The organism is Microbulbifer hainanensis (genome assembly GCF_014904735.1).
Classification (GTDB): Bacteria; Pseudomonadota; Gammaproteobacteria; order Pseudomonadales; family Cellvibrionaceae; genus Microbulbifer; species Microbulbifer hainanensis.
Genome location: NZ_JACZCR010000009.1, coordinates 57,672 through 115,342 on the forward strand (window position 1 = coordinate 57,672; position 57,671 = coordinate 115,342).

A 57,671-nucleotide genomic window follows, 5' to 3' on the forward strand; every position below is an offset into this window, starting at 1 on the left:
CGGCACCGGCGGGCCCGGCATGAAAGATATTGGCGCCCATCGCCTCGAGAAATGGCCGCGCCGCGTCCACCGCGTCTGCGTCGCCACCGCACATAAATGACAAGGTCCCGGCTGCCGCTGCGGCGGTGCCGCCGGATACCGGTGCATCGATCGCGCGAATACCCCGCTCGCTTGCCGCCGCAATTACCTGGCGTGCATCGCCGGCAGCAATGGTGGAACAATCGATCACCAGCACGTCGGTTTCCAGTGCCTGCAACAGCCCGCGCGCGCCGAGATAGAGTTCTTTCACCAGGGCGCCGTTGGGCAACATCGAAATCACCGCACTGGCACCCTGCACCGCCTGCGCCGCGCTCTCCGCCGGTTCACAGCCGTTCTGCGCAGCCTGCTCCATCGCAGCTTGCGCCGGATCGAAGGCACTGACAGCAAAACCCGCCTTGACCAGGTTCGCGGCCATCGGGCCTCCCATATTGCCGAGTCCGAGAAAAGCGACTTTTTCCACGAGGTATCTCCCTATTTCTTTATTATGAATTTCCTGATTATGGATTTCCTGGCGCACACGCCACTGCTACAAGTCGGACAGCGGGTTTTCCGGCCAGGGCGCGGTAAAACAGTGTTCGACCTGCTCCGCGGTGATCTCTTCCAGCCTCGCCGGCTGCCAGTGGGGATTGCGGTCCTTGTCGATCAGCAGCGCGCGTACGCCCTCGCGGAAATGCCCACTGGCACAGAGGTTGACGGCAAGCACCAGCTCCATGCGAAAAACGTCGGCAAGAGAAAGGTGACGGCTGCGGCGCAGCTGTTCCCAGACGATCCACGGGGTCAACGGCGAACCTGCGGCCAGCGTAGCCGCCGCCTTCTGCAGCCATTTGTCGTCACCGTCATAGGCGGTGATAGCCCGGCAGACTTCCGGCAGGGTAGCGCCGTCGGTCAGTGACTGGATCTGATCGTAGTGCTGCCACAGCACCGATGCAGGCAGCTGGTCCTTCGACAGCTCCTGTCGTCTCAGGCAGCTCCACACCTGGCGGTGATTGCGCTCGCTGTCGGCAAAGAATTCCACGGTGGACAGATCCGTCAGCACCGACTCACGCCGCTCCGCCGGGAGCATGCGGTCCGCCATACCGGCAAACAGCGCATCCGCACCGTTGAACTGGGCCCCGGTCAGGCCGAGGAACAGCCCCAGGCGCCCGGGCATGTGATTCAGGAACCAGCTGCCGCCCACATCCGGGAACAGGCCGATGGTCACCTCGGGCATAGCCATCCGCGTTGTCTCGGTGACAACCCGGTGGCTGGCCCCGGCCATGATGCCGATACCGCCGCCCATGACGATGCCGCTGCCCCACACGACGATCGGCTTTTCATAGGTATGAATCTTGTAGTCGAGGCGGTATTCGCGGGAAAAAAACCCAGTCGTGGAACGATAATCGGGTTGCTCGCCGTAGGCGCTGGACTCGCGGTACAGGGTTACCACATCGCCGCCGGCGCACAGCGCCTTGTCGCCGCTGCCGTCGATCCAGATACAGGCGACACTATCGTCGGTCGCCCACTCATCCAGCTGCTTCGACAGCAGGTCGATCATGTCCAAATTCAGCGCATTCAGCGCCTTCGGCAGGTTCAGGGTGGCGGTCGCTACGGCACCGCGGCGCCCAAAGAGTACAGGGGAATTCTGGTCCATCTCACTGCATGTTCTAATGGCTTTTGTTGCGCTGCAGTTAAACACAGATCCACCGGGGCGTCAGCCGTATGGACCCGGTTGCACTTTTTGCGCAACCTGCTAAGTTGCGCGCAAATTCTGACCGATTCTAGACTGACTGGAACCTTTAATGGCCGAATACGTATACACGATGAACCGGGTGGGCAAGATTGTTCCGCCCAAACGCGAAATCCTCAAGGACATTTCCCTGTCCTTCTTCCCCGGCGCCAAGATCGGCGTACTGGGCCTGAACGGCGCAGGTAAATCCACCCTGCTGCGCATCATGGCCGGCGTCGACCAGGACTATAACGGCGAAGCCCGCGCCATGCCGGGCATCAAGGTGGGCTACCTGCCGCAGGAACCGCAGCTGGATCCATCCAAGACGGTACGCGGCAACGTAGAAGACGGCATGCGTGAGGCGATCGACGCCCTGGCCGGTCTGGAACAGGTCTATGCCGACTACGCCGAGCCGGACGCGGATTTCGACGCCCTGGCCAAGAAACAGCAGCAGTTCGAGGACGTGATCCACGCCTGGGACGCCCACAACCTGGAGCACCGCCTGGAAGTGGCGGCAGACGCGCTGCGCCTGCCGCCGTGGGATGCGGACGTCAACAACCTGTCCGGCGGTGAGAAGCGCCGTGTGGCCCTGTGCCGCCTGCTGCTGTCGCGCCCGGATATGCTGTTGCTGGACGAACCGACCAACCACTTGGACGCCGAATCCGTATTCTGGCTGGAGCGCTTCCTGCACGACTTCACCGGCACCGTGGTGGCCATCACCCACGACCGCTACTTCCTCGACAATGTCGCCGGCTGGATTCTGGAACTGGACCGCGGCCACGGCATTCCCTGGGAGGGCAACTACACCACCTGGCTGGAACAGAAAGAGAAGCGCCTCGAACAGGAGCAGAAATCCGAGCAGGCGCGCATGAAGTCCATGCAGAAAGAACTGGAGTGGGCGCGCCAGAATCCCAAAGGCCGCCAGTCCAAGAGCAAGGCGCGTCTGGCCCGACTGGAAGAAATGCAGTCGCAGGAATTCCAGTCCCGCAGCGAGACCAATGAGATCTACATTCCGCCGGGCGAGCGCCTCGGCGACAACGTGATCGAGTTCATCAACGTCCGCAAGGGCTTCACCGACCGCCTGCTGATCGACAACCTGTCGTTCCGTGTACCCAAGGGTGCGATCGTCGGTATCGTCGGCGGCAACGGCGCCGGTAAGTCCACCCTGTTCCGCATGATCACCGGCACCGAAAAGCCCGATAGCGGCGAGATCAAGATCGGTGAAACGGTCAAGATCGCCTATGTCGAGCAGGGTCGCGAAAACCTCGACGACAACAAGACCGTGTGGGAAGCCATCTCCGACGGCCACGACATGCTGAAGATCAACAACTACGAAGTGGGCTCGCGCAACTATGTCGGCCGTTTCAACTTCAAGGGCAGCGACCAGCAGAAGCGCGTGGGTGAACTCTCCGGTGGTGAGCGCGGCCGCCTGCACCTGGCCTACACCCTCAAGCAGGGCGCCAACGTACTGCTGCTCGACGAACCGTCCAACGATCTGGATATCGAAACGCTGCGCGCACTGGAAGAGGCCCTGCTGAACTTCCCCGGCTGCGCACTGGTCATTTCGCACGATCGCTGGTTCCTCGACCGGGTGGCGACCCATATCCTCGCCTACGAGGGCGAGAGCGATGTGGTCTTCTTCGAGGGCAACTACACCGAGTACCACGAAGATTTCGTGCAGCGCAAAGGCGAAGATGCCGCACCGCATCGGATGCATTACAAAAAACTCAAGACCTGAGTGATCAAAGCCCGCCTAGTGCGGGCTTTTTTATTGCGCGAGTCCGGCGATAATTTATTGCAGTGATACAGAACTACTACAGGATCCGCGCCCTTGCTATCCTCGAGGCAAAAGGTTTCGCCACCACACGGAGGTCCCATGGCCCTTACCCCTTCCACAATGATCCCCCTCGGCAGTCCCATGCCGTCGTTCTCCCTTCCCGATGCGAATGGCGACCTGATCTCGAGTCAGCAGTTTGCCGGCAATCCGCTGTTGGTAATGTTTATCTGTAATCACTGTCCCTTCGTCAAACATATCGCCGCGGGGCTGGCTGAATTTACCGAGCACTATCTACCGAAAGGTCTCGGCATCGTCGCCATCAACAGTAACGACTTCAACACCCATCCGGCTGATAGCCCGGCGAAGATGCGCGAGGAAATCACCGCTCGCGGTTATCGCTTTCCCTATCTGGTCGATGAAAGCCAGCAAGTGGCACGAGCATTCGACGCAGCGTGCACTCCGGACTTTTTCCTGTTCGACGCCGAGGGCAATCTTGTCTATCGCGGCCAATTTGACGGCAGTCGTCCCGGCAATAGCGAACCGGTCAACGGCAAGGACATGCGCGCAGCAGTAGAAGCCGTTCTGAGCGGGCAGGCCCCTTCTGCCGATCAGGTGCCATCCATGGGCTGCAACATCAAATGGAAGTAGGCGATCGCCAGTTCATTTTCTCCAAGCAATGGAATAGCGAGAGGAAATCAATCCTTGCAGATCTCAGCGCTCTATCACTTTCCGGTTAAATCCCTGCAGGGTCACAGTGGCAATGCACTGGTCCTCGACCGCTACGGAGCAGTCGGCGATCGCCGCTGGATGCTGGTGGATGCCGATAACCAGTTCGTCACCCAGCGTCGCCTTCGCGCCATGGCTCGACTCAGGGCCACCAACACGGCTACCGGCGTGCGCATCGAAGACGAAAGCGGCGACGCAATCGATGTAAACCAACCGGATCAAAATGCACAGATTCGGCAAGTCACCGTCTGGAGCGATTCAGTTGCCGCCCGCGACGCCGGTGACGACGCCGCGGCCTGGCTCAGCGAACAATTGCAGACGCCCGTTCGACTGGTCGCGATCGGCGCGGAGTTTCAGCGCCCCCTGTCGGCACCCCGCGCCGACAGGCAGGTCGGCTTTGCCGACGGCGCGCCGCTACTGGTGATAGGCCAGGCGTCCCTGGACGATCTGAATGCGCGGCTGACCGAAGCTGTATCGATGCTGCGCTTCCGCCCCAACCTGGTTGTGAGCGGCGCTGAGCCCTTTGCCGAGGACAGCTGGAAACTGATACGTATTCATACGGCGAGTGGTCCCGTCGAGCTGGAGTGCACCCACACCTGTGCCCGCTGTGCCATTCCCGGGCTGGATCCCCACACCGGCCAGGCCGGTAAGGAACCACTCAGGACGCTCGCCCAGTACCGGCGCGGCGCGGACGGCCAGATCTACTTCGGCGTCAATCTCGCCCCGCGCCTTAGCGAGCCGCACGGCTTCACGATAAACTTGGGTGATAGAGTCGAAGTGGAGTAAACGAGGGGCAAGCCGTGAGCATTACCCGCTACTGCGCCGAACTGCTCGAAGCGGCGAGCCACTACCACGTCCGCTACGGCGACCGACTCGCCAACCACCTGCCGATGGTACTGATTGCACTGGATAAAATGGGTGCCAGCCACGCGGAGTTGCAACATGCGTTTGATCGGTCAATACCGTATCTGGAGCGGCCGCAATTACTGCCGCCAGATCCCAATGTTTCCATCCTGGATTGTCGCAATCGCGAAGAGCTATTCCCCAGCGCGCTACAATATTATGAAAAGCAATTCAGGCAACATGGCATTGCCGAGTGTCTGAAAAATGAATTACCGCCCTTATTGCCAGCAATTGCCACCGCCGCATTCCACCCACTGATTCGTACTGCATACGGCATCGATGCGGGTCACCTGGAAGAGATCGCGGCGGGCTTAGCCTATTGGAACCTGGAATTTCGTGTGTTCCCTGCCAGCCAAAAGCAGATACCAGAGCCCGCAGCCGATATCTTATCCATGCTGGCTAAGCACTTTCCGCTGATTGCGCTGGCACCGGGTAATATCAGCGACCACATGATGTCGGTCACTGGCCAGGAGGGTTGGATGGACACGCCAATCCAGCCCGAACTGCTCGGCCTGGAGGACATTGCGGAAGTCGCCATCGGTAGCTATCTCGGCACTGGCGACTTCACTCTTTTGCACGGGGTAACAAGCTGTCATGCACTGCGCTTAGTGCTCAGTTATTGTCCGGTGCCGGAAACCGCTCTGAGAGAATTTTGGAAAGGGCTTGCGATCGCTTATTTGAGCACCGGCCCCAAGCCTGTCACCTCATCAATGGAACGGCGGAGCTTCTTGGATTGGGAGGCGATTCGCAAAAGCGCCTGCGCCAGCGAAGACGATCACATCATAAAAATGAGTTATAGCTGTCAACAGGAAGGTATGAAATATGGGAAACAGGAATATCTATATGCCGCCACCAAACTTTTCTTCTGACCTAATAAAAAAGCCCCGGTCCGAAGACCGGGGCTCAATCAGAGCAAGTTAACTATCAAATTGAAAATTAGAAGTTAGCCTGCAGTCCCAACCGAACAGAACGGGGAGCCTGCCAAGAGTAAGCAGCTCCGTAGTACTGATTCAATTTACCAGCACTTCTCTCATAGTGTTCGTTAGTGGACAGAGATTCCTGAGAATCGAGCAGATTGAACACATCGAGTGATGCAACCATATCTACACCGGCATATGCAAAATTGTAGCGTGCAGATGCATCTACGCTAATGGTCCATGGAGTTCTGCCAACATCCCCGCGGGGATGATACGAGTACTCAGCTTCACCCGGATCGATTTCCTCATTGCCATTCGCGTCTGTCCAAGACTCCAGATGGTAGAAGGTATCACCGTAGCTTCCGTAGACATTCGGATTATTACTTGGATAAGCCTTACCAAATGCAGAAAGCGGGCGACCACTCGCGAGAGTTGCATTCATACCGAATGACAGATCCTCGGTGAAGTCATAGCTACCAAAGAACTTGAACACATGCCGACGATCATTGGCCTGATACCCTTGCGCACCATCCATCAGCGCGGGGAAGTCAAAGTCCTGGGTAATACCGGCATCTGCCTGGTCGATATCGGACTTGACGGCACCTTCGAAGTTACCTGTACTTCTCGACCAAGTGTAAATGAACTTCCAGTTCATCTTCTCGTCGGAGTAAGTCAACTCGGTCTGGATTGCACGGTACTCGTTTTTCGCTTCCGGCAGACCAATTGTGGCAGCGGAGTGTGTCGTCAACGAGCCCGGATCAGGCGCCCCATCAAAGTTCGCGATTCCAAATGCCGCGCCAATATCTTGACCGACATTGACCGCGTTACCATCAGCATCTAATACCGTCAGGCTGGTTCCATTCCAATAAAATGCATCCTTATACCAAGATGACGTCTCACCGGGATTGACCATCACACAGTACGGATAGGCATAAATACCGCAGTAATCATCTAGCGCCGAGGTCACTTCGCGGTAGATACCCCGTACACCGACCAACAGGTTATCGTTCACTGCGGTTTCAAAGCCGAGAATAAACTCGTCGCGAGCGAAAGGATCAGCCTCTTGCGCCTGGAAGATATCTTTCTCCGGGATCGCAGACACAGAGCTAGTGTACGAGGAGTTGGCCACGGTACCATTGACCGGGTCTATACCAGTCGGAATTCCGGTGGCCGGGTCAATCCCGTCAAAGGTATAGAAGGTAGTAGTGTCACTAACGCCGGAGGCTGCCCGATAGATGGTGTTGTTGGCCATCGGAAGGTAGTAACGGCCCCAAGTACCGTAAACCTTTGACACGCCATCACCCATAAAGTCCCAGGTGAAGCCGAGGCGCGGAGCGATATCGGTATCAAAGTCGAACAGCTGTTTACCGGTGGTACCTTCACCCTCGAACTGGTCCTTGCGCAGACCAACACTCACCATCCACTGGTCATTGACCTGCCACTGGTCTTCCAGATAAAAGGCGGTCAGGTCTGAGGAGAAGCTGCCTCCGCCAACGAATATGCGGTCTTGCACGATATCCATCGGCGCGCCGCTAGTATTGACAAAGAGAGCGCCACTATCGCCCTGAACGTCACCACCATTCTCGAGGGACAGGTATTCCCAGCTGTGGCCGCCGACAGGAACACTTACTCGTGTCGATGCACGTTGCTGCACATCCATACCAGCTTTCAGTGCGTGATCGCCGAGCGCGTAGCTGACATCCAAGCGGTACTGGGTATTTTCATCGAAGTTGTCGCCGATTGAACCACCAGGGCCACAGCCTTCTACGTCTGTACCATTAGTAAGAGTGCCACCAACAGTAGGACATTCCAGATTCAGCGGATCAGTGGAATAGTCAGTTTTAATCTTGCCTGCAAGCGCAGATACTGTCAGATCATTTCCGAAGTAGCCGGTGTAGTTGAGGCTATTCGCCTCACTACCGCGCAGCCGGGTAAAACCACCATTTGCATCGCCGATAGTACTCGTTTCCGCATCATAGGCGTAGACCTTCTCTGTCGATTCGTTGCGATCAGAGAATCCGGTATAGCTCAAGCGATGGTTTTCGGAAATATCCCAATCGATCTTGGTGCCCCAGAACAGGTTATCTCCGCCAGAGGACTCACGGACACGATAGGTATCTACGCCGTTATAGCGCTGAGTACCTGTCGCCTGGGTGAACCTTTCCTCTTTAGATCTGGGGTTGACCAGCGCGTACATGAACAGCTTGTCTTCAATGATCGGACCGGACGCGGAAAAGGTGTAATCCATCTCGTCAGTTTCGGCAACGCTGGTATCACGGAAAACTGCGCCGGTACCGCCGTCACCGCGAGATACCCGGCCTTCTGAACGCAGAGCATCTGGACTCCAGTCCATGGTGGCGCCGAATTCCCAGGTATTGCCGCCACTTTTGGTAACGGAGTTAATGACACCACCAGTGGTACGACCAAACTCGGCGGAATAGCCGCCGGTCTTGACCTGGAATTCCTTATAGAATTCAAACGGAACAGAGCTGCAGCCAAGCCCCTGGCGGGTATTGGTTACTTCCAAGCCGTTAATATAACAAGAGTTTTCAGCGACTGAAGCGCCACCGAATGATGCAAATGAAGCGGTATTACCTGATCCAAAATCGGAATCCCCCAAGACTACACCCGGGGCGAGAAGGGACACTGCAGTAAGGTTGCGGGCAACCGGCATCGCGTCAATCTGAGTTTCGCCAATAACCAAACCGGAGTCCATAGTATAGGTATCAACTGAAGTTGGCAGCTCGCCTTCAACAACAACCTCTTCCAAACCAGAAGTGCCAACGTCGAAATTAGCAATAGCATTTGAGCCCAAAGAAACTCGAACACGATTTTCCGCAACTTTTACGCCGCTTTTGGCGACGACCACCTTGTATGTACCAATGGGCAGATGCGCCAAGCGGAATTTCTTCTCAGCATCAGTCACGATCGTACGGGTCATACCCGTATCTTCATTAGTGGCGGTGACTGTATAAGATGCAGCGGCATCCATGCTGTCAGCATGGATAGAACCCACAATATTGGAGCTTGAGTTACTGGCAGCAAATGAAGGTGATGCCAGCCCGATTGAGGCGGCCATCACGGAAGCGGCTAGTAAGCTTTTCCGGAAATTGTTATTCATCTGTAACCCTCTATTGATCTTAAGATCGTTGGTTTAGTTATTGTTAAGTAACCGCCCCCCAGCGATCACTTTCCTCCCAACACCTAGATCTAACGAATGAGGCAAAAGAACCCACACTGTAAAATTGGGACATCAGTCACAAAGCGAATTTTTTTCAACAAAGCCTGCATCTAAACAGCATCATCACGACATTACGCTTAATCGCGCAAAAGAACCATTCATTAAAAATCTTTAAGGATGAAGGATATTGCACCAAGGGCGGACAGATAGGATAAATCCCCCTTCCTCACTCCTGTATGTCACCATTCCACATTCTGGCATTACCACCCTTTACTGACATTCAGAACAAACATTTCAATCTAATAATTCCGCTAACGTTCGCCGTGCTTTCCTCCCAAGCGTTGCCATTACGTGAAACCCGCGACCAGGCAATGCTCGCGATAACGCGCACTTTCAGCGGGGGTATGTAAATTAACGTTTCCTGCCACAACCGCATACTCACCTACTGCACACACCTTGACAGCACTCAGCTGGCAAATGGGAAACCAATCAAAGATAGTGACCCGCACATGGCGGTCGAGAAGTATTGACGGGCGGCAGGTCGAACAGAGGTCAGGATCAGTCGATGAGATTCAACTTCAAGAGGAAAGAATAAATTCGGAGCCGCATATATGCTCCTTCTGGATACAAGTCGATTACTTAACTAGAAACTCCAGGCGCCTTTTAGGCACGACAGTTTCGCAAATATTGCCATGTATGGCACTCTACCTCAGGCAAACGCATCAGCCTAGAACAGCCTTTGATACAACAGCATCAAGCTGTTGATCACGGTTTGGCCTACTCGAGGCCATCAAGAAAGGTCAGCATCTGACATCAAACTAATCCGAGGCCACAGAGTTGAAGTCACCAGATATCAGTACCTGATACGGAGTGGCTCTTCGGATTCCCCCCCCTGCACATATAAAAAAATTTTAAAAAATCAAGCAAGCATAAAACCTAGAATTTTTAGTTAAAAAAACGGGAGGCCAAGCCTCCCGAATTCAATTAACAAATATTTTTTAAATTTTAAAAGTCAGCGTTTTTAGAACGATACCCGCGTGCCCAAATAGAAACGACGCGGCTCAACCCATTCGACGGGCTCACCGAAGGCATACGTTCCGTCGCCAGCCAGCAGATCCTGCTCACGCATGCCAGCCTGGTCGTCAAACACGTTGAAGATATCCAGGAAAAACTCGGCTTCGTAGCCGGCCAGCTGGTAGCTGTACTTCACACGTGCGTCCAGGGTTCCATAGGAACTGGCGACTTTGTCACCAACCGAACTGCCGTCAACCCAGCGAGTGGTAACACCGCCATCTTCGTAGGGGTCATCAACACGTATCGGCAGATGGCGACCGGCGACAGACCAAGTATCACTGTAGCGCAGGCCGGAGTTCCAGTTGTACACGAGACCCAGTTCAATGCCGTTGCTGAAGAAGTAGGAACCGGCAACTTTGAACAGGTGCTCGATATTGCCCGGCTGGTCGCCCCACATGCCCGGTGCACGTGGATCCAGCCAGACCACGTCACCCTGGAAGTCCGCGTTACCGTCGGAGTTGGAGTTACCCTTGGCCAGGTTGTAGGTATAAGAGGCCAGCATCTGCCAGTTGTCGCTGCGGCGCTTGCGGAAAGTGAATTCCAGCCCCTGATACTCGCGCTTGCCACCTTTCAGTGTTGCCAGCGTGTAGTTCGAGTTCGGCATTTCACTCAAACCGAAGTAAGACAGCGGCAGTGCATATTTACCCGCGCTGTCCGGATCGGTGTACAGACCCAGGTCGTAATCTTCCAGCACGTCCTTGGTTACACGATTGGTATAGGTAACCTCGGCGCTCATATCATCACTCAAAGACATCGAGTAACCAAGCATGAACTCGTCGGTGTACGGGGTCTTGGTAGACGGAGCGATCAGTGCATCGCCCGGTCCACGAGTACGGTAGGTCAGCCAGTGGTCGCCGACATAGACCTGCTCGTCAAGTACATAGCCAGTAACTGTACCAGCAAACGAAGTCATATCAGTACGGATAGGATCGTAGTAACGACCGTAGAACCCCCATACCTTGCTGCTGCCATCACCATTGATGTTATAGGTTACACCGAGACGTGGGGCCAACTCCCAGTCAAAGGTGAAGATATTGGAGCCGTCACTCGCGAAATGTTTCCACTGTTCAGCACGCACACCGGCATTAACTGTCCACTGATCGTAGTTCCAGCTGTCCTGAATAAAAAAGGCACTACCTTTAGTTTTTACCGTGAAGGGTTCGGTAGATGCCATGTTAATGCGATAGACATTGATTGAATCGCCTGGATTGCCGGCAGAGCTTGAAAAAGTCAGAGCTTCAAGCTCTTTATACGCTTCTATATTTTCATCTTCATTTTTGTCTATATTATCAATAACTCCGTTGCTATTCGCATCGAACAGAGCCAAATAATAATCTGGATTCGCATCCATCATTGCAGAGATGATACGGGCGTAGTCGTCAGTCACTAGCTCAAGCGAACCCGTCCAGTCGCCGCCGGTCAAATCTGCCAGAGAGGCACCGCTGTTAGCCATAGCGATGGAAGAATACTGAGCGCCGTCACCGGTATATTGCAGATCGCGTTCGCGTTCGTTTTCAGTGTAGGAATACCCCGTCTTGATTTCATGGCTACCCCAATTGGTGTCCAGGAAGTACTCGAAAGTGGCAGCCCAAGTATCTTTATTGCGAAACTGAAGACTATCGTAACCAACGCCCCCGCGGTCCAAATCAGTCTGGGCCGGGTTCCCACCCATGTAAGCGACATCATTGCGCGTGGACTTGTCTGCGGCCAGAGTACTGATTTCGCCTTCGTGACTCGCGGCCTCCAGGGTCAGGATCATATTATCCCAGGAGTGAGAGTACTCGAGCTTGTAGTTGTCGCCACCCTGACGCTGACGTTGATCGCGGTTGTTCAACACATCAGACTGCCGCGAACCGGTAATATCAGACGGGTCGTTGAAGAAAGTAGCAACGAGCTTGTCATTATCTGTCGCCTGCCAAGTCAGCTTGGCGAAACCTAAGTCCGTGGTCTGCTTCGCCGTGCGCATAAACTCGCCGGTATCCGCGTAAAAGACGTCGTCCTCGCGCTCCTTCACCTGATAGGAGGTGAAGAACCACAGCTTGTCCTGAATGATGGGGCCACCCAGGGTAAAGGCGCTATCGAAGGTGGAGAACTTGTTGCCGTCGTTGTGCTTGTTGTCTGCAACCAGGCTGTCGTTCTGTGTGTAGTAGTTCACGGAGCCGTGGAACTCATTACTACCAGACTTGGTGACCACGCGGGAAACCAGACCGGAACCACCCTCATACTCGGCCGCCAAGCCGCCGGTGAGAACGTGCTGCTCCTGAATGATTTCGGAGTTCACGTTGGCACCAAATGTACCGTTCACGTTATCGGTAACATTGATGTTATCGATGTAGTATAAATTGTCGGTCGATGATCCAGAGGTGCGGCCTTTGGAGTCCACTGCATCGGAGTAGTTTACCCCGGACTTTGAGGACGGGTTGCCATCGATAGCCGGCTTGGTGCCCGGCGCTAGCTGCAGGTAAGACTGATAGTCGCGGCCTGTCGGCAGGGACTCGGTCAGGTCCAGAGTGATGTCCTGGCCAACAACTGTAGAAGTTGAGTCAACCATCTGAACTTTCTGGCCGGTAACCAGCACCTCTTCTAAACTCTCCGCAGCAGCATTGAGCGCATAATTAAGTGCAAAGCTCTGACCGGACACTACTCGAACATTTTTACTTTTTACCGCCTGGTAACCAGTCCCATTAACTTCCACCTCATATTTCGCTGACGGATCCAGGCCCATCAGCCTGATCTCGCCATTTTCATCAGTCATCCCTGTTTTAGAGGTCAAACTCTCTGGAGTATGGACATCGACCTCGGCCCCGGCGACAGGATTCCCCACACTGTCAGTAACCGTGATCCTCAGACCACCCGTATCAGCGAGTGCACTTCCACAGTACACCGTCAAACCGACAGTGGCCGCTAGCAAGCTCTTCTTAAACTTTCCTTTCATTATATTTTCCTTCTTATCCTTAAATTATTGGAATCCATATAAATGCGCCAAACCCCAGCGCATAAATGTGACAAGTGATCACCCCCATGTAATCACTTACCTCCCAACACATATCCATAATGAAGAAAAACAGAATTACCTGACAAGCTTTTTTTACCTGCCTTTATTCTTTAGAGGATGACGCGCCTAACCTGAGGTTAAAACCGCGAAATAGACATCTTAATTTGGCATAAATTGAAAAATTTATATTGAAAATGTATTTTTTTTAGAAAAAAGAACCTGAAAAAACACCTTATGCGCAACTCTATTCCTGAGGCAGCTCACCCACCTAAACAATGACTAAAGGAACAAACGTGACAATCACGAAAAACAATCGCAAGCCTGAGAAGCCCAAAAACCAAAAGACATTAACGTCATATTTGGCAGCTTATTAAATTCAAAACACAAAACTTAGACCAGTTTAATCCAGCGCCAAAACAACTAACGATTTGCTGAAATCGCCAAATATTAATTACCTACCCGGTAATGTCAGATGGCGTTCAGCAAACAAATAGAAAACTTTAAACTGCGATCTAGCACGCCCGTACAGCATGCTAGATTTTTCGATATGGGGAAGATAGCCGCCTGAAGGGATATGGAAAAAAGCTTGATAGCCGAGAAAATTAGGGCGAGCGTGACACCCGCCCGGAAGGATTATTTACGCAAAAACTCCAACATCCACCGCGCTACCGCGCTTTCGTGGATATCGTTCTGCAAAGATGCCTTGCCTTTGGCAACTACCTCTTCGCCGAACGCCTCGCGGCGCAGTTCCAGCAGGCTATCGGAATACGGTTTGGTGAATTCCGGATGGGCCTGGAAGGTCAGCATATGGTCGTCCACCTGCACCATGGCCATGGGGCAGAATTCGCTGGAGGCCAGCACCTTGGCCCCGGGCGGCAATTCTTCAACCTGGTCCTGATGACTCACCAGCAGACTGAAACTGCCCCGCGGCTCCGACATCCAGGCAGGGGTCTCCTGCAGTTCATAGCTGTGCACGCCCACACCCCAGCCCTTGTCGGACTTGCGGGTTTTGCCGCCTAGCGCGTGAGCAATCAGCTGGTGGCCGAAACAGATGCCGATAGTGGGTTTCTTGGCATTGTGCAATTCGCGCACAAAATCCATCAGCGGCGGAATCCAGGGTTTGTCCTCGTAGACACCGGTCTTGCTGCCGGTAATCAGATAGGCGTCCACTTCATCCATATTGGCGGGATATTCGCCGCGCTGCACCTCGTAGGTCACAAACTCCAGGTCCGGGTCCTGGGCCCGCAACAGTTCGGCGAACATTTCCGGGTACTCGCCAAACTCTCCGACCAGTTGTTCACGTACATCGTCAGTTTTCAATACACCTATTTTCATTATCACACCGCTGAATTGACTGCTGAGTTTGCGGATTATGACATATCTGCGGCGCCCCTTTCCGTTTTTGGCTGCGCAGAGTTCACGCTGTTTGCAGCGCAATCAGAGTCAGTGACTAAACTGACAATTGGAAGTCCCGATTCAGTCACGGAGCGATCTCACATGAAAGCCCTCCCCGTTGTCGCCACCTGTCTCGTCGCATTGCTCGGTGCCAGTCAGGCGCTGGCGGACTACGAACAGGGCACGGTCGTCGTCCGCATCGGTGCCGGCTGGGTGGAACCCGACGACGATTCCAACTGGTTGCGGCTGGACGGCGTTCCCCTGGAGAACACCCGCGTCTATGTGGACAATGCCTCGAGTGCGACCTTTACCGGCTCCTGGCTATTTGCTGATCACTGGGCGATCGGGTTGCTGGCGGCTATTCCCTTCAATCACGACCTGTATGTAGGTGGGCTGCCGGACCCGAACGGCGGTCCAGCATTAGGCCGCGTGCGCCTCGGGGATACCGACCAGCTGCCCCCCACGCTGACGGTGCAGTGGTTCCCGGTCTGTAACGAATCCTGGGTGCAGCCCTACGTCGGTCTGGGGGTCAATTACACCAGCTTTACGAATGAGGACATCAGCCGCACCGCCAACGACTACTTCCAGAATGCCCTCGGCGCCGAGGGCCCCGCGGAGCTGGACCTGGATGCCTCCTGGGGACTGGCGGGGGAACTCGGTGTCGACATTTCCTTCGGGCGTCGGAGCCGTTGGCTGGTCAATGCCGCGGTCTGGTACATAGATATGGACACGGATGCGAGGATCCGCTTTCCGACCAACGACGGTGCCAACCGCATTAAGACGAACGTCGATATCGATCCCTGGATCTATTCCGTCGGTATTGGCTACCAATTCTGACCCCATATCGGATCCCGGCACGCCGACAGGTTCGGGCGCCGGGATCCGCCGCCTCACTGCCCCCGTTCGTAGACCTTTTCACCGGCAACCCAGGTTTCCAGCACCCGGGTTTTCCACAGCGTGTGCGGGTCTATCGCGAACAGATCCCGATCCAGCAAGACAAAGTCGGCGGCCTTGCCTGGCAGCAGGTTGCCGAGCACATGTTCCTGATGCGCGGCATAAGCCGCACCGAGGGTAAAGGCGCGCAGTGCTTCGGCAAGGGAAATGGATTCCTGCGCGCGCCAGCCGCCCGGCGGTTGGTCGCGGGTATTCTGGCGGGTGACTGCCGCGTGTATACCGAGGAAGGGGTTAACCGGCTCCACCGGGAAATCGGATCCGGCAGCCAGTGGCGTCCCCTGATCGAGGAAGGTCCGCCAGGCATAGGCCCCGGCAAGTCGCTTGTCGCCAACCCGGTCGCCGGCCATATTCATGTCGCTGGTGGCGTGGATCGGCTGCATGGAAGCGACAATGCCCAGCGTTTTAAAGCGCGGGATATCCACCGGTGCCACTATCTGTGCGTGTTCGATGCGGTGGCGGAAATCTCCCTCAGCCTGCGCCGGTTTCTGCTCGGCGAATTGGGCAAACTCGTCGAGTACCTGGCGGTTGGCGCGGTCGCCGATCGCGTGCACATTGATCTGGAAGCCCTGCGCCAGGGCGCGGCCGAAGTAGTCGTCCATTTCCCGGTGATTGTGCAGCAACAGGCCCGCGTAGTGCGGCTGGTCAGAGTAATCCGCCAGCATTGCCGCACCGCGGCTGCCCAGGGCCCCGTCGGCAACGACCTTGATACTGCGAATAAATAGGCGATCTTCCGGACTACCCACAACCCCCTGCGCCAACATCGCATTGAAATCCCGGGTACCGGCCATCACCATCGGGTAGACGCGCATCGGAATGGCATCGCGCTGTGCCAGTGCCCGATAGGCCCGGTAGGTTGGGCCGTCGATTCCCGCGTCATGCACGCTGGTCAGCCCGTTGGCGAGTGCGATCTGAAACGCCGCGCCCAGGGCTGTTTCCACCTGCGCCTGCGACGGTGCTGGAATCGCTTCGGCCATCAGCTCCATGGCGTTGTCCACCAGAATACCGGTGGGCTGCCCACTGGCATCCCGCAGAATCTCTCCCCCCTCCGGTGCGCGTGTGTCCCGATCGATGCCGGCGGCGCGCAGCGCGGCGGAATTGGCCCAACCGGCATGACCATCGACCCGGCGCAGCCAGATCGGCTGAGACACCTCCAGCGCATCCAGATCGGCCGCACTAGGCCAGCCCTTGCCCTTCCACAGCACCTGGTTCCAACCCCGCCCGGTAATCCAGCTTCCCCGGGGCTTCCCCTTGGCAAATGCCTTGATGGCAGACAGGGTTTCGGCAAAAGACTTGTCGCGCAGATCAATTTCGCCCTGCAGAAACCCCAGCGCACTCATATGGCCGTGGGCATCGATCAGCCCGGGGATCAACGCGCGCCCATGCCCGTCGATCACTTCGGCGTCGGGATAGCGCCCGGCCATTTCGTCGCTATCGCCCAGCGCGAGTACTTTGCCGTCGGCAAATGCCAGCGCCGAGAACTTTTCGACGACCGGTTTACCGGACTTGTCCGGAACAATATGGGCGCCCCGAATATTTTCGATCAGCTGCGTATTGCAGTATGCCGTGAGAGGGAATATCAGGAGCGCAAACAGGATCCGCATCCGCATAGACTTACCTTTATGGTTTTCTTCATTGTTATGGATTCGCGCCGTCCGGACACGAACTTAGAGCTCATTAAAACTCAAGCCCTCGCCCACCGCCATAGTCAGGCCGCCTCCGAAATTCATGATTGCAAGGAGGCTACCGGATAATCGGCACTTCGCTAAGGCAACTGTACCTTGCACCGCTTTTTCTTAATCGGTATCTTGATTCACGACTCTAAATCGAAACTGAGTCATCGATAGGATATCGCCAATTCAATAAGGACATTATTTTTCCGTCTCCCTATCAATACACATTGGGTGAAGGTTCCGTTTAACCGCGGCATCGCTTTCACCGTATTCAATTGCGGGTCGCTTGCAATGAGCCCCGTTCAAATCTGCATATGCCAACCTTTGCCGGTTTTCTGCATATCGCGCTCACGGATGTATCAGCACAACAAGGAGTTCAATATGACTTCGCCAACGGTCAGTCAATTCGCCCACCTTAGAACATTGAAAAAACGACTTCCCCTGCTTATTGCCCTGGCTGGCGCTGTCGCCGTGCCGGTGCAGGCAGATCAGCAGTCGGTACTGGAAGAGGTCACTGTCACCGCGCAGAAACGCCAGCAGTCACTGCAGGATGTCTCAGTTGCAGTCAGTGCCTTCTCCGGTGATGCCATTGAAAAAATGGGCTTCGAGGAGGGGCTGGATATCACCCAGCAAGTGCCCAATATGAATTTCTTTGCCATTTTTGGCGAAGCGTCGAGTCCCTCAGTCAGCCTGCGCGGTATCAGCCTGGTGAATTTTTCCGATTCCTGGGAATCGCCGGTTTCCATTTACGTGGACGACGTCTACCGCGGCAACCCCGCCGGCTCGGCCATCCAGCTGTTCGACCTGGAGCGGGTGGAAGTGCTGCGCGGCCCCCAGGGCACGCTGTATGGGCGCAACACCACTGGCGGCCTCGTGCACTATGTTTCGCGCAAGCCTACCGAGGATTTTGCCGCCAGCGCCAGCGCCAGTTTCGGCAGTTATGCCGAGCGCATTGTGGAGGGCATGGTCAGTGGGCCGCTCAGCGAATCCGTGCGCGGGCGGGTCGCGGTGAAAAGCACCCAAAATGACGGCTGGCAGACCAACACGGTGACCGACGAGAAGCTGAACGATACCGATAATTTCGGCTACCGCGCCCAACTGGATTTTGATCTCACCGACAATGGCGGTCTGCTACTGAATGTCCACGGCAGCAGCGCCGACCAGCAATCCGTCGGCTTTGCCCATATGGGATACCTGGAATCCTCCGAAGCGGGCGCCGCAACCTGCAGTATTCCCCGCATCCAGGCGGGCCAGTGCACCAGCGCCTCTTTCGCCATGACCGGCGCAGAGGCGGTCAACGGCCACTACGATCCGGAGCACGTTGCCAGCGGTGCAGCCGGCGGGCTCGGCACCACGATAGATACCTTCGGCAGTTCCGCCACGCTGAACTGGGATTTCGACAGCTTCAGCCTGACCTCGATCACCGCCTACGAAGAACTGGACAAATTCCTGCAGGACGATGGCGATGGCACCGCGGTAGTCTATTTCGACGAGCAGTACGCGGTGGATGCGGAACAGTACACCCAGGAACTGCGCCTCAACGGCAGCGGTGAAAACACCACCTGGGTAACCGGCTTCTATTACTACAAGGACGACCGCGGTCTGGTTACTGAATCCCCGACCACCGCCGACTGGGATGCACTGGGACTGTGGCACCGGGAATGGGTCGCCCTCGACACCGAGTCCTGGGCGCTGTTCGGCCAGGTGGAATACGACCTCAACCCGGAACTGACCCTGGTGAGCGGACTGCGTTACACCGACGAGAATCGGGATTTCGCCCAGATTTCCGGCCCCAGTTTCTACGAGCCGCTGACCGTCTCCGACGACCTGTCGGAAAGCGCCACCACCGGGCGGCTCGGCCTCGACTGGCGCCCGGACGAGGTCACCCTTGCTTACGCCAGCCTCTCCACCGGTTTCAAGAGCGGCGGTTTCTCCGGCAGTTACAATGCCTCGCTGCAAGCCACCCGCCCGGTCAGATCCGAGGACATCACCAATTTCGAGCTGGGCATCAAAACCACGCTCGCCGACCGATTCCGCGTTAATGCGGCGGCCTTTAACTATACGATTGAGGGCTACCAGGCACAGGTTTTCCTGACGGTGGCGGACGGCAGTGTTATTACCAATGCCGGCGACGTAACCGGCACCGGCGCCGAAATCGAAGTCACCGCGCCAATTACCGATAATTTCGAGATGATCGGCGGCGCGGGATGGCTCACCACCGAGTTTGATTCCGATCAGATTTTCCATGTCGCCGGAGACAACTACACCCTCGACGGCAACGAACTGCCCTCGGCCCCGGAGTTCACCTATAACCTGATGGCGCGCTACTACATGAGCCTGGGCGGAAACGGCGAGCTGGTATTCCAGGGGGACTACGCCTGGCAAGCGGAGCATTTCCTGCAGATTGAAAACGACCCCTACTCCCGCCAGGACGCCTACGGGCTGGCCAATGCCAGTGTCAGCTGGCACTCTCCCAGCGACCGCTACAGCATCGAGGGCTTTGTCAAAAACCTGACCGACGAACAGTACTTCACTTACCAGAATACTCTGGGTAGCGACTGGGGCTACGGTGTCTGGGGACAGCCGCGCACTGCCGGCATGCGCCTGAACTGGAAACTGTAAAATCTCCCGTCTCCGGTCAGAAGCACTGACCGGAGACGGTTTTATGCCGAGCCGGTTTACCGCCGCATCATCCGTCGCTCGCCATTAATCAATGCAAAGGTGATTAGCAACGCCAACGGCATGAAGTTCTTTTAAAATCACCATTAATGGAAAATTTTTTTATCAAAAAAACTATATGAAGACCAGAAAAACAAATAGCAGATTTTTCCAATCTTAAATGTTTCCCGCCCATTTCCTGCCCGTTGCCTCGCGGCGACTTTCCTGTCGCCAAGTGTCAACTTTATGTCCCAAATAGACGAGTAACTTGCGATTCGAATTATTACCTTATAACTGAATTGTCTATTCCCTTCGGCAAGCTCGCCGACAGGAGAGAAGGCAACGAGATCGCAAAGCCAAGAAAATAATAATCGGGGAGGTTGGTAAATGACTCCCGCTAAAAGTCGAAATGCTGCGACCACCGCAGTCACGTCGGTTGCACAGACACCAACTTCCCCGCTACCGGAATGTCGCCCCGGATCCGCTCTTCGCCGGACCCACCGCAACAACCGGTTCTGAACTTTTCCCCTTTGCCATCACAACACCGCAAGAAACAGACAACCCGGCCTCTGTTGCCGGATAACGACCTGCACCCTTAGGGGTGGGGTGACTTTGGGCTCACTGACATATGACTCTGCTGATTAGAACCGCTTCATTGACGGGTTTTTATGAACTGGTTACTCGGCTAAATGGCAATCCGGACGCCTTGCTGCACCGCTTTAATATCGACCCGGAAAAAGTATTAAAGCTTGAAGGAGTAATGCCCTACCGCACCAAAATCGCGTTGATCGAGGAAGCGGCTCGGGCGCTGAACTGCCCGGATTTCGGTCTGCGCCTGGCGCAGGAACAGGACCTGACGATGTTTGGCTCTCTGGCCGCAATTGCCCTCAGTGCGCCTACTGTCGGCGAGGCAATGCAGAAAATTGTCCAGTACATGCGCTATTACGCCCCGGGCATGCACATGACACTGGATCGCGGAAATCAGGGCGGGCTCGCGTACCTGAAACTCGAAGTCAGCGAACCCATCACCGGTGCACGCCAGCATATGGAGCTGGCTCTTGGCCTGGCCAACAACGTCTTCAAGATGCTGTACGGGAGCGATTTCCGCGCGGAAGCCGTCACCCTCAAGGCCAGTGAATCACTGGGCCACAACAGCTACCAGCAGATTTTCGAAGCCCCGGTTTATTTTGGCCGCGAGAGCGATGCACTGGTCGTCAGCACCGAGCACCTGAACAAAAACATCGATGCGCAGAACCCGGCGCTGTATGAACTGTTCGGAAAATATATCAACGACGCACTGATTTGTGAGCCCCTCGACGTGCTGCACCAGGTCAAGCAGTTGATCTATCGCCTGCTGCCGACCCAGCGTTGCAATCTGCAGGTGGTGGCGAATCAGCTCGGCCTGCACAAGCGCACACTGCAACGCCGGCTCAGTGAGCACGGTATTGTGTTTGAAGATCTGCTCGACGATATCCGTCGCGAACGCGCCGACAGCTATCTCAGCGAACCGGAAATGCCGATGACCCAGATTGCGAGCCTGCTCGGTTACCGGGAACAGAGCTCGTTCAATCGCGCCTGCCGTCGCTGGTACGGCATCACACCGCTGAGCCGGCGCAGCAAGCTGCAGACAACCGCAATGATCAAGGACGCGTCGGCGATCCTCGAGCCGGCAGCGGACTGACCCGCCCCCGTGTCAGCGCATCGCTACCATTCGATGCCCTGGCGCGCGGCGATACCGTCATGGAAAGCGTGTTTGAGCGCGCGCATTTCCGTTACTGTATCCGCTGCATCCTTCAGATACTGCTTTGCGCCGCGCCCGGTAATGATCACGGTCTGGTCCGCAGGGCGCTGCGCAATAGCCTCCAGCACCTCGTCTTTATCCAGCCAGTGGTAATTGAGCGCATAGGTAAGTTCATCCAGTACCACCAGGTAGACACTGCTGTCGGATAGTGCTGTGCGGGCCCTGTCCCACAGCGCCAGCGCCGCCGCTTTGTCGGTCTCGAAATCCTGCGTCTCCCAGGTGAAGTCGGTCCCCATTTCAAACCACTGCAGCGGGTATTGGCCGGCAGGCAGGCCGGTCAGCAGGTTTTTCTCCCCGCACTCCCATACGCCCTTGATGAACTGTGCCACCACCACTTTGTGGCCGTAACCCAGTGCGCGGGTCACCGTTCCCACCGCCGCGGTGGTTTTGCCTTTGCCATCCCCGGTATACAGGATCACGATGCCGCGCTCTTCCAGTGCTCGGGCTACACCCGCATCGACAATTTTCTTGCGCGCTTGCATGCGCTTTTTGTGGCGTTCTTTTTTGGGCGAGTCGTCCGGTGCAGTCATAGTCAGTCTGGTATTGCAGTTGCTGAACAGATAGCGGGAGCGGCCTAGCGCCACTCCCGCCGGGGGATGGCCAAGGTTACAGGGTCAATTGCACGCCTGCATAGACCGTCGCCCCCGCAGTGTAGTATCCGGCAACTTCGCGGTAGTCCTCGTCCAGTACATTTTCACCGCGCAGGCTCAGGCGCACGGAGTCCGACAGCCGGTAGGCCGCGTTGATGTCCAGCTTGTCGTAATCTTCCAGGGCGAGAGCCGGGCCGCCCCAGGATGGATTTGGACTCATCCGGTCGGCCACCCGCTGCCAGTTGCCGCTGATGCTCAGGCGGTCACCGAGCAGGCGATAGGTGAGCCCCAGGTTGGCAACCTGCTGCGGCACCTGCAGTCGCTGGTCGCCTTCCGTATCCACGGCGTCCAGCCAGGTACTGTTCAGGTACCAGGAAAGTTCCGGGTTGAAGTCTCCTGCCAGGGAGAGCTCCACACCTTCGGACTCGCTTGTACCATCGTCCTGGGCATAGGCTCCCCAGGTACCGAGCGAATAGTCATAGACAATGGCGTCAGTCACCTGCTGGTCAAAATAGGTGATCTCGAGCCGCAGCAGCTCTGCCAGCTGATAATCCAGTCCCAGTTCGTAACCCCGGCTGGTTTCCGGCCCGACGGCGGCGACATCTTCGGCGGTGTTGTACGCCACCTCATAGGGGCTGGGAGCACGGTAGCCGGTGCCGTAACTGGCGCGGTACTTTAACTGCTGCTGTTCACCCAGCAGTACCGGATAGGCCACGGAAACTCGCCAGCTGTTGTGGTCTTCGCTTTCCAGCCTGTCACGGCGGTAACCGAGGGTGTAGTAGACCCTGTCCGCCAGATTGCCATTCCACTCGGTAAACAGGCCCAGGCTGTCGAGGTCCTGCTCACTGGTCGCTGAATCATAATTCTGCTGTTCCAGCTCCGCGCCCCAGACCAGCTCGCCACCTGCGATCGCGCTGTTGCCCACATAATTGGCTTCCGCAATCACGCCATCGACCGCGTAGCTGCTTTCGCCCAGTGACAGACTGTCCCGTGAAATTTCCTGCCGCGCGAGGGAAACGCGGTGCGCGGTTTTGTCCTGCTGGTAATTGCCCGCCAGCCGGTAGCTGGTCTGCTTGAATTTATCCAGGCACTCCTCAGTAGTGACGAAGCCCGCATAGCAGCCGTCAAATTCCGATTCGGTATCGGTGCGGCGAACCTGACCTTCCACGCTCAGTGCATCGGTGAACCGGTAACCCAGTCTCGCAGAGCCGGTGAAGTTTTCGTAGCCGTCGCGCTCGCCCGTCGTGTCGCTGACGCGGCTGTTAAAACCATCATTTTCAAAGCGCGAAACGTTGACGCGGTAATTCCACCGTTCCCTTTTCCCGCCGAGATCCGCATTGACCTGCTGCGCTCCGTAGCGGCCCGCTTCCACCCCAAGTCGGGCCTGCAAGGGTTCGCTGGATTCTTTACTGATGATATTGATGACCCCGCCGGCGCCGGCACCGTACATCATGCCCTGTGGGCCACGCAGCACTTCGATACGCTCAACATCGCTGGCCAGCAGATGCTGGAATTGTGTCGCCACCTGGGTGTTGGTGGGGTCGGAAATATTGACGCCGTCGAGTAAAACCAGCGTGCGGTAGCTGCTCTCACCGCGCAGGTACACTGCGCTGACTTTTCCCGCCCCACCATTGTTACTGATGGAGACTCCAGGCAACGTACGGATTACATCCAGCAGGCTGGTGTAACCGAGTCGCTCAATATCCACGTCGGTGAGTACGGAAACGGAAACGCCACTCTGGGCTTTCGGAATTTCGACACGGTTTCCGGTGACGACCATCTGCTCCAGATCATCGGCGGCGAGGGTTGTGACAGGTTGACACGCGGCAGCAATCGCGGCTGCAACAAGTGTTCTTTTCATGGTGATTCCCCAATCTCGAGATAAAAAACGGATTGAGGGAGGGTGAGTGCAATCGGTGCGGACTACGGGAAATACTAAAAGGAATTTTTAGGACGGCCCTTCACACAGACCAGACAAAGCCCTCCGCTTTATCCTCGAATCCGGACGGAGTCCGGACAATCACCGAGGGCCGGTATCGGGCTTATCGAAATTCCGGCGGGAAAATCGAATCACCGTTGCGGGGGCAGCGCCGGAGTGCGCCTTGAAGAAACTGGCTCACCGGACTTCCCGTTTACCCCAGCCAAGCGCCTGACTAACAGGTTAAAGGCACTGCTGGGCACCCAGGGCGGCGGCAAGTATAGCGGAAACCGCGCAGCGGTATCACATGGTTGGGAATGAAATACTTATTTAAAGCAGATCCAGTGGCACAAAGTCCGCGACGCCATTGCGCCAGCGAAATTCACAGCTGACACCGTAGACATCGCCGATCAGCGCCGGGGTAAACACATCCTCGGGCGCTCCCTGGGCGCGGAGATGGCCGTCCTGCAACAGCAGTACGCGATCGCAGAACCGCGCTGCCAGGGCCAGGTCATGTAGTGCCAGCAATACCGTCTTACCGGCGTCAGCCTGCTGGCGAAAGCTGTGCATCAGTTGTAACTGGTGGCGGATATCCAGAGCTGCGGTGGGTTCGTCGGCGATCAGCAGCGGCGCGTCGCCCACCATCAACCGCGCCAGCTGCACACGCCGCAGCTCGCCGCCGGACAACTGGGTGACCGGCCGCGAGGCCAGTGGCTGCGCATCGACGGTTTTCAGGGCGCGGGCAATACGCTCGGCATCCTCACCGCGGCGCCCCCAGGGCAGCAGCCCCAGCGCCACCAGGTCCCGGGCGCTCAGGCTCCAGGCCGGTGTCTCCGCCTGGGGCAGGTAAGCACAGATCTGTGCGCGCTGCGCTGCCGGCAGCTTTTCGGCATCGCGGCTGTCGAATGTGAGGCGACCCGATGAAGGCACCAGCACGCCGGCGAGAATTTCCAGCAAGGTACTCTTGCCGGCGCCATTCGGGCCGACCACGGCGGTCAACTCGCCCGGTTTGAACACGCAGCGGATATCGCGCAGTACCTTGAGCCCGTGGCGTTCCAGGCCGAGGTTTTCACAGGTAACTTCCACCGATACTTCGCTCACGATCCCTGCCCCCGACGTGCGCTGACAATCAGCCAGAAAAAGAACGGCGCGCCGATAAAGGCGGTTACCGCACCGATGCGCAACTCCTGCGCACCGACAAAATTCACCACGAGAATGTCCGCCAGCAACAGCAGCAGTGCACCGGCCAGCGCGCTGGCCCACAGCAACCGCCCAGGATCCTGCCGCACCAGCGGGCGCACCAGATGCGGCACCACAAGGCCGACAAAGCCAATGGTACCGGCCACCGCCACTGCAGCGCCCACCGCCGCGGCGATTCCGAGTAACACCAGCAGCGGATAACGGTGGCCGCGGAATCCAAGCGAAGCCGCGCTCGCCTCGCCAAGTGACAGTGCACGCAGGTAATTGCGTGCAGAGAACAGCAGCACGGCGCCGGCCAGGATAAATGGCAGTGCTAACAGAAGCTGATCCCAGCCGCGGTTGGCCAGCGAACCGAGCAACCAGAAAACGATTTCCTGCATGGCAAACATGCTCGGCGCGTAATTCAGGGCCAGAGCCATCAGCGCCGACAGGAAGGCATTGATAGCCACACCGGCGAGCACCAGGCGGCTGGCGCTGGCACCGCGCCCGGCCAGCATCCACACACAGGCCACCGCGACAAAAGCCCCGACGATGGCCAGCACCGGCAACAGCCAGCCGGACTGCCAGGCGAGGCCGTAGTAGAGCAAAAGGATTGCAGCGAGTGCCGCACCGCTGCTCACCCCCAGGAGTGCCGGTTCCGCCAGCGGGTTGCGCAGCATGCCCTGCATCGCGGCGCCCCCCATGCCCAGTGCCGCGCCGATCAGAATCGCCAGCAGCGCGCGCGGCAGGCGCAGTTGCCACAGGATCACTGCGTCGCTGCCGTCACCGCGCCAGCCCTGCTGCAGCGCCGCGGCGAGATCGATGGAGACGGGCCCACTGACCAGCGCGGCGATCAATGCCAACGGCAGGGCCAGCGCCAGCAGCCACAGGGCGAGATTATTGGTGTCGATCGGAAGACTTCGAGGCAAGGGATTCTCTCTTTTCCTTGAGTTGTTGCAGTACATCCGCCGCCACGAGTACCGGGCAGAAACCGAGCTCTGCCGGCAGGGTAAAGACCCGGCCGCTGTCAACATAGCGGCGGATGACCGGGTGCCGCTCGGCCAGGTGCGCGAGCGCGAATTCATCGTCGCCTCCATACAGCACCAGCAGATCCGGCTGTGCGGCGACCACTTCCTCCAGACTGACGCGGCGCAACTGGCCTGCGCCATCCCGGGCGGCGAGATTTTCAAACCCGGCGCGCTCGAGCAGCTGGCTCTCCAGCATGCCGCTACCGTAGGTAATGTTGTTGGCGGACAGGATCAGTGCGCTGGCGCCGCCCGGGACTGCGGATTCCGCCAGCAGCTGTTGCAGGCGCCGGCGCTGCGCCGCCAGCGCGGAATTGTCGCCGAGCGCCTGCTGCAGGGCATCCAGCTGCTGTACCAGCTGCGCCAGGCTGTACGCATCGGGAATGTCTACAACCCGCAAACCCAGCTCGCGCAGGCGCTTTGCCGCGCGCTGGGCGCCGTACTGGCCGACCAGAACCAGATCCGGGTGTAACCGCAGCAATTCCTCCGCACGACCGCGATTCAGGACAACGTGTTCCGGCAGCGGCGCCTTGCGGTAGTGCTCGTCGCCGGACAGCCAGGTCACCGAGGCAATTCTTTGCGGCGCGACCCAGTTCAGCAGCACCTGATCGATGCACAGGTTCAGGGACGCAACCCTGGACTCGGCCGAGATTGTCGGCGCGACCACCAGCAACAGCAGAAAGAAGAAGGGCCGGAGCAATAAAATCATGGATAATTTGTCGTTCTGGGCCGACAGGCGCCGGCGGAGCCCGTCGACCGGGACATGGCGCGGCCAGCATATCCGCAAACGACAGGTGAATCCAAACTGGCCTGCCACTGCATCCTACCGACAGAGACAACAAAACATTAACAATAACTGGAACACAAAATGAACGAAGACACTCTCGAGCTGCTGGTTCCCTTCGCCTTTTTCCTGTTGATCGGCGTATCGCTGTGGATGGTCTTGCACTTTCGTGCGCGGAAAGCGCTGGAAATCCAGGAAACGGTACGTTTCGCCCTGGATAAAGGTGTCGAGCTAAGCCCGGAACTGCTCGAACGTCTCGGCGTTGACAACAGCCAGCACCCGCAAAAGGATTTCCGCAACGGTATTGCCTGGATCATGACCGCTGTCGGCATCGCGCTGTTCGGTTTTTTCATTCCCGACCCGAGTCACAATGCGTTCAAGGCCATGCTGGCCATCGCCGCGCTACCCCTGGTCGCAGGCCTCAGCTACCTGGTCATGCACCGGATGGCCCGCCACCAGCCCGCCTGATACAGCCCGCCTCCGCCTCAGTCAGCCCCAATTGGGGCTGCCGGGGACGACGCTCAAGCCATATCGATCGCCGCCAGCGCCTCGGCCAGGGTTTTCACCGGCACCATTTCCATGCCGTCGACATCGTTCTTCAGGCGGTTGGCGGCCGGCACGATGGCCTTGCGGAAACCGTGCTTGGCCGCCTCGCGCAAGCGCTCCTGACCCGACGGTACCGGGCGTATCTCCCCGGACAGGCCCACTTCGCCGAACACCATCAGGTCCCGCGCTAGCACGCGGTTGCGGAAACTGGAGACTACCGCCAACAGCAGCGTCAGGTCGGCACTGGTCTCCATCACCTTGACCCCGCCGACCACGTTGATAAACACATCCTGGTCGCCGACGAGGACACCGCCATGGCGGTGCAGCACGGCCAGCAGCATGTTCAGCCGGTTCTGGTCCAGGCCCACGGCGACCCGGCGCGGGTTGCCGAGGCTACTGTCGTCCACCAGCGCCTGCAGTTCAACCAGCAGCGGGCGCGTGCCCTCCCATACAGACGTCACCACCGAGCCGGCGGCCACCTCCTCGGCGCGCTGCAGAAAGATCGCCGATGGATTGGAAACTTCCTTCAGGCCCTGCTCGGTCATCGCAAAAACACCCAGCTCGTTCACCGCACCGAAGCGGTTCTTGTGCGCGCGCAGGGTGCGGAAGCGGGAATCGTGGGTGCCTTCCAGCAGGACAGAGCAGTCGATGATGTGCTCGAGCACCTTGGGCCCGGCCAGACTGCCGTCCTTGGTCACGTGCCCCACCAGGATCAGGGCGGTGCCGGTCTGCTTGGCAAAGCGGGTCAGGTAGGCGGCGCTCTCGCGCACCTGGGCCACCGATCCCGGTGCCGACTGCACCTCGCTCATGTGCATGACCTGGATCGAGTCCACCACCATGACCCGCGGTTTCACTTCCTTCGCCACTTGGCAGATACGCTCCACATCGGTCTCGCTGAGCATCTGCAGGTCGTCCGCCGGCAGCCCCAGGCGCTTTGCGCGCATCGCCACCTGCTGCAGGGATTCCTCGCCGGTGATGTACAGCGCCGATAGTCTGCCGGCCAGGTGGCACAGGGTCTGCAGCAGGATGGTGGACTTGCCCGCGCCCGGGTGACCGCCGATCAGCACCACGGAACCGGGCACCAGGCCGCCGCCGAGCACGCGGTCCAGCTCGCCGGCATTGGTGGGGATACGGGGCAGCTCGCTGAGATCGATCTCCGACAGCTTCTGCACCCTGCCGGCACCGGCCGCGCCGGCGTAGCCGGCCTGGGCATCGGTGAAGTTGGCCGCGCGGCTGTCCTTGTGTTCCGGCCCCAGTCGCACCTCGCTGAGGCTGTTCCAGGTACCACAGGCGCTGCACTGGCCGGCCCACTTGGTGTAGTCGGCGCCGCACTCATTACAGACGTAGGCGGTTTTGCGTTTGCTGGCCAAGGCCGTCCCCCCAGGGAAAATTCACGGATTCGGGCGCAGAGTTTACCTGCCGCGCCGCGCGGGGGAAAACGGTCGCTGGTTACCGGCAGTCACCCGGTCACGATGACCCGGGTGCCAATGGGGGCATACTGGAAGAACTTGCGTGCCATCTGCGGGGGCATGCGCACGCAGCCGTGGGAGGCGGCATGGTTGGGCACATCGGACGAAGCGTGAAAACCGATGCCGTGATTGAAGCGGATAAAGTAGTCCATCTTGGCGCCGCGGTAGTAGGTGCCGGCCGGGCGCCTGTCAGTGCGGGTATCCACGTCGGCGCGCACAACCCTGTGGGTATCGCGGTCCACATAGCTGCCGAACAGCGTGGAGCGGTGATGCACCTTTTTCGCCAGCACGCGATAGTGCCCCTGGGGCGTGCGGAATCCGGGCTTTCCCGAGGACACGCGCGATTCACCGACGAGAATATCCCCCTTGTAGAAGTAAGCCCGCTGCTCACCGAGGGACACGCGGATCGACGCTACGCCGGGTGCGGTGGCCGCGGCCTCGTCATCGAACCAGTCCGAACCGATCGCTGCCACCGGCAGGGCCAGCAGTAGCGCAATCATGTAGACAAGCATTGCGGCAGGGAGTCGCCCGCTATGACCGATAATCGACATAGTCCCACCTCCACATACTTCGAACGTAACGTGGTTGTGGACAATTGCTTATAAAAATTCATGCTCTGCGCAGCAGACTTTTGACAAAAATCCGTATAACGCCTGTGCTCGGAACTCACTGATGCAAACCGTGCCTACTGAACCAAGGGAAAACGCCGGACGTCATGCCCTGCTCGAATTAATGGAAGCCGGAAAATATGCGCTACTGCGCAGTCTGTGTGATATGGTTCTACCCCTCTTCCATCGTCAGGGTATATCCCGGTGAAGCGCAATCTCGCAACAGTGCTGATCCTGCTGGCGGCCCTGCTCGGCCAAGCCATCGCATCGGTATTGCCTACTGACTGCGCCGCGACGGTGGGGGGCGCCCCGATGAATATGTCGGTGGCCGTATCGATGGATAAGTCGATGCCAATGCAAGGCGAACTGGCCACGGTAGACAAGTGTGACTGTTGCCTGCACGCCGGAGAAAACTGCACCTTCGCCGGTTGTTTTTCCACGGCGCTGCCGCCCGCCCTACTATCCTCGCACCACCCCATTAGCCAATGCTTGGGCACTGATTCCCTTACTTTTCAAATTCCTCCAGCCCCCATCTCCCCGCTCTTCCGACCGCCAATCGCCTGATTCCCGGGCGAGACACACCTTTAAAAATCCATAAGCGGCCAAACTGGCCGCCGTCACTCAATGAGCAGTGAAGAGCAAACCAATGCGAAACCTTGTGTACGCAACGGCGACCGCACTCGCCGTTGTGCTGCCATCGCCACCGGCCGCCGCGGCAAGCGGTCTGGTATTCGAGCAGGCCATCGCCATCGCGATAGAGCGCGACCCCTGGCTGGCCGGCAGCCGCTACACCGAAGATGCGCTGGCGGATGAGGCTTTGGCCGCCGCCCAGCTGCCGGATCCGACCGTAGCGGTCGCTGCACTCAATATGCCCACGGACACCTTCAATTTCGGCCAGGAGCCGATGACACAGTTCGCCCTCGGTATCAGCCAGATGTTTCCGCGCGGGGACAGCCGGGCGCTATCGCGCCAGCAGAAGGAACAGCTCGCCGCGCGAGAACCGCTGATGCGCGCCGATCGCCGGGCCAGGGTGCGCGCGACTGTCGCGCAACTGTGGCTGGACATCTACCGCGCGCGCGAAAGCATCCACCTGATCGACGGCGACCGCGCCCTGTTCACGCAGCTGGTGGACGCCGCCGTTGCAAGCTACGCATCAGCCCAGGGGCGCGCGCGCCAGCCGGACGTGATTCGCGCACAACTGGAACTGACCCGCCTGGACGACCGCCTGACGGTGCTGCAGCAGCGTCAGGAAAGCGCCGAACAGCGATTATCGGAATGGGTCGACGACGCGGTAAGCAGGGGCATCGGCGGAACCCTGCCGCACCTGGAGCCGGTAGTGCCAATGGCAGACAGTCGCTCTCCGTCCGACTGGTATCAGCAGCTGCGCCTGCACCCGGCAGTGCTGGCGCTGGAAGAGAAAATAGACGCGGTAGCTACCGGCATCGATCTCGCCAAGCAGAAATACAAGCCGGAGTGGGCCCTCAAAGCCAGCTATGGCTACCGCGGAGAGGACCCGATGGGGCAGGACAGGACAGACCTGCTCACCCTCGGGGTCAGTTTTGATCTGCCGTTGTTCACTGCAAAGCGACAGGACCGACAGCTCAGCGCAGCGGTGGCACGTACCGCGGCTACTGAAACCGAGCGATCCCTGTTACTGCGCCAGCTGCTCGCGCAATTGCAGAAAGCCCGCCTGCAGCTTATCCGCCTCGACCAGCGCCGCGCCCTCTACCGCGGCGAGCTGTTGCCGCAGATGCGCGAGCAGGCAGAGGCATCACTGGCCGCCTACAACAACGACGAAGGTGACTTTGCCGAAGCGGTGCGCGCGCGCATCGCCGAACTGAACACAAAAATCGATGCGCTCGATATTGAAGTCGAACGCCTGAAAACCATCGCGCAATTGAATTATCTGCTCACGCAGGTCCCGGGGGCGACAGGAGAACCTCAAAAATGAATAACCGTATCAAGGCGCTCTTGTTGGTCACGCTGGGTATCGCCATCGGCGTCCCCTCTGCACTGTTGCTGCACGGCGGCAAGGAAGAGAACGCCTCCGGCGGCGGGCGCAAACCGCTGTACTGGGTCGCGCCCATGGACCCCAGCTACCACAGCGACAAGCCCGGCAAGTCGCCAATGGGTATGGAGCTGATCCCCGTGTTCGAAGAGGGACAGGTGGGCGAATCGCCAGGGACTGTGCGCATCTCCCCGGAGGTGGTCAACAACCTGGGTGTGCGCACCGCCGCCGTCGAGCGCGGCCGGTTCGACACGGAAATCAAGACGGTGGGTTATGTGCAGTTCGACGAAGAACAGCTGGTGCGGATACACCCCAGGGTAGAGGGTTGGATAGAGAAACTCTACGTGGACACAGACGGGGATCCGGTACGCAAGGGGATGGCGCTGTACACCATCTACTCACCGGAACTGGTCAATGCCCAGGAAGAGCTGGTACTCGCGCTGAAACACAAAAACCGTATCCTGATCGACGCAGCCCGCGAGCGTTTGCGCGCACTGCAGTTGCCGCAAAGCGCCATCGATGAATTGAACAAGACGCGCAAGGCGCGCCGCACCGTCACCGTCTACGCGCCCCAATCCGGCGTCGTGGACAAGCTCAACGTGCGCGAAGGCGTTTTCGTCCAGCCGGGCATGCCAGTGATGTCCATCGCCGCGCTCGACGAAGTGTGGGTCGTCGGCGAAGTGTTCGAGCGCCAGGCGGCGCTGCTGAGCAAAGGCGATCCTGTCACCATGCGCCTGGACTACCTGCCCGGACAGAGTTGGACCGGAACCGTCGATTACATCTACCCGACCGTGGACGAAAAAACGCGCACCGCTCGCATACGCGCGCGCTTCGGCAATCGGGAGTGGCGGCTCAAACCGAATATGTTTGCGCAGCTCACAATACACGCGCGCCGCGGCGGAGAGACACTGCTGATCCCCACCGAGGCCCTGATCCGCACAGGCGGCAAGCCACGCGTCGTGCTCGCCCTCGGTGACGGCAGGTTCAAGTCGGTGCAGGTGCAAACGGGCCTCATAGGCGAGCGCCAGGTAGAAATCCTCTCTGGTTTGAAAGAGGGCGAGCGCATTGTCACCTCCGCGCAGTTCCTGATCGATTCTGAATCCAGCAAGACCTCGGACTTTATGCGTATGTCGCCGTCCAGTCCGATGGACTCAATGGACACAAAGGACTCGATGGAGTCAATGGAATCGATGGGAGACAAACCGTGATTGCCGCCCTGATCCGCTGGTCGGTGGGCAACCGAGTCTTCGTGCTGCTGGCCACCGTGATCCTTGTCGGCGCGGGGATCTATTCACTGAAAAACACCCCGGTGGACGCAATACCGGATCTATCCGACGTGCAGGTGATTATCAAGACCCACTATCCGGGTCAGGCGCCGCAGGTAGTGGAGGACCAGGTCACCTATCCGCTGACCACGGCGATGCTGTCGGTACCCGGCGCAGTCACTGTGCGCGGCTTTTCTTTCTTCGGCGACTCCTATGTCTATGTCATCTTCGACGACGACACCGATCTCTACTGGGCGCGCTCGCGGGTACTGGAATACCTGTCCCAGGTAGCCCCTACCCTGCCCGCCAACGCGCAGCCGCAACTGGGGCCGGACGCCACCGGGGTCGGCTGGGTGTACCTCTATGCGCTGGTGGACAGAAGCGGCAAACACGATATCAGCGAACTGCGCAGCCTGCAGGATTGGTTCCTGAAATACGAGCTGCAGACGGTGCCCGGGGTATCCGAAGTAGCGCCGCTTGGCGGCATGGTGAAGCAGTACCAGGTCAAGGTGGACCCGGAAAAGCTGCGCGCCTACGGCATTCCACTCGCCCATATCCAGATGGCGATACAGCGGGGCAACCAGGAGGTGGGTGCCTCAGTGGTGGAAATGGCCGAAGCCGAATACATGGTCCGGGCCAGTGGCTATATCCAGGCGATCGACGACCTGGCCAACATACCGCTGGGCATGGACGTCAAGGGCACGCCCATTCTGCTCAAAGATGTGGCCGATATCGCCCTGGGCCCACAACTGCGGCGCGGCATCGCCGAGCTGGACGGCGAGGGCGAGGCAGTCGGCGGCATCGTCGTGATGCGCTTCGGAGAAAATGCACAGAGGACCATCGACGGCGTCAAGGCCAAGCTGGAAAAGCTCAAGGCGGGCCTGCCCGAAGGTGTGGAAATCGTCACCGTCTACGACCGCTCGGCACTGATCGAGCGCGCGGTGGACAATCTCTGGCACAAGCTGCTGGAGGAATTTGTGGTGGTGGCGCTGGTCTGTGTGGTGTTCCTGTTTCACCTGCGCTCATCGCTGGTGGCCATCATCAGCCTGCCGGTGGGCATATTGACCGCCTTTATCGTCATGCACCTGCAGGGGCTCAACGCCAATATCATGTCTCTTGGCGGCATCGCCATTGCCATCGGAGCCATGATCGACGGTGCCATAGTGCTGATCGAGAACATGCACAAGCATATGGAACGCACGCCGCTCAATGATCAAAACCGCTGGCAGATTGTCGCCAAATCCGCGACGGAAGTGGGCCCGGCGCTGTTCTTCAGCCTGCTGATCATCACCGTGAGCTTCCTGCCGGTGTTCACCCTGCAAGCGCAGGAAGGGCGCATGTTCTCGCCGCTGGCGTTCACCAAGACCTATGCGATGGCTGCGAGCGCGGCGCTGGCGGTAACCCTGGTGCCGGTACTGATGGGCCTTTTTATCCGCGGCCGTGTGCGCCCCGAGCACAGCAATCCGCTCAACCGTTGGCTGATAAACGCCTATATGCCCGTGCTCAAACGGGTCCTGCAGTTTCCGCGAACGACCCTGGTAGTGGCATTGGTTCTGCTACTCACCGCATTGTGGCCGCTCGGCAAGATCGGCAGCGAGTTTATCCCGCCGCTGGACGAGGGCGATCTGATGTATATGCCCACCACCTACCCGGGCCTGTCTATCGGCAAGGCGCGCGAGCTGCTGCAGCAGACCGACAAACTGATCCGCACGGTGCCGGAAGTGAAAACCGTGTTCGGCAAGATCGGCCGCGCCGAGACCGCCACGGATCCGGCGCCACTGACCATGATCGAAACCTTTATCCAGCTGAAACCGCGGGACCAGTGGCGCGCGGGTATGACCACAGAAAAACTGAAGAGGGAGCTGGATGCACTGGTCAAGCTACCCGGCGTGACTAACGCCTGGGTGATGCCGATCAAGACCCGCACCGATATGCTGGCAACCGGTATCAAGACACCTGTCGGCATCAAGGTGGCAGGACCGGACCTGAAGCAGATACAACAGATAGGCCTGCAACTGGAGCGGATTCTCGAGCATGTGCCGGGCACCGCATCTGTGTATTCCGAGCGGGTCGCCGGCGGCCGCTACATCAACGTGGATATCGACCGGGCAAGCGCCGCCCGCTACGGCCTCAATATTGCCGACGTGCAGCAGGTGATTGCGACCGCCGTCGGCGGCATGAACGTGACCCAGACTGTCGAGGGACTGGAGCGCTACCCGGTCAACCTGCGCTACCCGCAGGACTACCGCAACTCGCCGGAAAGGCTGGCGCAGCTGCCGATCGTCACGCCGGCAGGGCAGCGCATCGCACTGGGTGATGTGGCCGACATCGCGGTGGCGGACGGCCCGCCAGCGATCAAGAGCGAAAACGCGCGACTGAACGGCTGGAGCTTTATCGACATTGAGGGTGTCGACGTGGGCAGCTATGTGCAGAAGGCGCGCGCCGCTGTCGACGAGCAGCTGCAGCTGCCGCCCGGCTACTCGGTGACCTGGTCCGGGCAGTACGAGTACATGCAGCGGGCGGTGGAGAAACTCACCTATGTGGTGCCGCTGACCCTGTTCATTATTGCCGTGTTGCTGTACTTCAATTTCCGCGATATCTGGGAAGTGGCCATCATCATGGGCACACTGCCGCTGGCCACTGTGGGCTCCCTGTGGTTCGTCTATATGCTCGATTACAATTTTTCCGTCGCGGTGGGTGTCGGCTTTATCGCGCTGGCCGGGGTCGCGGTGGAAATCGGCGTAATCATGCTCGTCTACCTGAACCAGAGCCATGCCGAAATGTACCGCGACTGCGCGGAGCGGAATACAAGCCCCGGGACAGAGTCCCTGCGCGAGGCGGTGTTGACTGGCGCCGGATTGCGGGTGCGCCCGGTGATGATGACCGCCGCCGCCATCGTCGTTGGCCTGCTGCCGATCTTATTCGGCTCGGGCACCGGCTCCGAAGTGATGAGCCGCATCGCCGCGCCGATGGTGGGCGGCATGTTGAGCGCCCTGCTACTGACCCTGCTAGTATTGCCGGCGGTGTTTTATTTGTGGAAACGCCGCTCGCTTAATGTGGTTAGAGAAAACTAAAAATAACAAACGGCAACCGTCATTCGCCGCAATAACGGGGGACTCGACTCTGAAAGAGAAAAACCACTGGGAAAAGGTCTACAGCTCAAAATCGGAAGACGAAGTCAGCTGGTTCCAGGAACACGCCGAGGTATCGGTCCGGCTGATCGAGCAGACGGGCGCGCCCAAGTCCGCGAATATTATCGACGTGGGCGGCGGCGCCTCCACGCTGGTGGACGACCTGCTGCACAAGGGCTATCGAAATCTCACGGTGCTCGATCTATCCGGCGCAGCACTGGCAAAAGCCAGATGCCGGCTCGGCGCAGAGGCAGATAAAGTTCACTGGCTGGAAGCGAATATCCTGGAAACTGGTCTGCCGGAGCAGGCGTATGACATCTGGCATGACAGAGCCGTATTTCACTTTCTGACCGCGGCCCGGGACCGGCAGAAATATGTACAGGCAGTGCTCCACTCAGTTAAACCTGGCGGCCACGTGATCGTGGCCACCTTCGCCGAAGACGGCCCGGAAAAATGCAGTGGCTTGCCGGTAGTGCGCTACAGCGGCGAACAGTTGCACGGCGAGTTCGGCGCGCCCTTTGATCTGCTGGGGCAGGAGCGGGAGGAGCACCACACCCCGGCAGGTGTGGTGCAACGCTTCGTCTATTGCTTTTGCCGCAAGCTGGAATGATCAAGCGGCTGAGGCGTTTTGCGCAGAACATGAAGGTGCAGCTACAGGTACTCTACCTGGCGAGCCGTGATCCCCGGACACCGCTCGCCGCCAAGCTGCTGCTGATTGTGGTGATTGCCTATGCATTCAGCCCCATCGATCTGATTCCGGATTTTATCCCGTTGATCGGCTATCTGGACGACCTGATATTGCTGCCGCTCGGCATCTACCTGGCGATGCGGCTGGTGCCGCCGGAGCTGTGGCGCGAGCTGCAGACCCGCGCGGAGACGCAACCACTGTCGCTACCGAAGAACCGCGTTGCCGGAGTCGTGATCGCGATAGTCTGGATTGCCGCGCTCGTCGCAATTGTCCACTGGTTATGGAAGCTCTCGGTCTCTTAGCGGGCACTCATCCGCAGCAACCGGACTCCAACTGCACTGGTGGGCAGGGCACGGAACCGTATGAGCAGAAGACACAGCAATCGCCGGGTCGCGGCTCCAATAACGAGTGACATCGCTCGCACTCGTAAAACCACTGGCAGGCGTCGGTCGGCATGGTTTCGGTTTTCTTGTGCCCGCAGTGGGGACAGGTGATTTCCGAATGTAATTGCACTTCGCTCATTTTGCCACCTGTTGCGCAGCAAAGGATGGTGAGCCGACAGCGAAAGTCGCGCCGCTGCGAGCGCATGACTTACCGGTTCGATGGATACATTCGCGGCGGCGAGGGTTACACTCACGCCTGACCGTGCGATTCTCACTGAGATTACTAGAAAAATTACAATGAAAACGGCAACTATCTCGCGAAAAATTCACAAATGGATTTTTCTGATTATCGGGGTACAGGCGCTCTTGTGGACCCTGAGCGGCTTTTACATGGTGGTAATGGATCTGGATTTTATCCACGGCGACCACCTGGTGCGGAATCTGCACGAGCCACTGCCGACCACTTCTACAGAATTATTTCCTACCGAAGCGCTAATACGCGAGGGCACGGGTGTGAAATCCGTGCAGCTTAAATCCATACGTAAAAAATTATTCTATGTAGTGCGCGACAGTGACGGCAAGCACCTGCTCGACGCCCACAGCGGTATCGAGATATCCCCGCTCGACCGACAGACTGCGATAGCGCTGGCCGAGTACCACTACAGCGGCGACTTCCCAGCGAACTCCGCAGAGTTGATTACCCAAAACCCTCCCTCGGAAATCCAGTTCCGCCCGCTACCGCTGTGGCGGGTGAATTTTGACGATCGCTACGGCACCAGCCTCTATATCGATCCCAACACCGGCGCCCTGGCCACGCGTCGCCACGACTACTGGCGCGCGTTCGATTTCTTCTGGATGCTGCACATCATGGATTACAAGGAGCGTGACAATATCCACAACCCGCTGCTGTTGGCCGCTGCACTGTTCAGCCTGGTCAGTGTGCTGGCGGGGCTGGTGCTGCTGTTTTACAGCTTCGGCAAACGCAGGGCCGCTAACCCCCGGCAACAGCGGGAGACCACTGCATGAATTTTGTCAAAGTGGCCCACAAGTGGCTCAGCCTTGCCATCGGGCTCCAGCTCGCGCTGTGGCTGGCCAGCGGGCTGGCCTTTAGCCTGCTCGATTCCAACATTGTCAGCGGCCGCCACCTGGCCGCCAGCCCGGAACCCGCCGAACTCAGCGCCGGCGAGGTGGCCATTGGTCACGCCGCGATAGCGCGCCAGTATGCGCCCGGCTCCGTCACGGATATCCGCCTGCAGTCCGGCGTTGAGCACCCGGTATACCGGGTACAGACCATGGACGGGGTAGAGCTGCGCGACGCCCGCAGCGGCGAGCGGGTCGCGATCGACAGCGCGCGTGCCGCAGCCATCGCCGCGCGGGATTACGCCGGCGACGACACCCTGATCGGCACCCCGGAGCGCCTGGATTCCGCCAACATGGAATCACGTGGATACGACGGCCCGATATGGCGCGTGGACGTCGCGGACGACTTTGCCACCAGCCTGTATATCTCCGCGCAGGATGGCCGGGTACTGGAACGCCGCAACGACAGCTGGCGGCTGTTCGACATTTTCTGGATGCTCCATATCATGGATTACACCGAGCGGGAGAGCTTCAACAACCCGTTTGTGATTACCTTTGGTCTCGGCGCCCTGCTGCTGTCCCTGTCCGGCTGCCTGTTGCTATTCAGCAGCTTTTCCCGTCACGACTTCAATCTGGTGGCTAAGCTGCGGCGCAGTCGGGTAGCGGTGCACCTGTTTGACAGCAGTGCCAATCCCATTGACCAGCTGGCCCTGGCCAGCGGCAGCAACCTGTTCGACGGCCTCGCCGCCAACGGCATACGGCTGCCGTCCAACTGCGGCGGTGGCGGCAGCTGTGGCTTGTGCCAGGTCCGAATGGATAAGGATGCACCGGTCAATGCCAGCGAAAAAGCCCTGCTGTCCCGCACTGAGCTGGCCGCCGGTTACCGCTTGGCCTGCCAGCAGCGCGCGAGCGGCGCGACCCGCCTCACACTGGATGACGGCGTGATCCAAGCCGGCCTGTACACCGCCGAGGTGGCGGAATCCCGCTTCCTGACACCGTTCATCAAGGAAATTCACCTGCGCCTGCCGGATACGGCCAACTTCGCCTTCCGCGCCGGCAGCTTTGTACAGATAGAGGTGCCGCCACACCAGCTGCGCCTGGCTGAGCTGCCGGTGGCCGCCGAGTTTCGCGAGGACTGGCGCCGGTGGCAGCTCGCGGCCAATGCGGCCCACCTGGAGCCGGTACGGCGCTCCTACTCCATGGCCAATGCGCCGGGTGAGTCCATGGCCACCAGCCGGCCGGACAGCGTCGGCAGCATCGTACTCAACGTGCGCATCCAGCCGCCGCCCCAGCACAACAGCGCTGTACCCGGTGGCATTGGGTCGAGCTATATGTTCAATCTTGCCACCGGCGACCGGGTCCAAGTGTCCGGGCCCTTCGGTAGCTTCCGGGCTTCTGGTACGGGCCGCGAAATGGTGATTATCGGTGGCGGAGCGGGCATGGCCCCGCTGCGCTCGATCATCGTGGACCAGCTGCGCAATCGGCGCAGTACCCGCAAGATCAGTTTCTGGTACGGGGCCCGCAGCCTGCGCGAAGTCTTCTATGCGGAGGCGTTCCACCAGCTGGCCGCAGAGTACGGCAATTTCGCCTGGCGCCTCGGCCTGTCTGAGCCACGCGCGGAAGACAACTGGTCCGGCCCCTGTGGCTACATCAGCGATATCGTCGCGGAGCAGTACCTGCGCAGCCACCCGGAGATCGGTAACTGCGAGTTCTATCTCTGCGGACCGCCGCCCATGCTGAAAGCGTGCATCGCCATACTCTCGGAGCTGGGGGTTGCGGAAGACCGGATCGCCTTCGACGACTTCGGCTGCTGATCTCGCGACAGGCGCCGCACTGGAATACATCGGCGCGGCGCTTGCCAAGCAGGTGGGCAAGCTCTAACCTTCACGACTGAATTTTATCCATCGCCAGACATGCAAAAACTGATCGCGAAATCACTGCTGATGCTGATGTTGATCACTGTTTTCGGACAGGTGATGGCACAGCCGTGCGCGGATATGGCACAGATGATGAGCGCCGGTGCGAACATGGTGGGCGCTCACGCGATGGTTGGCAGTGGTGAAGGCCACGAAAGCCATTGCGATGATGGTATGACGATGGCTGCGGACCTGCAGTCCCATTGTGATAAAGCACCCAATGCTGCAGACGACTGCGGGCAGAGCTGTACCTGCTGCCCCGGTCACTGCGCCTCTGTACTGCCCACCACCGGGTTCAGCAGCAACTCATTGCCACGCACTTTTGCGATCAATACCTACCGCGATATCAGTTCCTCCCCGAATCCGGAATCCCCGATCAAGCCGCCAAGACTCGGCTGATACGGGGTCAATCCGTCCAGAGCAAACGTCCCCTCCCAAACTGGATTAACACCGCAGTGATTTTTTCACTTGGCGGTACTTGCCCGGATAGCACTCCGGGCAACGACGGCGATCAACTACGCCCAGACAATCTGCCCATACCTCTTGAGAGAACAGACATGACCATCAAGTCCATGACCTCTGCCCTGGTTGCGCTCGCCCTGCTGGCCCTGACCGCCTGCGCGGACGCGGAACCCGGCAGCCCGAAATTGCAAAGTGACGCGGCACAAACTGCCGGCGCCACTGACGACACATCCGCCATCGAACTGACCACCTTCAAGAGCGCCACCTGCGGCTGCTGCAAAGCATGGGTGGACCACGCGCGCGACAACGGCTTTAACGTCACCGCCCACAATGTGGACGACCTGAATGGCGTCAAGAATCGCTATGAAATAGATCCCCGCCATCAGTCCTGCCACACCAGCGTGTCGCCCGAGGGCTATGTGTTCGAGGGACACGTTCCGGCCAAACTCATCCGCCAGTTCCTGCAGAAACCACCGGCCGGCGCCCGGGGCCTCGCCGTGCCGGCCATGCCGCTGGGAAGCCCGGGTATGGAAGTAGCCGATCGTTTTACCCCCTATAACGTCATGCTGCTGAATCGCGACGGCAGCGAGAGCGTCTATGCGCGCATAGAAACTATCGAACAACAGCACTGAGGTTCCGATGAAAAAAAGATACGGCCCCCAATTTGAACTGCCGCAACTGTCCCGGCGGCAATTCGTCACCGGCATGGCCGCCGGCGCCGCACTGCTGGGCATGCCCGCGGGACTGGCCGCCAGCACGCCGCGCGCCGGCGCGGCGCCGCAGACACTGCGCGGCAACCAGTTTGACCTGAATATCGGCTACCTGCCTGTCAATTACACCGGCCGCGAGCGCACTGCGGTCGCGGTAAATGGCAGCGTGCCCGGCCCGGTACTGCGCTGGAAGGAAGGGCAGACGGTCACGCTGAACGTCACCAACCACCTGGCCCACGACACCTCGATTCACTGGCACGGCATCATCCTACCGAGCAATATGGACGGCGTGCCCGGACTCAGCTTTAACGGCATCAAGCCGGGGGAGACTTTCACTTACCAGTTCCAGGTGAATCAGAGCGGCACCTACTGGTATCACAGCCATTCAGACTTCCAGGAGCAGCAGGGCCTGTACGGCAGCATCGTGATCGACCCGGCCGATGCCGATCCGGTGGCCTACGACCGCGATTACATTGTGCTGCTGTCCGACTGGAGTGACGAATCACCCCACGACATCTACGCCAAGCTGAAAAAAGAGGGCCACTATTACAATCGCCGCCGGCGCACCGCCGGTGACCTGTGGCGCGAAATCAAGGCAAAGGGGGTAGCGGCGACCTGGCGCGACCGCGAGATGTGGAACGAGATGCGCATGTCGGATCGCGATATCTCCGATGTGACCGGATACACCTACACCTTCCTGATGAACGGCCAATCGCCGGACGCCAACTGGACCGCGCTGTTCCGCAAGGGCGAGAAAGTGCGTCTGCGCTTTATCAACAGCTCGGCCATGTCCATTTTTGACATCCGCATCCCGGGGCTGAAGCTGACCGTGGTGGCAGCCGACGGCCAGAATATCGAGCCCGTCACGGTGGACGAATTCCGTATCGGCGTGGCCGAAACCTACGATGTGATCGTCGAGCCGGACGGCGACAGCGCCTACACCCTGTTTGCGCAGACTATCGACCGCAGCGGCTTTGCCCGCGGTACCCTCACCTCGGAGCCGGGACTGCGTGCCGACGTGCCACCGATGGACTACGCCCCGGTGCTGACGCATCGCGACATGGGTATGGGCCACGGCTCAATGCAGGGTATGAGCGGCATGGGCGGTATGGGCGGTATGGCCGGTATGGCCGGTATGGATCATAGCCAGCACGACATGGGCGGCATGGACCACAGCCAGCACGATATGGGCGGCATGGACCACAGCCAGCACGACATGGGCGGCATGGATCACAGCCAGCACGACATGGGTGGCATGGATCACAGCCAGCACGACATGGGCGGTATGGATCACAGTCAGCACGACATGGGTGGCATGGACCACAGTCAGCACGACATGGGTGGCAGCGCGCAGGGTTACAGCATGCATGGCGGACGCCCGGAGCTGGGCGGTATGCAGGGCGTCTGGTTTACCAACAACCTCGGCCGCGCCGGTCACGGCAGCAACAGCCCCATCGTGCACCTGCCCAGCGAATATGGCTACGGCGTGGATATGCGCTCTTCGATGCCGATGAATGGCCTGCACGACCCCGGCATCGGCCTGCGCGATCACCAGGAACGCTACGGTCGCCGCGTGCTGACCTACGCCGACATCCGCAACCTGACCCCCACCATCGACCGGCGCGAGCCGACCCGCGAGTTGCAGCTGCACCTGACTGGGAATATGGAGCGCTACATGTGGTCCATGGATGGCATCAAGTTCAGTGACGCCGAACCGCTGATGTTGAAATACGGTGAGCGCATCCGCGTTACCCTGGTCAACGACACCATGATGACCCACCCGATCCACCTGCACGGCATGTGGAGCGAGTTGGAGACCGGTGATGCGGAGTACATCCCGCGCAAGCACACCATCATCGTGCAGCCCGGCTCCAAGGTCAGCTATCTGGTGACCGCCGATGCCCTCGGCCGCTGGGCCTATCACTGTCACCTGCTGTATCACATGCCGGGCATGTTTCGCGAAGTGCGCGTCGTGTAGGCCTGCAAAACTGCTGCGCTCGGCATCTTGGCTGCCGGCGGTGCTCGAGATCCTCACGTGCAAAAAGCACGCTCCGGTCTCTCCGCGCCGGCGGCAACCAATCTGCCATCGCTCACGACGTTTTTCAGGCTTACACAACAGATTCAGGAAATCTAAATATGAAAACACTATTAATTTTTTGTGCCGCACTCACTGCAAGTGCAGCTGTGGCCCAGGAGGGCATGTCGCAGCACGAGCACGGCACACAGATGGAATCCGTTCCGGTCGCGCCGGTGGATTCCTATCCGGCACAACGGGGCGAAACAAAAAACCTGGAGCACGCGCCGGATTCCCCGGACCACGTGATGGATCACGACCGCCCGCTGACCATGGTCAAGATCGATCAACTGGAAGCGCGCGAGGAGAACGGCGGCGCACTGAAAGGCGACTTGTGGTACGGCGGTGATCGCAACAAACTGTGGCTGAAAAGCGAATGGGAACGGAACGACGGCGACACCGAGAAAGCCGAACTCCAGGCCCTCTACAGTCGCGCCATCGCGCCTTACTGGGATCTGCAGATGGGCGTGCGCCACGACTTCGAAGCGGAGAGTGACAGCCGCAACTGGGGTGTAATCGGTTTCAACGGCCTGGCCCCCTACTTCTTCGAAGTGGACTCGGCATTGTTTATTGGTGAAGACGGCGACACCGCTCTGCGTTTGGAAGCGGAGTACGAGCTGCTGTTCACCCAGCAGTGGATCCTGACACCTGAAGTCGAGGCGGATTTTTTCGGCCAAAACGATCGTGAAACTGGCACCGGTTCCGGGCTGTCCAATGTCGAGTTGGGCCTGCGCCTGCGCTATGAATTCACGCCGCAATTTGCGCCCTACTTCGGTGTGCACTACGAGAAGAAATACGGCAATGCGGCCGATTTCGCCCGCGATGAGGGAGAGTCGGCCAGCGAGACGACCTGGGTGATCGGCTTGCGCACCTGGTTCTGACCACTGGTTTTGTTTACCCGGTACCCCTCGGGTTGCCGGGTATCAATCACTCGGAAAATTTAAAAAATGAGGAAGGAAACATGTTCAAGAAATCACTGATCAAGATCCTGGCACTGAGCACCCTGCTCTTCAGCGCCGCCTTGTCTGCACACACTCACCTGGAAAGTTCCGCGCCCGCCGATGGTGCACAGCTCAGCCAATCCCCGGAAGCGCTGCAACTGCACTTTTCCAAGGCCGTGCGTCTGATGCACGTATCGCTGGAAGAAAAAAGCGCAGGCCAGGTAAAACTTGCCTTTATGCCTGGCGCCGTGGCGGAAAAGGATATCAGCCTGCCACTGCCGGCACTGGAGGCAGGGGAATACACGGTATCCTGGGTCACCTTGGGCGGCGACGGCCACAAGATGTCCGGGAAATTTTCCTTCAAGCTCAGCACGGAAAAATAAACCGTGTGGGAAACAGCCTTCGCACTGAGTAAATGGCTACTCTACGGCGCCCTTTCTGCAGCCATCGGCGGTACCGCTACGGTGCAGCTGTGGATCCCGAGTGGCGATGTTGCGAACCAGGTAAAGCGCTATCTGTTGCCCGGCTGTATCGCCGGGCTGCTGCTCAGCGCGATAGGGCTATTTATCCAGGTCGGCGCCTTTGCAGAGTCCGGTCTAAGCGGAATGTTTGATCCCGTTTATCTTTCTATCCTGTGGCAATCCCCGGCAGGCAGTGTGGCGCTGACTCAGTCCCTTGGCTTTGTCGCTGCAGGCCTGGCTGCACTCTTGCTGCTGCGGCGGCAGCGGCGCTCCGCTGCGGTCCTATGGCTGCTAGCAGCGACTCTTCTGTTGCTGCCATTCGGCTGGCGCGGCCACACCGCCGAGGCGTCTCCGCTTCTGGGCCCGGCACTGTCGCTGCATGCTGGTATTGCCGCCCTGTGGATCGGCGCCCTCTATCCGCTATGGTGTCTCAACCGCAACGGCGAACCGCGCCAGATCCGCCACGGCATGGAGCAGTTCGGTCGCCTGGCAGCTTGGCTGGTGGCATTGCTGGTTTTCTGCGGCGCCTGGATTCTGTATGCACTGCTCGGAAGCTTTGCCCCACTGGTACAGAGCAGTTACGGTCTGGCGCTTTGCGTAAAATTGCTGTTGGTCGGTGTGCTGTTGCTACTGGCCGCGCAAAACAAGTGGCGGCTGGTACCACAGCTGCCAGCGACCACTGCCAGGCTTTCGCGCAGTATCCGCGCAGAGATACTGCTCGGCGCGATCATATTGCTGCTCACCGCGCTGCTCTCGACGCTGATGGGCCCTGAATAATCCGCCCGAAATCTCCCGTGAGGTGGACCAGCCGGCGCAGTCACCTGGCTGACCGGGCTGCGGAGCCTGTTTAGACAGGAAATTCGCGAAGTTGCGCTATCGGGATTGCCCCGGCCGCCTGGCCGGGGTGAAAACAGTTCACTTGACGAAGGACATGATCGCGCGATCGAAAATCCGGTCACTGAACCAGCGGCGAATAAACAGCATTATTCCGGCGTATTTTCCGCCGGCGTAGCGGGTTTTCGGGCGGCGCGCACGCACAGCCTTCACCACCAGATCGGTAATCACACTGGGGGCAGATAAATTGCCGCTTGCGAAGTTATTTTTTGTGGCCTGCTCGAGTTTATTGGCAATAAATCCGTAGGGCCCGGAACCGGAACGCTCCATCATCGGCCCCATCAACACGTCGCTGAACTCCGTCGCGATGGCACCGGGCTCGACCACCACCACATCGATACCAAACTGCTGCACCTCGATACGCAGGCAGTCGGACCAGCCTTCCAGCGCATGCTTGGTGGCGTGATACCAGGCACCCAGCGGCGAATAGATCTTGCCGCCAATCGAAGAGATATTGATGATCTTGCCGGCGCGCTGCTCGCGCATATGCGGCAGCACCAGCTGGGTCAGGCGTGCGAGACCGAACAGGTTCACCTCGAACTGGTAGCGAGCATCGTCGATTGTGGTGTCCTCCACAGCGCCGTACATGCCGAAGCCGGCATTGTTGACCAGCACATCGACACCACCGTGCTCGCGCTCAATCTGTGCCACCACTGCCTCGATATCCGCCGACAGAGTAATGTCCATACACAGGGGAATGATGCCCTCGGCTTCGAGGTCGCGCATATTTTCCAGGCGGCGCGCCGCCGCATAGACCACCATGCCCTGCCTGGCCAGGGCCCGGGCGAAATCCTTACCCATGCCGGAGGATGCGCCGGTCACCAGTACTATCTGCTTTTTCATCGTCACTACCAGTTACTCAATACCAAAATTTTCAGTGCCCGGTTAAAGGTCAGTCGCCAGCTGCACCTCGCCGCTGACCACCGCATCGCGCCACCAGGCTTCAGTTTCATTCGGGGCATTGACCTGCAGCGGGGCGCCGATGATCGGCGTCACCAGTCGCACGCCCTGCCGCTCGGCAGCGATGGCGGCGCGCTCCAGCGGCTCGTACCAGTCGTGCAGGGCCAGGTCGAAGGTGCTGTTGTGAATCGGCAGCATCACCTCACCGCGCAGGTCGATGTGCGCCTGCACACTCTCCTCCGGCAACATGTGAATTTGGCTCCACAGGCGGTTGTAGGCACCGGTCTCGATCAGGGTCAGGTCGAAGGGGCCGAGGCGCTCGCCGATTTCACGGAAGCCGCCGAAATATCCGCTGTCGCCGCTGAAGAAAATCCGCGCGTCGCGGCTTTCAATGGCCCAGCCGGCCCACAGGGTTTCGTCGCGATCCGTCAGGCCGCGACCGGAAAAGTGCTGCGCCGGTGTCGCGGTGAATTGGAGACCGTCGACCGACACCGACTGCCACCAGTCCAGCTCGGTGATCTTGTCCGCGGCGATACCCCAGCGGCGCAGGTGATTGCCAACCCCGAGCGGTGCTACATAGCGGCCGACCTTGTGATCCAGGGCCAGCACACTGGCCTTGTCCAGGTGGTCGTAGTGGTCGTGGCTGATGACGACGGTTGCGATCTGCGGCAACGCCTCCAGTTCGAACGGCAGCGGGTGGAAACGCTTGGGCCCCATCCACTGCACCGGCGAGGCGCGCTCACTGAATACCGGGTCAGTCAGTACATACTGACCGTCCAGGCGCATCAGCACCGAGGAGTGCCCCAGCCGGTAGACGGTCGCCACGCCGGAGGCGTCGGCCAGCTCCGCCGCGGGAATAAACCGCAGCGGCAGCGGCTGCTCGGGAACCGGCGCCGCGCGCTCGGCGCGGACGTAGGCCTTGACCATATCGAGGATCTTGCCCGGCGGGTTGCGGTACTCGATCTCGGTATTGCGGAATTTTTCGCCCTGCGCGGCGCGGGCACTGAACAGACTGACAGACACAAGCATTACCCCTGCAATAGCTAACCAGCGACGCTTCACGTTGCTCACCTTAAGTACACTACACGGTGTAGTTTATACACGAAGAGCAAAAAGTAAACTACTTAGTGTAAAATTGTGCTGAGAGCGGCGCCGCCAATCCCCGCCGCAACCAGACACCCAGAGAACCCGATGAGCGACAAGAAGCCGACGAGAAGTGAATTGAAACGCCAGGCGATACTGGAGGCGGCCAAGCGCGCCTTTCAGGAGCAGGGGGTGCAGAACACCAGCATGGATGAGCTGGCGGCACTGGCACAGGTCTCGAAACGCACCGTGTACAACCACTTCGCCAGCAAGGAAGCGCTGATCATGGAGCTGATCGGCACCCTGTGGCAGCAGGCGACGCAGACGCCGTCGGGGGCCTACGATTCAGCCGCTGACCTGCAGCCGCAGCTGTGCGCATTGATCGAAGCGGAAATCGCGGTCATCTGCAGCCGCGAGTATATCGAGCTAAACCGGGTGGCCTTCGACTACTTCTTTCACCGGCCCGAGGCGTTGCGCGAGGAAATGCAGAAGTTCGCCGCCTACGAAACCGGCATCAAGCGCTGGATCGTCGCGGCCCGGGCGGACGACCGCCTGCGCGAACTGGAGGTGGAAATCGCCAGCGGCCAGATCCACAGCCTGATCAAGGGCAGCTGCTTCTGGCCGCAACTGGCCCAGGTGGCACCGATGCTGAATCCGCGTGAACAACATGAACTGGCCGCGCGCACCGCGGCCATGTTCCTGAGTCACTATAAAAAATAACCGCAGACAAAATAGTGTTAGGCGCTGCCCGGGTTATTCAACCACCAGCGTGCCGCGATACATCTGCATCTGGCAGGTAAACGGATATTCCCCCGGCTCCGCCGCCGGGATATGCACTTCGGTGTCGCGGTTAACCGCCAGTTGCGCACTCACTTCCAGGTCCGGAAAGAGTACGTATTCGGCACAGGGGCTGGCGTCCTCGCGGCGAAAATGTAGCGTGGCTTCGCTCCCCGCGGGCAGGCGGATGCGATCCGGCTCGTAGACACCGTCCTTGACCAGTATCTGCAATGTGTCTGAGCCACTGACGGTTTCCGCCGTGTGGCGTTTGGGCCCGAGCCAGAACCACCAGACAATCGCGGCGATCAGCAGCAAGCCAGCCAGGTTTACCAGTAGCGTCAGCATCACGCGGCCTCCTCTTCAGTGGGCTTGAAAAAGCGCAGTCGGTTGGCATTGGTCACCACCGTGACCGACGAAAATGCCATGGCCGCACCGGCGATCACCGGGCTCAGCAGTGCACCGGTCAGCGGGTATAAAACACCGGCAGCAATTGGTATACCCAATGTGTTGTAGATGAAGGCACCGAACAGGTTCTGCTTGATATTGCGCAGCGTCGCCCGCGACAGTTCGATCGCGTCGGCGACGCCGTGCAGCGAGGAACGCATCAGGGTCACGTCGGCGGTCTCGATGGCCACGTCGGTACCGGCGCCGATGGCAAAGCCCACATCCGCGCGCGCCAGCGCCGGTGCATCGTTGATTCCGTCGCCGGCCATGCCGACCCGCTGCCCCTGTTGCTGCAATTCGCCGACGATTTTTTCCTTGTCCTCCGGCAGCAGGTCCGCGTGCACCCGGTCGATCCCCAGTTGCTGCGCCACCGCCTCGGCCGTGGCGCTGCTGTCGCCGGTGAGCATTTCCACCCGCAGGCCGAGCCGCAGCAGGCGCGCGATCGCCACCTTGGCGTCGTCGCGGATCGGGTCGGCCACGGCAATCAGGCCGGCGGCCTCGCCGTCCACCGCCGCGTACATGGCAGTGCGCCCCAGGTCTGCCAGCGCTTCGGCGCGCTCGTGCCACGCGTCGATCGCGACTTCTTCCCGCTGCATCAGCTTGCGGTTGCCGAGCAAGACGGTTTTGCCATCGACCTTGCCGCGCACACCGTGGGCGGTAATCGCCTCGAAATCCTCGACCGGTTTGACCTGCAGTTTCTTATCCCGTGCCGCCGCGACCACAGCCTCCGCCAGCGGGTGCTCAGAGCCCTGTTCCAGGCTCGCCAGCAGCGTGAGCAATGCGTCGGCGTCGCCATCGGTTTCTATGTCCGTCAGTTTCGGCGCGCCCTCGGTCAGGGTGCCGGTCTTGTCCACCACCAGCGTGGTCAGATCACTGGCCCGCTGCAGCGCCTTGCCGTTGCGCACCAGCACGCCGTACTCGGCGCCCTTGCCGACGCCGACCATCACCGACATGGGGGTAGCCAGGCCCAGTGCACAGGGACAGGCGATAATCAGCACCGAGGTCAGGACCACCAGTGTGTGCACGGCGCGCGGGTCCGGCCCCCAGTTGAACCACACCAGCGCGGCGACGATGGCGATGATCATCACCGCCGGCACAAAGATGGCCGCAATCTGGTCGGCGAGGTGCGCGATGGGAACGCGCGAACTCTGCGCGTTTTTGACCATCTCGATGATCTGCGCCAGGCGTGTGTCGGCGCCGATCTTCTCCGCCTCGAACAGCAGGCTGCCGTTCTTGTTCAGGGTACCGGCGGTGAGGTCATCCCCTTCAATCTTTTTCACTGGCAGCGGCTCGCCCGTGAGCATGGATTCATCCACCAGGCTGTGGCCTTCGAGCACGCGGCCATCCACGGGGATCTTCTCGCCCGGGCGCACGCGCAGGCGGTCGCCTACCTGCACCTGCTCCAGAGGAATATCCACTTCGTTGCCGTCGCGCACCACTCGCGCGGTGGGATCCTGCAGCTGCAGCAGTTTTTCCACCGCCGCGCTGGTGCGCCCGCGGGCGCGCACTTCCAATGCCTGGCCGAGGTTGATCAGACCGATGATCATCGCGCTGGCTTCAAAATAGACGTGGCGCGCCGCCTCAGGCAGCAACTGTGGCACCGCCACCACCAGCATCGAGAAAATCCACGCGGTGCCAGTGCCCAGCGCGATCAGCGTATCCATATTGGCGTTGTGATGGCGGAAGGCACGCAGGGCACCGCTGAAGAAATGGCCGCCGCAGAAAACCAGCACCCCCAGCGCCAGCAGCCCCACGGCGCCCCAGACCAGTTGCTGCATGGGGGAATCCACCATCATCTCACCGGTGACCAGGCCCCAGGCCATCAGCGGCAGGCCGAGCCCCAGCGCCAGGCCGGAGCGCCACAGCAATTGGCGGTAGTGTCGCTGTTCCTCGGCGCGCTGCTGCTCGCGCAATTCGCGCTCACTGGCACGAATTTCCTCAGCGCCATAACCGGCGGATTCAACCGCGGCAACACAGGCAGCGGCGTCCACATCACCTTCAACCGCCAGCGTGCGGTCACCCAGGTTAACCCGCGCGTCCTCGACTCCGGGTACGCTCTGCAACGCACTTTCTATCTTGCGCACACAGCCGGCGCAGGAAACCCCTTCCAGCTGGAAGCGGTGCTGCGGGCCACCGTCGTGATGCGATTCGTGTTTCACGTGTTCAGCCATCGGATTCTCCGTCTTCCCATAAGGATGACGCCAAGAGTAAAAGCTTCCCCCAGGGTCAAGGCAAGAGTTTAAGGCAAGAGGACAGCGCCGCAGTGGAAGGTGACGGTGTGGGCGCTCACACCGGCAGCAGCGCGCCGATCACCAACCAGGCCAGTGCCAGCAGGGCCAACAGCAGGAGTATGCGCTCACTCAGGGTATCGGTATTGAGTGCCGGCAGTCCCTTGCTTTTGACCCGCCAGGCGAACATACCGACCGACATCAGCGCGAAGGCCAGATTCAAAAGCAGGGTGTAATCGACCTTGAAGAATTCCCGGTCGGTGATCTGCGTCGCCTGGCTGGCATCGGGCAGCAGGTCCAGCGCCGCAAAACTGTAGTGCAGCAGCAGCGCACTGGCGACGAGGATGCACAGGAACACCGCGGCAATATACAGGGCCATTTTCCAACCGTAATACTGTGCCTGGATACGCAGCACCGGCAGTACCACCAGGTCGCTGAAGATAAACGCCATGATGCCGGCGAAGGCCACGCCGTTGCCGAACAGCACCGCCGCCAACGGGATATTGCCCATGGAACCGATAAAGGTAAAAAAGGCCGCAATCGGTCCCACCAGGCTCTGCACCAGCACCTGCCAGAAGGCCGGATCGGATTCACCCGAGCCGATAAACAGTGCCTGGAAAAATTCCCGCGGTACAAAGGCGGCGATCGCGCCGGCGACTGTGAAGCCGATGGTGACGTCCTTCCACACCATCTTCCACTCCATCACAAAGCGGTTGGCCACCTGGCGCCAGCCCTCGCGGGAACGTATCAACGCCTTCCAGTCCGGTACCTCGCCGCCGCTGTCATCGCCCTCGGCATCCTGCGCACGCTCCCGCGCCTTTTCAGTGAGCTTCTTCGGGTAAGTCAGGCGCACCAGCAGCCACATCAGCAGGATCAAAAGCACACCGCCGAGATACTCGCCCACCACAAACTGCCAGCCGAGGAACACGCCGATGACGATACCCAGCTCGATCACCAGGTTGGTGGACGCCAGCAGGAACGCCAGCGCCGGCACCAGCCCGGCGCCCTTGGCGAATAGCGCCCGCGTGGTGGCCAGCGCAGCAAAGGAGCAGGAACTGGAGATAAATCCGAAGAAAGTCGCCAGGCCGATACTCTTCGCACCGGCCTCACCCATACTCGCGCGCATCCTTTCCCGGGTCACGAACACCTGGATCATGCTGCTGATCAGGTAACCGAGCGCGAAGGCCCAGAAGGCCATCCAGAAGAGGCCCAGCGTCGTGACTGCGGCTTGATGCCATGTCTGCAAAAAGGCCTGCATCGACTGTCTCCAATCCGCGTGTACCGAACTTCGCCGCCCCGGCGGGTGCGGGGCACTTCAGCTAAAAGATTAGCGAAGACTCACAAACCGGTGCCGTCCAGCCGGTCACACACTGCCGCCTGTCCGCGCCACTGAGTCTGCGCAAGGGGACCACAGGGGTGTTAGAATCGCGCCATGAAACACCCCCTGCTTCCGGAAAGACCCCTGAGTATCTCCCCCACTCTGGCCGCCACCCTCGGCCTGGAGGAGACCGTATTGCTCACGGCACTGGGGGACATACTGCCGTTCCTGCCGGTGGAACAGCACCCCGGCCGCGAGTGGTACACCGCAGACGGAGACCAGTTGCAGCAGCTACTGCCGTTCTGGCAGCCGGCGGACATCCAGCGGGTGGCCACCAGCCTGCGCAATCAGGGCGCCCTGCTGCTCGGCGCGGCGCCCTACGGCAGCAGTGAAATCCTCAAGTTCGCCCTGCCCGGCGAGCACACCCGCCCGCAGTCCGCGCCGCGCGCGATGCCACAGCAGCAAGCGGCACCACAGATGCCCGCGCAGCGCAGCGCCAACACCATCGGACCGGGCTGGCAGCCGGACGCGGAGACCATGGCACGCATCAGTCAGCTGGGCGTTCCCGAGCACTTCGTGCGCGAGCAGCTGCCGGAATTCGTCACCTACTGGCGCGAGCGCGGCGAGCCGCGGCACTCGTTTGGTTCCCTGTTCCTGAAACAGGTCAAGAGCAAGTGGGAAGCCTACCGCGCCACCGCGCAGCGCAAGCAGCCGCTGCCGCAGGACTGGCGCCCCGGCGAACAGACGCTGAGCAAGCTGGCGGACGAGGGGGTGCCGAGCACCTTCGTGCAGCGCGGCCTGCAGCGCTTTGTCGACTATCACCGCTCCAGCGGCAAGCAGTCCATCTCCTGGGATCTGGAGTTCAACGACTGGATCATGGAAGACTGGGAAAAGCAGGACACGCCGTTTATCGAGAAGCGCAAACCGCAGGCGATGACCCGCGACTGGCAGCCCAGCGAAAATACCTGGGAGCAGCTGCGCCGCCTGGCCATCAACCCGAATTTTGCCGCCGAGCTGCTGCCGGAATTCATCTACAAGTGGCTCGAGCGCGGCGGCCACAGCGCCCGCTGGGGCGAGCAGTTTATCGAGTACGCGCGCGAGGAGTGGGCCTACTACTGCCAGGGCATCGAGAAAAACCCGGTGGCCAAACCCATCCCGCGCAACTGGCAGCCGGGCAGCGACTGCTTGAGTCACCTGGTCAATCAGTGTGAAATAGACCGGGATTTCGCGCTGTCCCTGGTGCCCGAATTCATCATTTACTGGCGCGGCCAGAACGCCGCGCGCAAAAGCTGGGACGCCATCTTCGTGCGTCACGCGCGCCACCAGTGGGCGGAGCGCAACAAGCTGGCAATAGGACAATCCAATGGCAAGCCGCAACACACCCATACCGACAACCAGAGAACCCGGTACCGCTCAGTCCTCGACATCGTCACGGACACAGACTGGTAGCGGTGCCGGCAGCGAGCAGCTCAACGAAAAGAAGCGCGCGCTCAATGAAGTCTTCGGCCTGCTCAAACTCAGCTACCACAACCAGTTCAACTCGGCCTTCCCGGACACCGAGACCCTGAACCACGCCAAGCGCCTGTGGCTCGAGTCACTGGACGCATTTTCGCCGGCGGAAATCGTCGCCGGTGCCAAGCGCGCCATCCGCCAGAGCGAGTACCTGCCCACGGTGCACAAAATGCTGACACTGTGCGCGGCCGGCGACAGCGGCCTGCCCGACGCCCGCGCCGCCTACCGCGAAGCCTGCAATGCGCCGAGCCCCAAGTCCAACTTCCACTGGAGCCACCCGGCCGTGTATCACGCCGGCCGTGAATCCAACTGGTTCTTCCTGGCGAATAACTCCGAAGCGGTCGCCTACCCGGTCTTTGCCGAGCACTACCGCAAAGTCTGCGCGCGGGTGCTCGAGGGCGAAAAGCTGCCCGCGCCGGAACAGCTGAAACTGGAAGACAACCCCGGCCAGCCACTATCGAAAGAAGAAAATGCGCAGAAGTTGGCAGCGCTGCGGGCGGATCTCGAGATTTAATGTAACCAGGCCCTAACGGATTTCAGCAATCAGCGGCGAGCGGCCGCTGTTGCACCGGGCAAAAGAATAATTCACAACCCAGCAGGTAACGCCATGAACCGGCCACTCTCTCTGCTAGCGGTACCCCTCCTCACCCTCTGCGCCAGCGCGCAGGCCGACTTCTACTCACATCGTTACGCCGGTGTCAGCGTCAGTGACGCCGAGCTGCAGGGTTTCTGCACTGATGCGCAGGCATTCGTGCAGAATATCGATGTCAACGGGCAAAAGGCCGTCAACCGCTGTGGCAGTAGTGGCGACAGCTGGAAGATCTACGGCGGCTGGCGCTGGTCTCCGATGCTCGCGGTCGAAATGAGCTACCAGCAGCTTCCGGAATCCGAGCTGGATTTCCGCATCAGTACGGACAACGGCGAATACCTGGAATTCTCCGACAAGATCGAAACCCACCTGGCCAACGCTTATTTTATCGGCCACTGGCCACTCGGCGGCGGCTTCAGCCTGTTCGGCAAAGCCGGGGGCGGAATCTGGGCCTCGGACCTGTCGGAGCGCCAGTCCGGCGAATTGTATTATGCCTACCCGCTGGAGGATGGCAGTTTCGAGCCGCGCCTGACCCCGGTCAGCGGGCATGCGGCCGACAGCCGCAACGGTTTCCATTGGGCCTATGGCGCCGGTGTCAGCTACCGCTACCACAACAGCTGGACGCTGCGCGCCGAATGGGAAAGTTTCAACAATGTAGGCAGCGACGAATTTTTCAGTGACTATGATGTGGAGACGGCGTCACTCGGCTGGAGCATGCATTTCTGAACCCGCCTGCTATCGATAGAAGTACAGATTCAGCGCCAGGCCACCGCCGAGCAGCAACGCCAACAGCAGCAGTGACAGCAGCATTGGTTTGATGCCGGCGCGACGAATACTGTCCCAGTGCGTCTTGACCCCCAGTGCCGCCATACCCAGTGCCAGCAGGAATTGCGATAGCAGTTTGATGTCGCCAAGCAGCGGTGCCGGCAGCGACACGACACTGTTGAAGCCAGCCGCAGCGATAAAGCCGAACACAAACCACGGCACCGTGATCCCGCATTTGCCACCCTCGGCAGTCGCACCGCGGTCGCGAAACAGCAGAGCACCCAGCGCCAGCACCACCGGTGCCAGCAACATAACACGCAACAGCTTTGCCACCACCGCACCGCGCATAGTCTCTTCACCGATGGATTGCCCCGCGGCCACCGCCTGGGCCACCTCGTGCACAGTGCTGCCGATATAGACACCGAAAGAGCCTGGTTGCAGTTCGGTCAGCCCATAGATCAGCGGATAGCTGAACATCGCCAGGGTTCCAAACAGCACCACTGTCGCCACCGCGACGGCCACATCCTGCTGTCGCGCGCGTGTCACCGGTTCCGTCGCCAGGATCGCAGCGGCGCCGCAAACAGCGCTGCCGACCGACGTCAGCACCGCCAGCTCCCGCGACATTCCCAATAAGCGCTCCCCGACGAAAATACCCAGTGCCAGCACCGCCGTAACCATCAGCAGATCGATCGCCAAAACCTGCCAGCCCAGCGCGGCAATCTGCTGAAAGCTCAGGTTGAACCCGAACAGGACGATACCCGCGCGGAGCCCGTAGCGCTGGCACCACTGCAGCGGTTTATGCGCAGCCGCGGTGTGCGGCCACCGGGAAGAATTCCCGTACAGCAGCCCCAGTAAAATAGCCAGCGGCAGCGCCGACAGGCCCACTCCCGCCAGCTGGGGCAACTGCGCAAGCGCCATGGCCCCGCCAGCGATGATCAACAATCGAATCCACATGATCTGCCCCCTCCAGGCACTCTCTGGGGCGAGACTGTATCCAGAAGAAAACTATTATTAAAATGGATCTTTCTTATATAAATATTAAGCACAACTAATGAATATCAATCTGCGTCAACTGCGCCTGCTCGAGGCCACCAGCCGCCTGGAACGATTGACGGAGGCGGCGGACGAGCAGGCGATCAGCCAGTCCGCCGCCAGCCAGTCGATTCGCGAGCTGGAGCGCGCCCTGGGTTACCCGCTGTTCAACCGGGTCGGGCGCCATCTGGAACTGAGCGATAGCGGGCGGCAGATACTGCCGCGAGTGCGGGAGATTCTGGCGCTGATCGACGGACTGGAGGCGCCCCACGGCGATACAGTCGGTGGAGAATTTCATGTTATCGCCAGCGTCACCGTCGGCTGCTATCTGCTGCCTCACCTGATGGCGGAATTCTGCCACCGGCATCCGCGGGTAACGCCGCGCATCAGTATCGGCAACAGTCGCGAGGTACTGGAAGTGCTGGAAAGGGGGCGCGCGCAACTGGGGATCATCGAGGCGCCCGCCACGCACCCGGACCTGGAGATCCGCCTGTGGCGCAAAGACCGCTTGAGCGTCTTCTGCGCCGCGGGACACCCGCTCGCGCAACAGGGACGCATCGAGCAGAAGGCACTGGAAACGCAGCGCTGGATAGTGCGCGAACCCGGTTCCGGCACGCGCACGGTTTTCGACACCGCGATGCAAGCCGCCGGGGCAACGCCAAACATTACCCTGGCGCTGCCCCGCCAGGAGGCGATCAAACAGTCGGTGCTCGCCGGGCTCGGTATCGGTTGCCTGTCGGCACTGTGCATTGCCGATGAGGTTGCCAGTGGACAGTTCGTCGAGCTGGACACGCCCCTGGGACTGACACGCCATCTCTCCTGGGTCACCGCGAAGGGCAGCCGCAACGGCGCGACTGCCAGTGCATTTATCACGCTGCTCGAGGAAAACCGCGAGGCCGGCGGTTAACCGGCCCCGCCGGCCTACGGCAAACGGAAGCGTTCGGCGATATCCGCCCAGGCAACCAGTTTGAAGTTCTGTGTTTCCGCTGGCATGCGATTGCGACCGTCCTGGACAACCAGCAGGCCCTGCGAATAGGCGGCGCCCAGCGGCGCAGAGGTCACTTCCAGGCCATCGGTTTCCGAGCTGCCGTCGACC

The 57,671-nt window shown here is 59.6% G+C and carries 48 protein-coding genes and 1 riboswitch (2 of these 49 cut by a window edge); of the genes, 27 read left to right on the forward strand and 21 right to left on the reverse strand.

The genetic code is table 11. The features are described from left to right. Together mmsB and IG168_RS03360 are read right to left on the reverse strand one after the other, a co-directional pair. Positions 1 to 499, reverse strand: the 5' portion of a protein-coding gene (mmsB, locus tag IG168_RS03355) for a 3-hydroxyisobutyrate dehydrogenase (protein ID WP_193161738.1). Its footprint begins 401 nt before the window's first position; 499 of the gene's 900 nt are visible here — the first part of the coding sequence; its start codon is at positions 497 to 499; its stop codon lies off the left edge, out of view. A 66-nt stretch (positions 500 to 565) separates the two neighbouring features. Next, a complete protein-coding gene (locus tag IG168_RS03360; protein ID WP_193161739.1) occupies positions 566 to 1,669 on the reverse strand; it encodes an enoyl-CoA hydratase/isomerase family protein in 1,104 nt (367 codons plus the stop codon). Positions 1,670 to 1,817: 148 nt separating this feature from the next. Between IG168_RS03360 and ettA the strand changes: the two genes are divergently transcribed. From ettA to IG168_RS03380, 4 genes are all read left to right on the forward strand, one after another. Next, positions 1,818 to 3,482 carry an energy-dependent translational throttle protein EttA gene (gene ettA, locus IG168_RS03365; RefSeq protein WP_193161740.1) on the forward strand — a complete coding sequence of 555 codons (1,665 nt, stop codon included), beginning with the start codon at positions 1,818 to 1,820 and terminating at the stop codon, positions 3,480 to 3,482. Positions 3,483 to 3,620: 138 nt separating this feature from the next. Continuing rightward, positions 3,621 to 4,169 (forward strand): thioredoxin family protein, encoded by a 549-nt coding sequence (locus IG168_RS03370; RefSeq protein ID WP_193161741.1) that lies wholly within the window; start codon positions 3,621 to 3,623, stop codon positions 4,167 to 4,169. A 54-nt stretch (positions 4,170 to 4,223) separates the two neighbouring features. Continuing rightward, on the forward strand, positions 4,224 to 5,033 hold the full coding sequence (locus tag IG168_RS03375; RefSeq protein WP_193161742.1) for an MOSC domain-containing protein: 810 nt from the start codon (positions 4,224 to 4,226) through the stop codon (positions 5,031 to 5,033). Positions 5,034 to 5,047: 14 nt separating this feature from the next. Beyond that, positions 5,048 to 6,019 (forward strand): questin oxidase family protein, encoded by a 972-nt coding sequence (locus IG168_RS03380; RefSeq protein WP_193161743.1) that lies wholly within the window; start codon positions 5,048 to 5,050, stop codon positions 6,017 to 6,019. A 67-nt stretch (positions 6,020 to 6,086) separates the two neighbouring features. Here the strand turns inward: IG168_RS03380 and IG168_RS03385 are convergent, their stop codons facing one another. The 3 genes from IG168_RS03385 to IG168_RS03395 all read right to left on the reverse strand — a co-directional run bounded on the left by IG168_RS03385 (position 6,087) and on the right by IG168_RS03395 (position 14,652). Continuing rightward, the gene (locus IG168_RS03385) at positions 6,087 to 9,188 is read right to left on the reverse strand and encodes a TonB-dependent receptor (RefSeq protein ID WP_193161744.1); all 3,102 of its coding nucleotides are present in this window, start codon (positions 9,186 to 9,188) and stop codon (positions 6,087 to 6,089) included. A 1,081-nt stretch (positions 9,189 to 10,269) separates the two neighbouring features. Continuing rightward, positions 10,270 to 13,257, reverse strand: a complete 2,988-nt coding sequence (locus IG168_RS03390; protein WP_193161745.1) for a TonB-dependent receptor — start codon at positions 13,255 to 13,257, stop codon at positions 10,270 to 10,272. 693 nt (positions 13,258 to 13,950) lie between these two features. Further along, entirely contained in the window at positions 13,951 to 14,652 is a 702-nt protein-coding gene (locus IG168_RS03395; protein ID WP_193161746.1) for a glutamine amidotransferase-related protein, read from the reverse strand. 162 nt (positions 14,653 to 14,814) lie between these two features. Here IG168_RS03395 and IG168_RS03400 point away from each other — a divergent pair, with 162 nt between their 5' ends. Then, positions 14,815 to 15,549 carry an OmpW/AlkL family protein gene (locus tag IG168_RS03400; RefSeq protein ID WP_193161747.1) on the forward strand — a complete coding sequence of 245 codons (735 nt, stop codon included), beginning with the start codon at positions 14,815 to 14,817 and terminating at the stop codon, positions 15,547 to 15,549. 53 nt (positions 15,550 to 15,602) lie between these two features. Here the strand turns inward: IG168_RS03400 and IG168_RS03405 are convergent, their stop codons facing one another. Further along, positions 15,603 to 17,273, reverse strand: a complete 1,671-nt coding sequence (locus tag IG168_RS03405; protein WP_193161748.1) for an amidohydrolase — start codon at positions 17,271 to 17,273, stop codon at positions 15,603 to 15,605. 444 nt (positions 17,274 to 17,717) lie between these two features. Here IG168_RS03405 and IG168_RS03410 point away from each other — a divergent pair, with 444 nt between their 5' ends. After that, positions 17,718 to 19,958, forward strand: a complete 2,241-nt coding sequence (locus IG168_RS03410; RefSeq protein WP_193161749.1) for a TonB-dependent receptor — start codon at positions 17,718 to 17,720, stop codon at positions 19,956 to 19,958. A 664-nt stretch (positions 19,959 to 20,622) separates the two neighbouring features. Beyond that, complete coding sequence (locus tag IG168_RS03415) at positions 20,623 to 21,675, forward strand: AraC family transcriptional regulator (protein WP_226876490.1); 1,053 nt, start codon at positions 20,623 to 20,625, stop codon at positions 21,673 to 21,675. A 23-nt stretch (positions 21,676 to 21,698) separates the two neighbouring features. On the opposite strand, the gene cobO is transcribed toward IG168_RS03415, so the two are convergent. The 5 genes from cobO to IG168_RS03440 all read right to left on the reverse strand — a co-directional run bounded on the left by cobO (position 21,699) and on the right by IG168_RS03440 (position 27,216). Then, positions 21,699 to 22,325: a cob(I)yrinic acid a,c-diamide adenosyltransferase gene (gene cobO / locus IG168_RS03420; RefSeq protein ID WP_193161751.1), complete on the reverse strand. Its 627-nt coding sequence runs from the start codon at positions 22,323 to 22,325 to the stop codon at positions 21,699 to 21,701. Positions 22,326 to 22,401: 76 nt separating this feature from the next. After that, positions 22,402 to 24,246, reverse strand: coding sequence for a TonB-dependent receptor plug domain-containing protein (locus tag IG168_RS03425; RefSeq protein ID WP_193161752.1), 1,845 nt, complete (start codon positions 24,244 to 24,246; stop codon positions 22,402 to 22,404). A gap of 150 nt (positions 24,247 to 24,396) precedes the next feature. Continuing rightward, a riboswitch (cobalamin riboswitch) is annotated at positions 24,397 to 24,581 on the reverse strand. A gap of 52 nt (positions 24,582 to 24,633) precedes the next feature. Continuing rightward, the gene (locus tag IG168_RS03430) at positions 24,634 to 25,404 is read right to left on the reverse strand and encodes an ABC transporter ATP-binding protein (RefSeq protein WP_319024650.1); all 771 of its coding nucleotides are present in this window, start codon (positions 25,402 to 25,404) and stop codon (positions 24,634 to 24,636) included. Continuing rightward, the gene (locus tag IG168_RS03435) at positions 25,401 to 26,411 is read right to left on the reverse strand and encodes a FecCD family ABC transporter permease (RefSeq protein WP_226876491.1); all 1,011 of its coding nucleotides are present in this window, start codon (positions 26,409 to 26,411) and stop codon (positions 25,401 to 25,403) included. The genes IG168_RS03430 and IG168_RS03435 overlap by 4 nt, the downstream gene beginning before the upstream one ends. Continuing rightward, positions 26,380 to 27,216, reverse strand: a complete 837-nt coding sequence (locus tag IG168_RS03440; protein WP_193161754.1) for an ABC transporter substrate-binding protein — start codon at positions 27,214 to 27,216, stop codon at positions 26,380 to 26,382. The genes IG168_RS03435 and IG168_RS03440 overlap by 32 nt, the downstream gene beginning before the upstream one ends. A 159-nt stretch (positions 27,217 to 27,375) precedes the next feature. Here IG168_RS03440 and IG168_RS03445 point away from each other — a divergent pair, with 159 nt between their 5' ends. Then, entirely contained in the window at positions 27,376 to 27,759 is a 384-nt protein-coding gene (locus IG168_RS03445; protein ID WP_193161755.1) for a DUF6249 domain-containing protein, read from the forward strand. Between the two features lie 53 nt (positions 27,760 to 27,812). On the opposite strand, the gene radA is transcribed toward IG168_RS03445, so the two are convergent. Further along, positions 27,813 to 29,207, reverse strand: a complete 1,395-nt coding sequence (gene radA / locus IG168_RS03450) for a DNA repair protein RadA (RefSeq protein ID WP_193161756.1) — start codon at positions 29,205 to 29,207, stop codon at positions 27,813 to 27,815. Between the two features lie 89 nt (positions 29,208 to 29,296). Beyond that, entirely contained in the window at positions 29,297 to 29,857 is a 561-nt protein-coding gene (locus IG168_RS03455) for a L,D-transpeptidase (RefSeq protein ID WP_226876492.1), read from the reverse strand. Between the two features lie 261 nt (positions 29,858 to 30,118). Here IG168_RS03455 and IG168_RS03460 point away from each other — a divergent pair, with 261 nt between their 5' ends. The 6 genes from IG168_RS03460 (at position 30,119) to IG168_RS03485 (ending at position 37,308) form a co-directional block, all read left to right on the forward strand. Continuing rightward, positions 30,119 to 30,478: a hypothetical protein gene (locus IG168_RS03460; RefSeq protein WP_193161757.1), complete on the forward strand. Its 360-nt coding sequence runs from the start codon at positions 30,119 to 30,121 to the stop codon at positions 30,476 to 30,478. An 82-nt stretch (positions 30,479 to 30,560) separates the two neighbouring features. Next, positions 30,561 to 31,865 carry a TolC family protein gene (locus IG168_RS03465; RefSeq protein ID WP_193161758.1) on the forward strand — a complete coding sequence of 435 codons (1,305 nt, stop codon included), beginning with the start codon at positions 30,561 to 30,563 and terminating at the stop codon, positions 31,863 to 31,865. Further along, on the forward strand, positions 31,862 to 33,130 hold the full coding sequence (locus IG168_RS03470) for an efflux RND transporter periplasmic adaptor subunit (RefSeq protein WP_193161759.1): 1,269 nt from the start codon (positions 31,862 to 31,864) through the stop codon (positions 33,128 to 33,130). Before IG168_RS03465 ends, IG168_RS03470 begins: the two co-directional genes overlap by 4 nt. Further along, positions 33,127 to 36,261 (forward strand): efflux RND transporter permease subunit, encoded by a 3,135-nt coding sequence (locus IG168_RS03475; RefSeq protein ID WP_193161760.1) that lies wholly within the window; start codon positions 33,127 to 33,129, stop codon positions 36,259 to 36,261. Before IG168_RS03470 ends, IG168_RS03475 begins: the two co-directional genes overlap by 4 nt. Further along, positions 36,242 to 36,928, forward strand: a complete 687-nt coding sequence (locus tag IG168_RS03480) for a class I SAM-dependent methyltransferase (RefSeq protein ID WP_226876493.1) — start codon at positions 36,242 to 36,244, stop codon at positions 36,926 to 36,928. The genes IG168_RS03475 and IG168_RS03480 overlap by 20 nt, the downstream gene beginning before the upstream one ends. Beyond that, on the forward strand, positions 36,925 to 37,308 hold the full coding sequence (locus IG168_RS03485) for a YkvA family protein (protein ID WP_193161761.1): 384 nt from the start codon (positions 36,925 to 36,927) through the stop codon (positions 37,306 to 37,308). Before IG168_RS03480 ends, IG168_RS03485 begins: the two co-directional genes overlap by 4 nt. Before the next feature lie 7 nt (positions 37,309 to 37,315). On the opposite strand, the gene IG168_RS20890 is transcribed toward IG168_RS03485, so the two are convergent. Beyond that, positions 37,316 to 37,594, reverse strand: a complete 279-nt coding sequence (locus IG168_RS20890) for a GDCCVxC domain-containing (seleno)protein (RefSeq protein WP_449843656.1) — start codon at positions 37,592 to 37,594, stop codon at positions 37,316 to 37,318. 92 nt (positions 37,595 to 37,686) lie between these two features. Here IG168_RS20890 and IG168_RS03490 point away from each other — a divergent pair, with 92 nt between their 5' ends. From IG168_RS03490 to IG168_RS20895, 8 genes are all read left to right on the forward strand, one after another. Beyond that, complete coding sequence (locus IG168_RS03490) at positions 37,687 to 38,415, forward strand: PepSY domain-containing protein (RefSeq protein ID WP_193161762.1); 729 nt, start codon at positions 37,687 to 37,689, stop codon at positions 38,413 to 38,415. Further along, positions 38,412 to 40,283, forward strand: coding sequence for an NADH:ubiquinone reductase (Na(+)-transporting) subunit F (nqrF, locus tag IG168_RS03495; protein WP_193161763.1), 1,872 nt, complete (start codon positions 38,412 to 38,414; stop codon positions 40,281 to 40,283). The genes IG168_RS03490 and nqrF overlap by 4 nt, the downstream gene beginning before the upstream one ends. A gap of 99 nt (positions 40,284 to 40,382) precedes the next feature. Further along, a complete protein-coding gene (locus tag IG168_RS03500) occupies positions 40,383 to 40,784 on the forward strand; it encodes a hypothetical protein (protein WP_193161764.1) in 402 nt (133 codons plus the stop codon). A gap of 158 nt (positions 40,785 to 40,942) precedes the next feature. Beyond that, complete coding sequence (locus tag IG168_RS03505) at positions 40,943 to 41,479, forward strand: DUF411 domain-containing protein (RefSeq protein WP_193161765.1); 537 nt, start codon at positions 40,943 to 40,945, stop codon at positions 41,477 to 41,479. 7 nt (positions 41,480 to 41,486) lie between these two features. Next, a complete protein-coding gene (locus tag IG168_RS03510; RefSeq protein WP_193161766.1) occupies positions 41,487 to 43,535 on the forward strand; it encodes a copper resistance system multicopper oxidase in 2,049 nt (682 codons plus the stop codon). A 158-nt stretch (positions 43,536 to 43,693) separates the two neighbouring features. Beyond that, the gene (locus tag IG168_RS03515) at positions 43,694 to 44,512 is read left to right on the forward strand and encodes a copper resistance protein B (protein WP_193161767.1); all 819 of its coding nucleotides are present in this window, start codon (positions 43,694 to 43,696) and stop codon (positions 44,510 to 44,512) included. 80 nt (positions 44,513 to 44,592) lie between these two features. Next, the gene (locus IG168_RS03520; RefSeq protein WP_193161768.1) at positions 44,593 to 44,955 is read left to right on the forward strand and encodes a copper resistance CopC family protein; all 363 of its coding nucleotides are present in this window, start codon (positions 44,593 to 44,595) and stop codon (positions 44,953 to 44,955) included. Between the two features lie 3 nt (positions 44,956 to 44,958). Then, on the forward strand, positions 44,959 to 45,810 hold the full coding sequence (locus tag IG168_RS20895; protein WP_193161769.1) for a CopD family protein: 852 nt from the start codon (positions 44,959 to 44,961) through the stop codon (positions 45,808 to 45,810). Between the two features lie 138 nt (positions 45,811 to 45,948). On the opposite strand, the gene IG168_RS03530 is transcribed toward IG168_RS20895, so the two are convergent. Both IG168_RS03530 and IG168_RS03535 read right to left on the reverse strand, forming a co-directional pair. Further along, positions 45,949 to 46,770: an oxidoreductase gene (locus IG168_RS03530; protein WP_193161770.1), complete on the reverse strand. Its 822-nt coding sequence runs from the start codon at positions 46,768 to 46,770 to the stop codon at positions 45,949 to 45,951. A 42-nt stretch (positions 46,771 to 46,812) separates the two neighbouring features. Next, positions 46,813 to 47,850, reverse strand: a complete 1,038-nt coding sequence (locus IG168_RS03535) for an MBL fold metallo-hydrolase (protein WP_319024652.1) — start codon at positions 47,848 to 47,850, stop codon at positions 46,813 to 46,815. A 168-nt stretch (positions 47,851 to 48,018) separates the two neighbouring features. On the opposite strand from IG168_RS03535, the gene IG168_RS03540 reads away from it, so the two are divergent. Beyond that, positions 48,019 to 48,630 carry a TetR/AcrR family transcriptional regulator gene (locus tag IG168_RS03540; RefSeq protein ID WP_193161772.1) on the forward strand — a complete coding sequence of 204 codons (612 nt, stop codon included), beginning with the start codon at positions 48,019 to 48,021 and terminating at the stop codon, positions 48,628 to 48,630. A 33-nt stretch (positions 48,631 to 48,663) separates the two neighbouring features. On the opposite strand, the gene IG168_RS03545 is transcribed toward IG168_RS03540, so the two are convergent. The 3 genes from IG168_RS03545 to IG168_RS03555 form a co-directional block, all read right to left on the reverse strand. Next, positions 48,664 to 49,032 carry a cupredoxin domain-containing protein gene (locus IG168_RS03545; protein WP_193161773.1) on the reverse strand — a complete coding sequence of 123 codons (369 nt, stop codon included), beginning with the start codon at positions 49,030 to 49,032 and terminating at the stop codon, positions 48,664 to 48,666. Beyond that, positions 49,032 to 51,302 carry a heavy metal translocating P-type ATPase gene (locus IG168_RS03550; protein ID WP_193161774.1) on the reverse strand — a complete coding sequence of 757 codons (2,271 nt, stop codon included), beginning with the start codon at positions 51,300 to 51,302 and terminating at the stop codon, positions 49,032 to 49,034. The genes IG168_RS03545 and IG168_RS03550 overlap by 1 nt, the downstream gene beginning before the upstream one ends. Before the next feature lie 115 nt (positions 51,303 to 51,417). Next, positions 51,418 to 52,617, reverse strand: a complete 1,200-nt coding sequence (locus IG168_RS03555) for a permease (protein ID WP_193161775.1) — start codon at positions 52,615 to 52,617, stop codon at positions 51,418 to 51,420. Between the two features lie 174 nt (positions 52,618 to 52,791). Between IG168_RS03555 and IG168_RS03560 the strand changes: the two genes are divergently transcribed. The 3 genes from IG168_RS03560 (at position 52,792) to IG168_RS03570 (ending at position 55,504) form a co-directional block, all read left to right on the forward strand. Continuing rightward, positions 52,792 to 54,126 carry a DnaT-like ssDNA-binding domain-containing protein gene (locus tag IG168_RS03560; RefSeq protein ID WP_193161776.1) on the forward strand — a complete coding sequence of 445 codons (1,335 nt, stop codon included), beginning with the start codon at positions 52,792 to 52,794 and terminating at the stop codon, positions 54,124 to 54,126. Beyond that, complete coding sequence (locus IG168_RS03565; protein ID WP_193161777.1) at positions 54,041 to 54,703, forward strand: replication protein P; 663 nt, start codon at positions 54,041 to 54,043, stop codon at positions 54,701 to 54,703. Before IG168_RS03560 ends, IG168_RS03565 begins: the two co-directional genes overlap by 86 nt. Before the next feature lie 93 nt (positions 54,704 to 54,796). After that, positions 54,797 to 55,504 (forward strand): outer membrane beta-barrel protein, encoded by a 708-nt coding sequence (locus IG168_RS03570; RefSeq protein ID WP_193161778.1) that lies wholly within the window; start codon positions 54,797 to 54,799, stop codon positions 55,502 to 55,504. 9 nt (positions 55,505 to 55,513) lie between these two features. On the opposite strand, the gene IG168_RS03575 is transcribed toward IG168_RS03570, so the two are convergent. Next, positions 55,514 to 56,497, reverse strand: coding sequence for a YeiH family protein (locus IG168_RS03575; RefSeq protein WP_193161780.1), 984 nt, complete (start codon positions 56,495 to 56,497; stop codon positions 55,514 to 55,516). Between the two features lie 97 nt (positions 56,498 to 56,594). Here IG168_RS03575 and IG168_RS03580 point away from each other — a divergent pair, with 97 nt between their 5' ends. Beyond that, on the forward strand, positions 56,595 to 57,482 hold the full coding sequence (locus IG168_RS03580) for a LysR family transcriptional regulator (RefSeq protein WP_193161781.1): 888 nt from the start codon (positions 56,595 to 56,597) through the stop codon (positions 57,480 to 57,482). Positions 57,483 to 57,496: 14 nt separating this feature from the next. Here the strand turns inward: IG168_RS03580 and IG168_RS03585 are convergent, their stop codons facing one another. Next, on the reverse strand, positions 57,497 to 57,671 hold the final stretch of the coding sequence (locus IG168_RS03585) for a phytase (protein ID WP_193161782.1). Its footprint extends 1,760 nt past the window's final position; 175 of the gene's 1,935 nt are visible here — the last part of the coding sequence; its start codon lies beyond the right edge, outside the window; it ends in the stop codon at positions 57,497 to 57,499.

What these genes read in the sequence shown, in the direction of transcription:
- IG168_RS03550 (WP_193161774.1), bottom strand. Translation starts at nt 51,302, where the DNA reads ATGGCTGAACACGTGAAACACGAATCGCATCACGACGGTGGCCCGCAG.
- IG168_RS03505 (WP_193161765.1), top strand. Translation starts at nt 40,943, where the DNA reads ATGACCATCAAGTCCATGACCTCTGCCCTGGTTGCGCTCGCCCTGCTG.
- IG168_RS03555 (WP_193161775.1), bottom strand. Translation starts at nt 52,617, where the DNA reads ATGCAGGCCTTTTTGCAGACATGGCATCAAGCCGCAGTCACGACGCTG.
- IG168_RS03485 (WP_193161761.1), top strand. Translation starts at nt 36,925, where the DNA reads ATGATCAAGCGGCTGAGGCGTTTTGCGCAGAACATGAAGGTGCAGCTA.
- IG168_RS03510 (WP_193161766.1), top strand. Translation starts at nt 41,487, where the DNA reads ATGAAAAAAAGATACGGCCCCCAATTTGAACTGCCGCAACTGTCCCGG.
- IG168_RS03410 (WP_193161749.1), top strand. Translation starts at nt 17,718, where the DNA reads ATGACTTCGCCAACGGTCAGTCAATTCGCCCACCTTAGAACATTGAAA.
- IG168_RS03370 (WP_193161741.1), top strand. Translation starts at nt 3,621, where the DNA reads ATGGCCCTTACCCCTTCCACAATGATCCCCCTCGGCAGTCCCATGCCG.
- IG168_RS03470 (WP_193161759.1), top strand. Translation starts at nt 31,862, where the DNA reads ATGAATAACCGTATCAAGGCGCTCTTGTTGGTCACGCTGGGTATCGCC.
- IG168_RS03500 (WP_193161764.1), top strand. Translation starts at nt 40,383, where the DNA reads ATGCAAAAACTGATCGCGAAATCACTGCTGATGCTGATGTTGATCACT.
- IG168_RS03545 (WP_193161773.1), bottom strand. Translation starts at nt 49,032, where the DNA reads ATGCTGACGCTACTGGTAAACCTGGCTGGCTTGCTGCTGATCGCCGCG.
- IG168_RS03540 (WP_193161772.1), top strand. Translation starts at nt 48,019, where the DNA reads ATGAGCGACAAGAAGCCGACGAGAAGTGAATTGAAACGCCAGGCGATA.
- IG168_RS03465 (WP_193161758.1), top strand. Translation starts at nt 30,561, where the DNA reads ATGCGAAACCTTGTGTACGCAACGGCGACCGCACTCGCCGTTGTGCTG.
- IG168_RS03405 (WP_193161748.1), bottom strand. Translation starts at nt 17,273, where the DNA reads ATGCGGATGCGGATCCTGTTTGCGCTCCTGATATTCCCTCTCACGGCA.
- ettA (WP_193161740.1), top strand. Translation starts at nt 1,818, where the DNA reads ATGGCCGAATACGTATACACGATGAACCGGGTGGGCAAGATTGTTCCG.
- IG168_RS03575 (WP_193161780.1), bottom strand. Translation starts at nt 56,497, where the DNA reads ATGTGGATTCGATTGTTGATCATCGCTGGCGGGGCCATGGCGCTTGCG.
- IG168_RS03560 (WP_193161776.1), top strand. Translation starts at nt 52,792, where the DNA reads ATGAAACACCCCCTGCTTCCGGAAAGACCCCTGAGTATCTCCCCCACT.
- cobO (WP_193161751.1), bottom strand. Translation starts at nt 22,325, where the DNA reads ATGACTGCACCGGACGACTCGCCCAAAAAAGAACGCCACAAAAAGCGC.
- IG168_RS03385 (WP_193161744.1), bottom strand. Translation starts at nt 9,188, where the DNA reads ATGAATAACAATTTCCGGAAAAGCTTACTAGCCGCTTCCGTGATGGCC.
- IG168_RS03520 (WP_193161768.1), top strand. Translation starts at nt 44,593, where the DNA reads ATGTTCAAGAAATCACTGATCAAGATCCTGGCACTGAGCACCCTGCTC.
- IG168_RS03570 (WP_193161778.1), top strand. Translation starts at nt 54,797, where the DNA reads ATGAACCGGCCACTCTCTCTGCTAGCGGTACCCCTCCTCACCCTCTGC.
- IG168_RS03440 (WP_193161754.1), bottom strand. Translation starts at nt 27,216, where the DNA reads ATGATTTTATTGCTCCGGCCCTTCTTCTTTCTGCTGTTGCTGGTGGTC.
- IG168_RS03480 (WP_226876493.1), top strand. Translation starts at nt 36,242, where the DNA reads ATGTGGTTAGAGAAAACTAAAAATAACAAACGGCAACCGTCATTCGCC.
- IG168_RS03425 (WP_193161752.1), bottom strand. Translation starts at nt 24,246, where the DNA reads ATGAAAAGAACACTTGTTGCAGCCGCGATTGCTGCCGCGTGTCAACCT.
- IG168_RS03515 (WP_193161767.1), top strand. Translation starts at nt 43,694, where the DNA reads ATGAAAACACTATTAATTTTTTGTGCCGCACTCACTGCAAGTGCAGCT.
- IG168_RS03400 (WP_193161747.1), top strand. Translation starts at nt 14,815, where the DNA reads ATGAAAGCCCTCCCCGTTGTCGCCACCTGTCTCGTCGCATTGCTCGGT.
- IG168_RS03580 (WP_193161781.1), top strand. Translation starts at nt 56,595, where the DNA reads ATGAATATCAATCTGCGTCAACTGCGCCTGCTCGAGGCCACCAGCCGC.
- IG168_RS03490 (WP_193161762.1), top strand. Translation starts at nt 37,687, where the DNA reads ATGAAAACGGCAACTATCTCGCGAAAAATTCACAAATGGATTTTTCTG.
- IG168_RS03360 (WP_193161739.1), bottom strand. Translation starts at nt 1,669, where the DNA reads ATGGACCAGAATTCCCCTGTACTCTTTGGGCGCCGCGGTGCCGTAGCG.
- IG168_RS03455 (WP_226876492.1), bottom strand. Translation starts at nt 29,857, where the DNA reads ATGTCGATTATCGGTCATAGCGGGCGACTCCCTGCCGCAATGCTTGTC.
- IG168_RS03530 (WP_193161770.1), bottom strand. Translation starts at nt 46,770, where the DNA reads ATGAAAAAGCAGATAGTACTGGTGACCGGCGCATCCTCCGGCATGGGT.
- IG168_RS03395 (WP_193161746.1), bottom strand. Translation starts at nt 14,652, where the DNA reads ATGAAAATAGGTGTATTGAAAACTGACGATGTACGTGAACAACTGGTC.
- IG168_RS03415 (WP_226876490.1), top strand. Translation starts at nt 20,623, where the DNA reads ATGACTCTGCTGATTAGAACCGCTTCATTGACGGGTTTTTATGAACTG.
- IG168_RS20890 (WP_449843656.1), bottom strand. Translation starts at nt 37,594, where the DNA reads ATGCGCTCGCAGCGGCGCGACTTTCGCTGTCGGCTCACCATCCTTTGC.
- IG168_RS03390 (WP_193161745.1), bottom strand. Translation starts at nt 13,257, where the DNA reads ATGAAAGGAAAGTTTAAGAAGAGCTTGCTAGCGGCCACTGTCGGTTTG.
- IG168_RS03565 (WP_193161777.1), top strand. Translation starts at nt 54,041, where the DNA reads ATGGCAAGCCGCAACACACCCATACCGACAACCAGAGAACCCGGTACC.
- IG168_RS03445 (WP_193161755.1), top strand. Translation starts at nt 27,376, where the DNA reads ATGAACGAAGACACTCTCGAGCTGCTGGTTCCCTTCGCCTTTTTCCTG.
- nqrF (WP_193161763.1), top strand. Translation starts at nt 38,412, where the DNA reads ATGAATTTTGTCAAAGTGGCCCACAAGTGGCTCAGCCTTGCCATCGGG.